Genomic DNA, 55811 nt, shown 5'->3' with positions numbered 1-55811 from the left:
GTCGCCTCCTGGACCGCGCCCGCGTGGCCCTTCACGTGGAACGGGAAACTGAACGCGCCCGGGAAGAGAATGGGGACGGTGAGCGTGACGTCGGCCGTGACATAGCCGGGTGCTCCGGGACTGCAGGTGACAGTGGCGCCGCCCTGCCATGCGTCCGGCAGCTTCTCCTTCCCCTTCTGCGCGCACACCCCCTGCCAGTCACCCTCCGCCGCGGTCCCCGCCCGCACAGCCTCGTCCGCAGCATTCCCCGCAAGCGTGTACGTGTACCCCACCAGCACGAGCTGCCACAGCACCACCAGCGTGATGATGATCGTCGGCATCATGCCCAGGAACTCGATGGTGACCTGGCCCCTGTCCCCGCCTGCGCGCAGCGCCAGTCGCATCCCTACCCCCCACCCTCCCGACGCCGCCGGAAACTCACCGACCCGCGGTCCCCCCGGAACCGCCCGCCCCGCTGCGCCCCCTCGACCGCCTTGACCAGCCCCAGCTCCCCCGCCAGCGCCCACAGCGCCTGCTTCACCGAGCCCCTGCTGTCCAGCTCGTGGACCCGGCCCGCGTCCACCGCCCCCTGCAGCTCCTTGAAGTTGGCGGGGATCGCGGTCCCGGCGACCGCCGTACCGGTGATCTTCCGGATCAGCGGCGGCTGGATCTCCGTACTGCGCGCATACCGGTTGACGACCACCGTCGTCTCCTCGGCCTTGCGGATCTGCAGCCGGTCCCACATCCGTACGGTCCGCTTGGCGCCGCGCACCGCGACCACGTCCGGGGTCGTGACCAGCAGGGCCGTGTCGGCCATCTCCACCGCGGCCGCTCCCGCCCCGCCGAGCTGGGCGCCGCAGTCGACGACGACGACCTCGTAGCGGGAGCGCAGGGCGCTGACGATCTGCCGGGCCGCCCGGTCCGTCACCTCCTCGCCGCGTTCGCCCTCCCCCGGGGCGAGCAGCAGCGCGAGGCCCGTGTCGTGGCGGAAGACCGCGTCCGCGAGCACCCGGGGTGAGATGTCGGTGATCGCCGCCAGGTCCACCACCGACCGGCGGAACTGGACGTCCAGATACGAGGCCACGTCCCCCGTCTGCAGGTCCATGTCCACCAGCGCGGTGCTGCGCCCCGAGGCCTGTGCGGCGAGTGCCAGTTGGATGGCGGTCAGGGTCGCGCCCACGCCGCCCTTCGCGCCGCTCACCGTGACGACGGTGCCGCCGACGCCGGTGAAGACGTCGCCGCCGGAGCCGAGATGGCGCCGTACGCCCCCGGACCACTGCGCGACGGCCTGGACGCGGCTGGCCAGCTCCTCGTAGCTCAAAGGCAGCGCCACCAGGCCCCGTGCGCCGTAGTCCATCGCCGCCTGGAACAGGCCGGGGCTCGCGTCCGAGGTGACGAGGATGACCCCGACCGCGGGAAAGCGCAGGGCCACCTCGCGGATGAGCTCCAGCGCCGGGACCGGGCCGATCCGTTCGTGCACCACCACGACCTCGGGCAGCTCGTCGACGGACTCGGCGGCGAGCCGCGCGAGGGTGTCGACGAGCTGGGTCGAGTCGACGACCGGGGTCACCGGCTCGGCGTCCGGGAGCTGGCTGAGCAGTGTCGTGATGGAGCGGGCCGCGTCCACGTCACCGACTGCCGGGAGGATCCTCGTGGGCATGGGGGCCTCTCACTTGTCCTTGGCGAGTTGGTACGTGCGGTCCTGCTCGGGGATGGTGCCGGTCTCGCTCGGCGCCACCAGCGCGAGCCGGACCCGCTTGGCGAAGGACTCCGCGTAGGTAAGGCGCTGGGCGTCGAGCGCGGAGAGCGCGAAGGTGATGGGGACGGCCTTGGTGAACTGGCCGGTGCGGTTGTCGCCGTCGGGCTGGAGCGAGGTGAGGTCGCCGACGTCGAGGACCCTGGCGTTCGTCACGATGATCTTGGACAGGTCGGGGTCGCCCTGCTTCTGTCCCTCGAAGGTGGCGTAGACGTTGACCTTGGAATCCGGCGTTATCTTGCCGGCGACGCCGGTCGCCGCATCGATCATGATGGCGACCTCCTGCTGCCCGGGCTGCAGAGCGGGCTGATCGGCGATCATGTCGCTCTGCAGCAGGGAGCCCTTCTTGAGGGTCGTCACGGCGACCTTGCCGCGGATGCCGGCGAGATCGGTGACCGCGTTCGCCGACAGCCACCGCTTGGGCATCTCGGTCTTCTCGAACTGGTCCGCGCTGAGGCCGGAGTACGGCTTGATGTCGCTCTTGACCTCGTACGCCGTGACCTTGGGCCCGACCTGGGACTTCACGTCACTGATGACGGACAGGACGCCGACGAACGCGCCGAGGGCGCAGACGACCGACAGAAGCAGGAGTAGCACGCCACGGCGCTGACGGGAGTTCATGAACCGTACAACCTCATTGGGGGATATCGGTCGAGCGGACGGGATCGTGCGGGCGTTACGTCTGCGGCGGGGCCGGCGGGCGGTTCAGGAGCCCCTCCCCGCCGGGAGCTGGTTCTCCAGGACGGGTGGCGGTCCGGCGGAGCAGAAGACACAGCGGTCGCCGATGACGTCGATGCCGCACCAGTGGCAGGAGCTCTGCCGTACCGAGGTGACCAGCTGGTACAGCACGGACAGGTCGGGCAGGAAGGCGGCGAACTCGATCAGCTTGCCCGTCCCCCACCAGGCCGCGGACTCGGCCGGCAGCACCGCCTCCCGCAGCCCCTGCGCGTTCCACTGCGGGACGAGGCTCGCGGTGACCCAGTCCGACTGCAGCTGCCCCTTGGCGACCAGCATCGAGGTGCCGAACTCCGGCCCCGGGAGGGAAGCATTGGGGGCGAGCTTCACCAACTGCGGTTCGGGATGGGCGAGTACGGCGAAGTGCTGGCCCGGCACCCAGGACTTGGCGTGCTGCTTGAGTCCGACGTGAACGCGGTCGAGGCGGGCGACCGAGCCGAGCAGTGCTCCGGCGTGGATGTAGTGGGTGAGGAGGCGACCGGCGGAGGCGAGCACTCCGGGGCCGAGGTCGCAGGAGGCCAGCTGCCTCAACTGGCGGGCCAGGACGGCCAGTCCGAGCGGGGGCAGAGCAGGACGGAACAGGGCGATTCGGTCGGTTTCCAGCAGGGAGCGGATCGTGTGCAGCCGTCGGCCCGTCTCCGCGGAGACCGCCTGTGAGCAGACGACGATCAGATGGCCGTGCTGGTCGATCAGACTCTGCACACCCGCCAGCGCCTGCTCCAGCGGCTGCTTGTCCAGGTCCCGCAGCACGACGGCAGGCAGGGTCCGCTCGCCCTGCGGTGGCAGCGCCATGTCGGCACTGGTCACGGCGATGGCAGTTGGCACGCGCAGCTCCCCGGTGACTTCACTCCGTGACTACCTCAGCACTGTATCCACGCCTCTGTGGCCGGAGAACAGCGTTTGTGTAGCTGATGAGCAACTGCCGTTTCACAAGTTGCGTCAAAACGGGGCAGGTTCGAGCATCTCGCCGATCCTCGAGCGAGCCCTTCAGGCATTTGGTCTGGACCTCTTGACAGGAGAATTGGTCTGGACCAACTTATTGTCATGTCCCCACAGAGACGATCTACGGCACGACCGTCGACAGCACGGCTCTGGTCAGGAGCCGTCACCGCCGCCCTCGCCCTCACCTTCGCGGGCACGGGCCAGGCGTCCGCAGCGGACGTCAACAACGCCAGTAACGCCGGCTTCGAGTCCGGCCTGAGCAACTGGACCTGTTCCGCGAGCAGCGGTACGACGGTCTCCTCCCCCGTGCACGGCGGCGCGGCCGCGCTCAAGGCCACCCCGGCCGGGCAGGACGACGCCCAGTGCAGCCAGACGGTGGCGGTCAAGCCGAACTCCACGTACTCGCTGAGCGCCTGGGTGCAGGGCGGCTACGCCTTTCTGGGCGTGACCGGCACGGGCACCACGGACGTGTCGACCTGGACCCCGGACTCGTCCTCCTGGAAGCAGCTGACGACGAGCTTCACCACGGGGTCGGCCACGACCTCCGTGACGGTGTACACGCACGGCTGGTACGGCCAGGCGGCGTACTACGCGGACGACGTGTCGGTGTACGGCCCGGACGGCGGCGGAGGCGGCGGCCCGGCGCCGACGGTCCCCGCCACGCCGAGCGGCCTCTCGGTGTCCGGCACGACCTCCTCCTCGGTCTCCCTGGCCTGGAACGCGGTCTCGGGCGCGACCGGCTACAACGTCTACCGGAATGGCACGAAGGTGACGGCGGTGACGGGTGCGTCGGCCACGGTCACCGGCCTCGCGGCCTCGACGTCGTACTCCTTCCAGGTCACGGCGACCAACTCGGCGGGTGAGTCGGCGAAGTCGACGGCGGTGACGGGCACGACGACCGCGTCCTCCGGGGGCGGCGGCACCGCGCTTCCCAAGCACGCGGTCACCGGGTACTGGCAGAACTTCAACAACGGCGCCACGGTCCAGACGATCTCCGACGTCTCGTCCCAGTACGACATCATCGCCGTGGCCTTCGCGGACGCCACGACGACGCCGGGCGCCGTGACCTTCAACCTGGACTCGGCGGGGCTCGGCGGCTACACGGTCGACCAGTTCAAGGCGGACATCAAGGCGAAGCAGGCGGCGGGCAAGAAGGTCGTCATCTCCATCGGCGGCCAGAACGGCACGGTGTCGGTGAGCGACTCGACGTCGGCGGCGAACTTCGCGAACTCCGTGTACTCCCTGATGCAGACGTACGGCTTCGACGGCGTCGACATCGACCTGGAGAACGGCCTGAACGCCACGTACATGTCCCAGGCCCTGCGCGCCCTGTCCTCGAAGGCGGGCTCGTCCCTGATCATCACGATGGCCCCGCAGACGATCGACATGCAGTCCACGTCGAACGCGTACTTCCAGACGGCGCTGAACGTGAAGGACATCCTGACGGTCGTCAACATGCAGTACTACAACAGCGGCTCGATGCTGGGCTGCGACGGCAAGGTGTACTCACAGGGCTCGGTCGACTTCCTCACCGCCCTGGCCTGCATCCAGCTGGAGGGCGGCCTCGCCCCGTCCCAGGTGGGCCTGGGCGCACCGGCTTCGACGAGCGCGGCGGGCAGCGGCTATGTGTCTCCGACGGTGGTGAACAACGCCCTCGACTGCCTGACGGCGGGCACGAACTGCGGCTCTTTCAAACCGTCGAAGACGTACCCGGACCTGCGGGGCGCGATGACGTGGTCGACGAACTGGGATGCGGCTGCGGGGAGTGCGTGGTCGAGTGCGGTGGGGGCGCATGTGCATGGGCTGCCGTAGCGGCCGAACGGCCATGAAACATTTCTCCGGGTCCACCGCGTCAATGAAGTGAGAGCGGCGCCGGCGGACAGGGGGAACGGTATGAGACAGGCACGCGCGGACGAGTACGCCGAGTTCGCCGCGGTGCGTGCCGGGCATCTCTACCGGTCCGCCTGTCTGCTGACCGCCGGTGACACGCATCTGGCCGAGGACCTGGTGCAGGAGACGCTCGGGCGGCTGTACGTCAGTTGGAGGCGCGTGTCCCGCGCGGAGAATCCCGCGGGATACGCGCAGACCGTTCTCATGCGTACGTTCCTCACCCACCAGCGCAGGCGCAGCAGCACCGAGCGCGCCACCGACCTGCTGCCCGACATGCCCGACGACGGGCGCGACATGCCGCTGCGGCTGACCCTGCTGGAGGCCCTGGCCCGGCTGCCCGCCAAGGACCGGGCCGTGGTCGTCCTGCGGTACTGGGAGGACCGCTCCATCGAGGAGACCGCCCAGGCCATGAACGCCAGCTCGGCGGCCGTGCGCACGCGGTGCGTCAGGGCCCTGGGACGGCTGCGGGAGCTGCTCGGCGAGGACCTCGGCGAGTACGCCCGCCCCTGAGCGGCCCCTCCTCCACCTCACCTCTTCTTCATCCATTTCGCGAAACGGTGGTCCGTCATGCCCTTCGAACAGCACGGCAACCCCTTCGAGGAACAGCTCTCGGCCGAGCTGCGGCAGGCCGGCGACACCTTCGTCGCCGACCGGGCCGCGCTCGCCGCCGCCGGCGAACTGCGGGGGCGGCGCCGCCTGCTGCTGCGGCGGCGGGCCGCCGTCGTGGGCGGGGTCGCCTCGCTCGCCCTCGTCGGCGTGGGCGGCGCGGTGCTGCTGCCCGGCAGCGGATCGTCGGCGCGCCCGGACGGGACCTCGGTCGGCACCGGCAGCCACACCGCCGCCACACCCGCCCCCTCGCCTCTCTCCGGCGCCCAGATGATCAGCACGCTCGAAAGGCTGCTTCCCACGGGGAAATTCAGCAAGGCGGAGGCGCGCGGGACGAACGAGCAGCCGGGCCCGTACGTGCAGCTCGTTTACGACGACGGACAGGGCCCTGCGGCCATCAGCGTCGGCCTGGGACGGGTCGAGCCGGGCAGTGACGAGGCGCGCCAGACCACCGAGTGCCCTGGGAAGGTTTTCGTCCATTACGACGCCTGCGGCACGACCCGGCTTCCGGACGCCTCGGTGGTCATGGTGCTGCAGGGATACGAGTATCCGGACCGGCGGGCGGACACCAAGTGGTGGAGCGCCGAGCTGGTCACGCCTCAGGGTCAGCATGTCAGCGTGAGCGAGTGGAACGCGGCGGCCGAGAAGGACGCACCGATGAGCCGGGCCGAACCGCCCTTGTCTGCCGCCCAGCTGAGGAAGCTCGCCGGTGCCAGTGCCTGGCGGGACGCCATCGATGCGATGCCGCAGGCCACGAACAAGCCGGTCCCACGGCCGACCGCGACGGCCGGCTCCGTGGCGATCGCTCCGGCCCTCAGGTCGTTGCTGCCCAAGGGCGTGTTCAAGGTGTCCGACGACAGCGGCAAGGACTCCGGATTCGGCTATCTCGTCCTCGACGACGGCAAGGGCAAGAGCCTTGTCCAGGTCAACGTCCAGGCCGACATGTCGGACGCCACGGGCGACCTCTTCGGCTCCGACGCGGAGGTCCTGGCCGACGGGACGAAGGTCGCCACGCACCAGGTGCCGAGCGAGAAGGGCGGCGCAGGGGCCGTGATGTGGACCGTCGACACCGTCCGAACCGACGGAAGGCGGGTGGTGATCAGCGAGCTGAACTCCGGCGCCCCGCACGACGACGCGACCCGCAAGACGCCCGCGCTGACGATGAAGCAGCTCCGCGAGATCGCGCTCAGCCCGAAGTGGTGGCTGCAGTAGCGGGGCGCGGCTACCCGCAGGCCGAGGACCCGCATGTACCCAGCTCGAACCACACGGTCTTCCCCTCACCGTCCTGATGGCAGCCCCATCGCCGAGCAAGCGCGTTCACCAGGAACATCCCGCGGCCGCTCTCCGAGGCGCCCGCCTGGAGCACCTGCGGGGTGCGGCGGCCGCCGTCCCGCACCTCGCAGCGCAGGACGCCGTGCGCGGCGGAGAGGGTGAGCCGGAAGCGGCTCGCAGAGTGCAGCAGGGCGTTGGTGGCCAGTTCGCTGACGAGGAGTTCGGCGACGTCCACCAGGTCCTCCCGGTCGGCCAGCCCCCAGACCTCCAGCTGTCTTCGGACCTCGGTGCGGGCCTCGCGGACGGCGGTCGGGCGGGGATCGTACTCCACGCTCCAATGGCCTGCCCGCAGGGGCGGTTGAGGGTACGCGGCGAACTGAGCGTCCGAGTCCGGGTGGGGGGTCCCGGAGAGATCCAGCATGGTTTCAGAGTGTCCTCCCCGGCGCCGGGGCAAACGGGGAGGACTACCTGTTTCCATACCTGCGTACGGGCGGGCGGTTACCCGTACTGCAGCCGTACGGTCGTCCCCGTCCCGTCGTCACGGATGTCGACGTAGGCGCAGATCTGCCGGGTGAACCACAGGCCCTGGCCCGGTTCGAGTTCGGGGGCGGGCGGGGGGACGAAGCCGGCCAGCGGGTCGTCGAGGCGGCGGGGTGCGCGCAGTTCGCAGATGCAGGCGGGTGCCTCGCCCCACATCAGGGCGCCGGTCACGGAGCCGAGCGAGATGGCCGCCGCGGTGACGGCCTCCGTGAACAACTCCGCGTCCGCGGGCGCCAGTCCACGGGCGGCGGCCGCCCTGCGCACGGCCTCCGGGTCCGGCTGCCTGAGCGGTTCCGCGGTGGCCGGGGGCAACGGCAGTGGCACGGAGTCCAGTTCGGCCGTGAGGCGGACCGGGTCCTCGTAGACCGCGGTGTCGGGGTGGGCGCGGCGGGCCGCCTCGATGATGGCCGCGCCGGCGGTGCGGGTGTCGTAGGCGCACAGGGCCGTGGCCGCCAGCGGGGCGAAGAGGAGGTTGGCGAGCGCCTCGTAGCGGATCCACTCGGTGGTCTCCCGGACGGAGCGTCCTGCGCGGCCGTTCCAGACGGGTTCCATGAGCAGGTGGATACGGCCGCCGGGTCCCGCGTGCGCGGCGAGGTAACCGGCGCCCTGGGCCACGGCGTTGGCGGCCGAGCCGGTGTACCACTCGGTGTGCGGGACGAAGGTGACGCTCTTCGTGTCACTCCCGAGGGCGTCGCGCAGCAGATCCAGCTTGTCGGGGGCGGCGATCGCCACCGGCGGGGGCTCGCCGGGGGCGCCGAGTCCTTCTACGAGGAACGGCAGCGTGGCGGCCACGAACTCGTCGTCCGCGCCGTACACGGCCATGCGGTGGTCGAACGGGGTGGGGGCGGGGGCGTGTGGTGTGCTGGACATGGTTCTCCTCTCTGTGGGGGTGTGGAGCCTGGACGGGGCTCAGGTCTGGGCGGTCACCCAGGCGGCGATCTGGCTGCGGTTGCTGAAGCCGAGTTTGCTGAGGATGCGTTCCACATGGCCCTCGGCGGTACGGCGGGCGATGACGAGCCGGTCGGCGATCTGCTGGTTGGCGAGGCCCTGGGCGACGAGTTCGGCGACCTCGGTCTCGCGGCGGGTGAGCGCGCCGTCCTGCGGGATCCGGGATCTGCGGCGGCCACTCGTCTCCCTTGCCGGTGTGGGGCGTGGGGGTTCCTGGTCCTCCGTCGCATACGCCACGAGCTCCGCGAGCCCGAGGGCGCCTCCTTTCTCGTACGACCGCTCGAAGGCGGCCCCTCCCAGGGCGGCCGACGCCCGCTCGCCGGTGTCGCGGCGGATGGCGCCCAGACAGGTCGACCCCCAGCGGTCCCGGTCGATGTCGGCCCAGGTGCGGTCGGCGCCGCCGAGCAGAGCGGCCGCGTGTCCGTGGGCGCCCGCCCGGCTCGCGACATGGGCCAGCAGGTCGAGGGTGAGGGCGATGCCGGTGACGTCGTTGACGGCGAGCTTGAGGCGCAGGGCCTCGCGGGCGTGCCGTCCGGCCTCGTCCCAGTCCTCCTTCACGGTATGGGCGAGGGCCAGCATCCGCAGCACGTACGAGCGCACCCACTCCTCGCCGTGCTCCTCGCACAGTCGCCGGGCCCGCTCGCAGACCTCGACGGCGCGGTCGGCCTCGCCCAGGAAGCCCAGGGCGCAGGCGAGTTCGACCTGGTCGAGGCCGTGCAGGCTGAGGTGCTGGCCGGGGACGGGGCCGCGGGCGACGGAGGCCTCGAAGTGGTCGAGGGCGGCGGACAGTTCGTTGCCGAACAGGCGGATGACTCCGATGACGTAGTCGGCGTGGGCGGCCTCGGCCTTGTCGCCGAGGTGCTCGGCCAGCGCGTGGGCGTCCCGTGCGAGGCGCAGGCCTCCGGTCATGTCCTGGGTGGCGCCCGCCAGGAGACCGGCCACCCACAGTCCGCGGGCCCGCTCGACGGTCGGTTCGGGGTTGGCGTCGAGGGCCCGCTCCAGCCAGTAGCGGCCCTCGCGGGGTGCTCCGCAGGCGTGCCAGTAGAATCACAGGGTGCCCGCGAGGCGCAGGGCGGCGAGCCGTTCGCCGGGGTGGGTGAGGCTGAAGTCGAGGGCGGCGCGCAGGCCGTCCTGGTCGGCCCGCAGCCGGGCGACGATCTCCCGCTGCCCGGACCCGAACCAGGCGCGTTCGCAGTCGGCGGCCCGGCGCTGCGTCCAGTCGCGCTGACGGCGCCGGGTCGCGTCCTCCTCGCCCTCCAGCTGCCGCAGCCGGTCGAGGCCGTAGTGCCGGAGAGTGTCCAGCAGCCGGTAGCGGACCCCGTCCGGTCCCGTCTCGCGCCCCAGCACGGACTTGTCGACGAGCCCCGCGACCGCCTCCAGCACCTCCTGCGGCCGCACCCTCCCCCAGCCTCCGGCCGGGGGAACCCCCGTCTCGCCTCCCTCGCCGTCCGCGCACACCGCCTCCGCCGTCTCCAGGTCGAAGCCGCCGGGCAGGACGGAGGCCCGCGCCCACACCAACTGCTCCTCGGCGGTGCACAGTTCGTAACTCCAGTCGACGGCGGCGCGCAGGGTCTGGTGGCGGGGCAGGGCCGCGCTGCTGCCGGCCGTGAGGAGGCGGTAGCGGTCGTCGAGGCGCTCCAGGAGCTGTTCGACACCGAGGACCCGCATCCGTACGGCGGCCAGCTCGATGGCGAGCGGAAGCCCGTCCAGGCGGCGGCAGAGGCGGGCCACGGCGGCGCGGTTGCCGGCGGTCAGCCGGAAGCCCGGGACCACGGCCGCGGCACGGTCGGCGAAGAGGGCGAGGGCCGGGCAGCCGTCGGCGGCTGAAAGGTCGCCGTCCGGGTCAGGGACGGGTAACGGCCGTACCTCCATGAGGTGTTCCTCGGTGAGTGCGAGGCGGTGCCGGCTGGTGGCGAGGATGCGGACACCGGTGGTGCCGTGCACCAGGGCGGCGGCGAGCTCGGCGCAGGCCTGCAGCAGGTGTTCGCAGTTGTCGAGGACGAGCAGGAGGCGCCGGTCCCGTACCTGCTCGACCAGGGCGTCCAGCGGGGGCTGCACGGAGTGGTCGTGCAGGCCGAGCGCGTCGGCGGCGGCGACCGGGACGAGCGCCGGGTCGTGCAGTCCTGCCAGGTGCACGAAGCGCGCACCGTCCGGGAAGGCCCGCTCGACGCGGGCCGCGATGCGTGCGGCGAGGCGGGTCTTGCCCACGCCGCCCGGTCCGGTCAGCGTGACCAGACGCGCCCTGGCGAGCAGTTCGCGGCCCTCGGTGAGTTCGCCGCGCCGGTCGACGAAGCTGGTGGTCTCGACCGGCAGGTGACGGTCCCGGCGCGGCGCTGATCCGCCCATGATCAGCCTCCCTGGAAACGGAACCTCACTCTTCTCCGCAATCGGCATATATGCACGTGCCCCTCACACCCGCGAGTGCACTTCGCCGGACGGCACCTGTGCGGCGACGGCTGCGCGTACACTCCGGCCGGTTTTCGCTTTTTTGACCTGTCCATGCCAGTACGGGACCCGAGATGTATCCGACGTCCGGTGCCGGAGGTGGGTTCTACCCGCCCGACGAGGTCATCGAGCGGGAGACGTCACGGAAGCGGGATGCGGTGCTGCAGTTGCTGGCGAACGCGGACTGTATGTACCGGTCCATCAGCAAGGCGGCCCAGTACTGCAGCTAGTCGGCGTCCTCGGTGCCGTCGGTGTCCTTGGTTTCCTCTGCGCCGTCTTCGAAGTACGCGTCGAGGACCGCGTCCAGCTGTTCGTCCCACTCGCTGAAGCGCGCCCTGGCCGTCGCCTCGATCTCGATCGGGTACCAGCGGCGGTCAGGGGTGTGGACGGTGATGGTGAACCGCTTGCCGAAGCGGGGCGATTCGGTCTCCACAGCGCCGATCTCGTCCCAGCGGAACTCGCACTCCTGGTCGTCCAGGCTGAGGCGGACGCCCCTGTGATCGGCGACGATCTTGGCGCGCCGGTCGGAGGCCTCGAAGACGGGCCCGTCGGGGGCTTCGTCCTCGTCACCGTCCCCGGAGTCCTCGTCCTCCGCGACCGGCTCCTGCTCCTCGGCCTCGGACTCGACGTTCTCGTCCTCGAGCTCCGGCTCGGGCTCGGCGGGCGCGGTGTCCTCCGCCTCGACCTCCTCCGGCTTCTCGGAGACGGGTGAGGTGAGCCCGGGAATGAAGGCCGGGTCGAATCCGGCACCGGTCACGGGCTCGCCCTTCAGGGGCTGGCTGCTCGATCCTATGCGCTGCTCCACAGCGGGCAGTATGGTCGAAGATCCTGTGGCGGACACAGCCAGCCCCAACTTCGTTATCAGACGCCTACACGAACAGGCTCAGCACCGCGGCCACCACGCCGCGTCCATCAGCGCCCTCCGGGCGCGGGCACCGTCGTGTACGTGCGAGGCGAAGATCGAGCCTCGAAGTAGGTGTTTTGGAGTCCTCTCTCGCACAGAGGCGAGAGACTCTCCCCTGGGTCGCCCCGGGGAGTCCGACAGCACTCAGGTCTGCCTGACGACTGCCCTCCCGGCAACCGTGACGAGTGCGAGACCCGCCCGATCGATGTTACGGCTTGCGTTGAAGTCGGCATTCCCGGACCACTGGCACTCGGTGTTCCGGCACGCGAACCAGTCCTGTGACTCCCGGCTGCCCAAGGTGACCGTTCCACATTCGGAACAGCGCAGGGATGTGCCGGGTGAGGGCACCCGAACCAGACGACCGCCGCGATACAGCGGCACTGTCTGACTCATGTCCCTGCCTCCCCCGCCGCACCCGGCCGTCGATCAGATCAACGACACCGGCGAGGGAAGGTCACGAGTTCGAAAGTCGGTTGTCTATCCGAGCACTGCAAGGGCGTCGATCTCAATCAGGAGACCCGCGGGCAAACCAACATAGACCGTGGTGCGTGCAGGTGCGGTCTGCATGATCCCCTGCTCCTGGAAATACCGGTCGTAGATCTCGTTGAACTCGACGAAGTGCCCCGTGTCCGTCAGGTAGACGCGGATCATCATCACGTCGTCCCAGCTCGCGCCGCCCTCCTCCAGGATCGCCTTGACGTTGGCGAGGGTCTGGAGGGTCTGTTCGCGCAGGGTCGGGCCGGCGGGCGTGGGGGGCCTGCCCTCCTCGGCGGGCAGGAAGCCGACCTGGCCGGCGACCTGCAGGATGTTGCCCTTCTTGACGCCGTGGGAGAACTTCGCGGGCGGGGTGGTGTGGGTCTTGGGGGTAAGGGCGATCTTCTCGGTCACGGGCTGTCCTTCTGTCTGTACTTCACTGTCTGTACTTCACTGTCTGTACTTCACTGTCTGTACTTCACTGACTGTCCGTCACCGGCGTTCTTCCGGAGTACTCCCCACTGATCGCGTCGGCCGTGCGGCGCACCAGGGGGAGCAGAGTGAGGAGTTCGTCGGCGGTGACGACGACGTTCGGCGCGGAGACCGACATCGCGGCGACGACCCGGCCGTCGGCACCGCGGATCGGTGCGGCGACGCAGTTGATGGACTCCTCGTGGCCGCCGAGGTCGGTGGCCCAGCCCTGTTCGCGCACCTTGTCCAACTCCCTCAGGAAAGCAGGTGCGTTGGGGGTGGAACGAGAGGTGTACATGGGGTAGTCGAGCTTGTCGGCGAGCGCCCGGCGCTCCCCTTCGGGCAGGTCGGCGAGGAGCAGTTTCGCCACCGCGGCGACGGTGATCGCGACCGGCTTGCCGATCCGCGAGTACATCCGTACCGGGTACCGGCTCTCCACCTTGTCGATGTAGAGGACCTCGGACTCCTCGTACACGGCGAGATGGACGGTGTGCCCGCAACTCTCGTTGAGGCGTACGAGGTGGGGGTGGGCGATCTCGCGGATGTCGAGGTTCTCCATGGCCTCCTGGGCGAGGGCGATGAGGCGGGCGCCGAGGCGGTAGCGCTGGTCGGACTGGCGGTAGACGAGGCCGTGCTCGTGCAGTGTGCGCAGCAGACGGAGGGCCGTGGACTTGTGCACGTCCAGGCGGTCGGCGACCTGGCCGAGGTCGGCGGGGCCCTCGGCGAGCAGCGGCAGGATGCTGAGCGCACGGTCGACGGTCTGGCTCATGGCGTACGTACCTCCTCGTCGGCCCGATCGACGGCTCGCTCCACGGCGTGATCATCGGCTTGCGTCCAGCCGGGGCCGAGTCGAAGTTTCCCCCACGCGTCGTCGTCGAGGGCGGCGAGGCGGTCGGCGTGGTGGCGGGAGGGAGGTGGCGCCAGGTCGCCCTGGGCGGTGAGGGCGGCTGCGGCCGTCAGGTGGCCGTGGCGCAGGCAGGTCCCTGCCGGAAGGCCGCGCAGGGTTGCCGACAGGAAGCCTGCGGCGAAGGCGTCTCCGGCGCCGACTGTTGCTACGACGTCCACGGCGAGGGCGGGAACGAAGGTGCCCGGCGTGGGGGCCGGGCGCAGCGGGGTGTCGCTAGGCCGCGCTGACGGGGTGCCGCCTTTCCTTGGGTCGGGAGCCGCCCCAGCGGCACGACTGCCCGCAGGCTCCACGTGTTGCAGGGGCGCGGGACTGCGACATGTGCGGCTCCGCCGCGTGGGCGCGACCAGCCCACCCCCACCCGCGGCCGACACGAAAGCGGTAGCCCCCACGCGTCCTTGCTTCACCACCAGCACCCCAGGCTCGGGCAGCACCGCGCGCACCGCCTCCGGTCCGCCCGTCACCCCCCACGCCTCCTCCGCCTCGTCCTCCCCCACGAAGACGACGTCGGCGCCGCGCGCCAGTTCCAGCAGCACACCCGCCCCGTCGGCGTCCGCCCACAGACCCGGCCTGTAGTTGACGTCGAAGGAAAGCAGCGGACGCCCGGCCCGCGGCGCGGTCAGCTCTCGCATCAACCCCCGGCACCCCTGCGACAACGCCGCCGTGATTCCCGACAGGTGCAGTACCCGGCCCGCGCGCACCGCCTCCAGGTCCGTGTTGCCGACCGTCATCGCGGAGGCCGCGGAGCCGGTCCGGTAGTACGCCACCTCGTGGGCGGCGGTCGACCGGTCGCCGGCCGTGCGGAAGTAGATGCCGGTCGGGCGCGCCGGGTCCCGTCGTACGGCGGTGACGTCGACGCCGTACGCCCCGATCGCCTCGACGAGATGGTCGCCGAACCCGTCGGCGCCGACCCTGCTCACCCAGCGCACGGAGTGCCCGGCGGCCGCGAGGGCGCAGGCCACGTTGGATTCCGCGCCGCCGATGGCGCGGTCGAAGGAGGGGACGTCGGCGAGGCGGCCGGGACGGGAGGGCAGGAACGTGACCATGGACTCGCCGAGCGTGACGACATCGACGACCTCGACGGCATCGGCGCCGTCGGGGGCATTGCAAGGTCCGGTCGCGGTCACGATCGTCGTAACTCCTCGGTGGTGTGGCGGGCGAACGGCTGGTCGTTGACCCCGCGTTGGCCGAGATGTTAGACAGCGGTGAGCGACATACGCAATGTGCGTTGCAGACTCTGCAACATACCTGATCAGGGAGGCCCAATGGGCACGGAAGACCTCGCGCGGCTCGCCGGGGAACGTGTCGACCACCGGTTCAAGGGCCTCCCGCCGGACGCCGACGGCCTGACCGTCGGCGAGCTGGCCGCCCAGCGCCGCAACCTCTTCACCGGCGGCTTCGCGACCCCCGTTCTCGCCCTGTCGGCCGAGCGCCTGGAGCACAACCTCGCGCTGATGGAGACGTATGCGGCCCGCCACGGCCTGGCCTTCGCCCCGCACGGCAAGACCACCATGGCCCCCCAGCTGTTCCGGCAGCAGATCGAGCGCGGCGCCTGGGGCATCACCCTCGCGGTGCCGCACCAGGTGCGCGTGGCACGGGCGTTCGGGATCCAGCGGGTCTTCCTCGCCAACGAGGTCGTCGACACCGCGGCCCTCCGCTGGATCTCGGCCGAGCTCGACGCCGATCCCGAGTTCCGTCTCGTCTGCTACGTCGACTCCGTCCGCGGGGTGGAGCTGATGGACGCGGCGCTGCAGGGGGCCGCCCGGCCGCTGGACGTCGTGGTCGAGCCGGCGGCCGGTGAGGGCGCCCGTACCGGAGTCCGTACGGAGGCGGAGTGCGCGGCGGTCGCCGATGCCGTGGCGGGGACGGCCACGCTGCGGCTCGTCGGTGTCGCGGGCTATGAGGGCGAGGTCCCGCAGGCCGACCCGGAGCGGGTGCATGCCTGGCTGCGGCGGCTGGTCGCACTGGCCGTCGACTTCGACAAGGCGGGGCGGTTCGCGGGCCTGGACGAGATCGTCGTGAGCGCGGGCGGCAGCGCCTGGTTCGACGCGGTGGCCGACGAGTTCGCGGAGATCCCCGAACTCTCCGCTCCGGTCCTGAAGTTGCTGCGCTCCGGCGCCTATGTCTCGCACGACGACGGCCACTACCGCAAGCTCACCCCCTTCAACCGGGTCCCGGAGGAGGGTGCCCTGGAGCCCGCCTTCCGTCTCTGGGCCCAGGTCGTCTCCCGGCCCACCGCCGATCAGGCCTTCGTCAACGCGGGCAAGCGGGACGCGGCGTACGACCTCGATCTCCCCTTCGCGCAGGTCGTCCGGCGGGACGGCGCCGAGCGCCCGGCGACCGGCATCTCGGTGACCGCCCTGTCCGACCAGCACGCCTGGCTTCGGACGACGCCGGAGGCGGACCTGGAGGTCGGGGACTGGCTGGGCATGGGTCTGTCCCACCCGTGCACGTCCTTCGACAAGTGGCAGCTGCTCCCGGTGGCGGAGGCGGACGGCACGGTCGTCGACTACATCCGTACCTTCTTCTAGGAGGCAGGCCGTGGAAGAGCTCGTCATCCGGGACGCGGACGTCGTGGACGGCAGCGGTGAGCCGTCGTACCGCGCGGACGTGGTGGTCGACGGCGGCCGGATCGTCTCGATCGTCAAGGAGGCGGCCGCCGCGGGCTGCCAGCGCCCCAAGGCACGCCGGGAGCTGGACGCGGAGGGGCTGGTCCTCTCCCCCGGCTTCATCGACATGCACGCCCACAGCGATCTGGCCCTGCTCCGGGACCCCGACCACAGCGCCAAGGCCGCGCAGGGGGTCACGCTGGAGGTCCTGGGTCAGGACGGGCTCTCGTACGCCCCCGTCGACGACCGCACGCTCGCCGAGGTGCGCCGCGCGATCACCGGCTGGAACGGGTACGGCGACGACATCGACTTCGACTGGCGTTCGGTGGGCGAGTACCTGGACCGGCTGGATCGCGGCTTCGACGGTCAGGGGATCGCGGTGAACGCGGCCTATCTGGTCCCGCAGGGGACGGTCCGTATGCTCGCCGTCGGCTGGGAGGACCGCGAGGCGACCCCGCAGGAGCTCGACCGGATGCGCCGACTGGTCGCCGAGGGCCTGGAGCAGGGCGCGGTCGGCATGTCGTCCGGGCTGACCTACACGCCCGGCATGTACGCCGAGGACGCCGAACTGACCGAGCTGTGCCGGGTGGTGGCCGAGTACGACGGCTACTACTGCCCCCATCACCGCTCGTACGGGGCGGGCGCCCTGGAGGCGTACGAGGAGATGGTGGCCCTGACCCGTCAGGCGGGCTGCTCGCTCCATCTCGCCCACGCCACCATGAACTTCGGCGTGAACAAGGGCCGGGCGCCGGAACTGCTGTCCCTGCTGGACGAGGCGCTTGCGGCCGGGGCCGACATCAGCCTCGACACGTACCCCTACACACCCGGCTGCACCACTCTCGTGGCGCTGCTCCCGAGTTGGGCGAGCGAGGGTGGGCCCGAGGCGATCCTGAAGCGGCTGGCGGACGACGAGACGGCGGAGCGGATCCGGCACCACATGGAGGTGGTGGGCGCGGACGGCTGCCACGGCGTGCCCGTCGAGTGGGACACGATCGAGATCTCGGGCGTGGCGGACGAGGCACTGGCCGATTTCGTCGGCCGTACGATCCTGCGGTCGGCCGAGGCGCGCGGCGAGGCCCCGTGGGCCACCGCCCGTCATCTGCTGCTGGCGGACCGGCTGGGCTCGACGATCCTGCAGCACGTGGGCCACGAGGAGAACGTCCGGGCGATCATGCGGCACCGCGTCCACACCGGCGGCTCGGACGGCATCCTCCAGGGCACGAAACCGCATCCGCGCGCGTACGGCACCTTCCCGCAGTATCTCGGCCGGTACGTACGGGAGGTGGGCGTGCTGTCGCTGGAGGAGTGCGTCGCCCACCTCACATCGAGGCCCGCCGCCCGCCTGCGGCTGCCCGACCGGGGCCTGGTCCGCGAGGGACACAAGGCCGACCTGGTGCTGTTCGACCCGGAGACGGTGGCCGCGGGGTCGACGTACGAGAATCCGCACACGCTTCCGACGGGCATTCCGTACGTCCTCGTCGACGGCCGCTTCGTCATCGAGGACGGCCGGCGGACGGACGTGCTGGCGGGTCGGGCGGTCCGTCGCAGTCCCGTGCGACGGAACGCCACCCTGCGGTGAGCTACAGGACTACGGCTTGGGCAGGGTGCAGCCGGCGGCGCTCAGGTTCAGCTTGTTGCCGGCTCCGAAGCAGGCCGGGATCTGGTAGGTCTCCTCGGCGTAGTTGATGCCCTGGCGGACGGTCACGTTGCCGCTCTCGTCGACCTCACACGGGTTGTTCTCGGTGCACTGCTCGCCGTCCTCGTTGCCGGTGTTGTTGACGGCGACGACCTTGCCGGTGGCGTTGTCGACGACGGGCGAGCCCGAGGTGCCGCCGATGGTCTGGCAGGCGGAGGTGTAGCGGACCGAGTCCTTCCAGGTCCAGTCGCCCTCCTGGAGGCGGTAGACGAAGCCGTCGATGTTGCAGGCGTACGTCTTCTTCCAGTATCCGGAGACGACCGTGATCGCGGTGCCCGCGGTCGGGTGCGTGTCCTGCACGGTGAGCGGGCTGAGGCCGTACGTGCTCTTGATCTTCGCGTAGGTGGTGGTGAGCTGGTAGATCGTGACGTCCGTGTCGGTCATCGTCGAGTACGCGACCTTGCTCGCGCGCAGCGTCCCGACCTTGCCGGCCGAGGCGTTGAGCAGGCTGAAGGTACGGCTGGAGGCCTGGTCGACGATGACCTCGCCCGCCGCCGGGAATCCGGTCTCCAGGCAGTGGCCGTTGGTCAGGACGAGCGCCGGGTCGGTGTCCGCGGAGTTCGGGAAGCGGATGACGGAGCCGGAGCAGTTGCTGAGCGCCACGGTGCCGGCGAAGTTGACGGCCTTGACGGTGGGCGTGGCCGTCTTCGTCGTCGTCTTCGTGGCCGCGCCGTCCGTGAGCAGGGGCGCCGCGACCGCGGGTGCCATGCCCGCCCCGGTTATCACCAGGGCCGAGAGCACGGCGAGGAGAGGCTTCTTCATGTGGGGGTCCCCTCTTGCGACTTGGGCGACCGGAGATTTTCCGGCCGCCCATAGATTTGACATGTGCATTGTGAGGGGAGAGGGGTGGTTGGGCAAGAACGCATCCGGCCCTAAGGCTGCTTCGGACCCTTGGTGCCGCCCTGACCGTGTCCGGGGTGGTTGCCGGAGCGGCCCGGACCCGATGCACCGACACCGGGAGTGGGAGTCGCCGTGGCACCCGCGGCGGAAGCCCCGGCAGAGGGCTCCTGGGACACACCCCCGGACGCGGTCCGGCTCGGCGAGACGCTCGGGCTCAGGGAAGCCACCGGGGACGATGCCGCCCGGCCGTCGCCAGGCCGGCCAGCGACAGCACCACCCGAAGCCCCGGAATCCGTAGGCGACACGGAGCCACCACCCGTCGGCGCCGCACTCTCCTGCTTGCCCTGCACCCCACTCGGGGGCGCGGAGGAAGACCCGGAGAGGGAGAACCCAACAACCAGCGCCAACAGCACACCACCGGCGACGACAGCCCCCGTGAGGGGCGCGGGGAACTGCGCGACAAGCCCCCACCGGCCTGCAGGCGCACGACGATCGTTCCCCCGCCGCCCCGAGGAGCGCTTGGGCTTACGCCGGGACGGCCTCTCCGCCACCGGGGGCAGCACATACGTCCCGTCCACCGCCGGAGGCATCTCCCGCGTCGAGTCATACGCATTCAGCCACCCATGCGCAACGGCCGGATCGGCATACTCCTCGTACGAGGGCGCCGACTCCGGCTGCGGGAGGTACACGTTCGGCGGACCCTGAGGTGCCCCGTATTCGTACTCGGGTGGCCTGGACATGACCGCGAATTGTAGAGACGAGCGGGACTCGTGGGACAGCTACCGGCGATAACGGTCCAAACCGCATGTCTCACGTGGCGGATAACACGGGCCAAGACGCGTTACCGGGCCGTAAGCTCCCAGACATGCAGGTGATCCAGTCGACCAAGCTCGCCAACGTCTGTTACGAGATCCGGGGCCCCGTGCTCGAGGAGGCGATGCGGCTCGAGGCGGCCGGTCACCGCATCCTCAAGCTGAACACGGGGAACCCGGCGGCGTTCGGCTTCGAATGCCCGCCCGAGATCCTGGAGGACATCCTCCGCAACGTTTCGACGGCGCACGGCTACGGCGACGCGAAGGGCCTACTGGCCGCCCGCCGGGCGGTCGTCATGCACAACCAGACCCTCGGCATCGAGACGGACGTCGAGCACGTCTTCGTCGGCAACGGCGTCTCCGAGCTGATCGTGATGGCCATGCAGGGCCTGCTCGACGACGGCGACGAGGTCCTCGTACCGTCGCCCGACTACCCCCTGTGGACCGCCGCCGTCTCCCTCTCAGGCGGCACGGCCGTGCACTACCGCTGCGACGAGCAGTCCGACTGGATGCCCGACCTCGCGGACGTCGAACGCAAGGTCACCGACCGCACCAAGGCCATCGTCATCATCAACCCCAACAATCCGACGGGGGCCGTCTACGACGAGGCGATGATCAAGGGCCTGACCGACATCGCCCGCCGCCACAACCTGCTGGTCTGCTCGGACGAGATCTACGACAAGATCCTCTACGACGGCGCCACGCACACCCCGACCGCGAAGATCGCCCCGGACCTGCTGACCCTCACCTTCAACGGCATGTCGAAGGCGTACCGGGTGGCCGGCTACCGGGTCGGCTGGATGGCGATCTCCGGGCCGCGCGCCCATGCGGACTCGTACATCGAGGGTCTGACGATCCTCGCGAACATGCGTCTGTGCGCGAACATGCCGGGGCAGCACGGCGTGGTCGCCGCACTGAGCGGACGGCAGACCATCAACGACCTGGTGCTGCCGGGCGGGCGGCTGAAGGAGCAGCGGGACGTCGCGTACGAGCTGCTCACCCAGATCCCGGGCGTGACCTGCGTGAAGCCGAAGGGTGCGCTGTATCTCTTCCCGCGCCTCGACCCCAAGGTGTTCAAGATCAAGGACGACCGGCGGATGGTCCTGGACCTGCTGCGCCGCGAGAAGATCATGGTCGTGCAGGGGACCGGGTTCAACTGGTCCGAGCCCGACCACTTCCGGGTCGTGACCCTGCCGTCGGTCGGGGACCTGCGGGACGCGGTCACCCGGATCGGGAACTTCCTCGACGGTTACAGCCAACTTTAGACGAAATCTAAGCTAGGATGGTTTCCTGACAGCACGGGAGGCCATCCATGTACGAACCGATCCGCACCAAGTCGGTCCACAGCACGATGGCCGGCACCACCACCTCCGACTTTCCGCACCGCTCCCGCGAGGAGGAGCTGGACATCCAGCTCGCCGGCCATCTCGGGGCGCTGCTCGCCGTCACGGACGAGCTGCGTGCGGCGAGCCCCTCCGGGGAACTGGACACCGCGGCCGAGCGGCTCGCCGGGCAGGTGGCCCGACTGCGGGGCGGGATGACGCCGGTCCGCATACCCGTGGCGCTGTCCGACGACGACCCGATGGCCCTGCACGAGCGGGCCCACGCCCTCGCCGGACGCGCCCTGCTCGTGGCAGCGTCGAGGGCGGACACGGCGGCGGCGATTCTTGCCGCCGAGCAGATGGACGTGCATGCGGCCGCACTTGAGCCGCGCGAACTCTCACCCCACTGAGCCCCCGGGCTCTCCTTCGACGGCCCCGGTCCGCGTGCTACCCGCAGCGTCGCGCGGACCGGGAGCCACAGCACTGCGTTGACTCGAGCCGGTGCGCCTATTCGCCGTGGGGTCCGTGCAGCCGTAAACGGCGAAGGCCTGCCGGACCGCTACCGTCGGGGCGGACGGATGCGGCACGACAGGCCCGAGCCACGTACGTCGTTGTACGCGGCCTCGCCGTACCTCACCGCGGCCGGCCGTGACGATCACTGGTCAGGGCACATCCCAGCCGGCCGCGGAGCTTTCCCCGGTGGGGGCCTCAGCCCAGGCGCTGCACCAGCGCCCGGTACTCGTCCCAGAGTTCCTTCGGGGTGTGGTCGCCGAAGGTGTTGAGGTGCTCGGGGACCAGGGCGGCCTCCTCGCGCCAGACCTCCTTGTCGACCGTGAGCAGGAAGTCGAGGTCGGACTCGGAGAGTTCGAGGCCCTTGGTGTCGAGGGCCTCCTTCGTCGGCAGGATGCCGATCGGGGTCTCGACGCCCTCCGCCTTGCCGTCGAGGCGGTCGACGATCCACTTCAGGACGCGGCTGTTCTCGCCGAAGCCGGGCCAGACGAACTTGCCCTCGTCGTTCTTGCGGAACCAGTTGACGTAGTAGATCTTGGGCAGCTTGGACTGGTCCTTGTCCTTGGCCACGTCGATCCAGTGGCCCATGTAGTCGCCCATGTTGTAGCCGCAGAACGGCAGCATGGCGAACGGGTCGCGGCGCAGCTCGCCGACCTTGCCCTCGGCGGCGGCGGTCTTCTCGGAGGCCACGTTGGCGCCGAGGAAGACGCCGTGGTTCCAGTCGAAGGACTCCGTCACCAGCGGGACCGCGGTGGCGCGGCGGCCGCCGAAGAGGATCGCCGAGATCGGCACGCCCTTCGGGTCCTCCCACTCGGGCGCGATGATCGGGCACTGCGCGGCGGGGGTGGTGAAGCGGGCGTTGGGGTGTGCGGCCGGGGTCTCCGAGTCGGGAGTCCAGTCGTTGCCCTTCCAGTCCGTCAGATGGGCCGGCGTCTCCTCCGTCATGCCCTCCCACCAGATGTCGTTGTCGTCGGTGAGGGCGACATTGGTGAAGACCGAGTTGCCCCACAGCGTCTTCATCGCGTTGGCGTTGGTGTGCTCACCCGTGCCGGGCGCGACGCCGAAGAAGCCGGCCTCGGGGTTGATCGCGTACAGGCGGCCGTCCTCGCCGAAGCGCATCCAGGCGATGTCGTCGCCGATCGTCTCGACCGTCCAGCCGGAGACCGTGGGCTCCAGCATGGCGAGGTTCGTCTTTCCGCAGGCGCTCGGGAAGGCTGCGGCGACGTACTTGGACTCACCGGTCGGCGGGGTGAGCTTCAGGATCAGCATGTGCTCGGCCAGCCAGCCCTCGTCGCGCGCCATCACCGACGCGATGCGCAGGGCGTAGCACTTCTTGCCGAGCAGCGCGTTGCCGCCGTAGCCGGAGCCGTAGGACCAGATCTCGCGGCTCTCGGGGAAGTGCGAGATGTACTTGGTCGAGTTGCACGGCCAGGGGACGTCCTTCTCGCCGTCCTCCAGAGGCGCTCCGAGGGTGTGCACGGCCTTGACGAAGAAGCCGTCGGAGCCGAGTTCGTCGAGGACCGGCCGGCCCATGCGCGTCATCGTGCGCATGGAGACCGCGACATAGGCGGAGTCGGTGATCTCGACGCCGATCGCGGAGAGGTCCGAGCCGAGGGGGCCCATGCAGAACGGGACGACGTACATCGTCCGGCCCTTCATCGAGCCGCGGAAGACGCCCTTCTCGCCCTGGAAGATCTCCCGCATCTCAGCAGGGGCCTTCCAGTGGTTGGTCGGGCCCGCGTCCTCCTCCTTCTCGGAGCAGATGAAGGTGCGGTCCTCGACGCGCGCGACATCGGTCGGGTCGGAGGCCGCGTAGTAGGAGTTCGGGCGCTTGATCGGGTCGAGTTTCCTGAAGGTGCCCTTCTCGACGAGCTCCTCGCACAGGCGCTCGTACTCGGCCTCGGATCCGTCACACCAGACCACGTTGTCCGGCTGGGTCAGTGCTGCGATCTCGTTCACCCACGAGACCAGTTCCTGATGCTTGGTGGGGATGACGGTGGGAGCCGCGTTGTCGCGCGCCACGATTGCTCCTAAATGAGGGATTTTTGTTTTGGAGGCCCCGTGGGGGCTGCGGCCCGGATGCTTCGTGGCTGGATCTTCAGCGCTCATCCGGTGCCGACCGCACTCATTTGATCATCCGACGAGAGTGCCCATATGTCCAGAGGGCCTCACAGGTGAGCGGAGTGGGGATCGTCACGCGGAAGAGTGTTTCCAAGCGTGTTTTTGCGTGCACGTTGAGTTCATCTGAAGGTTCTTTTGCCCGACGGCCTCAGGCGCCAAGTGCCGTGAGATGATGGCCACTCCTGGCCCGTTCTCGGCCCCCACTCATCCGCAACTTACGGTCCCGTAGGTACGATGAAGGGCATGACTGCGCCCGTCCCCGACGCACCAATGGACACACCGGCCGCCGGCCGCGGTTCCGACGCGCCTTCCATCCCTCACCAGATCAAGCAGCACGCCCAGCAGCTCGCCGAGCCGATCAAGCCGAAGCTACGCGGCTGGCTGCATCTGGGCATGTTCCCGGCCGCACTCATCTCGGGCCTGGTGCTCACGGCCCTCGCGGACTCGACGAGAGGGCGCATCGCCTGCGGGATCTTCGCCCTGACGGCCTGCCTGCTGTTCGGCGTGAGCGCTCTGTACCACCGGGGCAACTGGAGCCCGCGCATGGACGGCGTCCTGCGCCGACTCGATCACGCCAACATCTTCCTGATCATCGCGGGCACGTACACACCGCTGACGATGCTGCTGCTGCCGGGCGCGAAGGGGCAGTGGCTGCTGTGGGGCATCTGGGGTGCCGCAGCGGCGGGCATCATCTTCCGGGTCTTGTGGGTCGGCGCCCCGCGCTGGCTCTACACCCCCTGCTACATCGCGATGGGCTGGGCGGCCGTCTTCTTCCTGCCGGACTTCATGCGCACGGGCGGCATCGCGGTCCTGGTCCTGGTGATCGTGGGCGGTCTCCTCTACAGCGCGGGCGGCGTGATCTACGGCATCAAGCGTCCGAACCCCTCGCCGCGCTGGTTCGGCTTCCACGAGGTCTTCCACTCGTTCACGCTGGCCGCGTTCGTCGTCCACTACGTGGGGATCTCGCTGGTGGCGTACCAGCACGGGTAAGCACTTCACAGCACCCAGGGCCACGGCTTCACAGCCGTGGCCCTTTTTGCATGCCCCAACCGATTGACAGGAGCTACATTTTGAGAGCTACTCTCATTTCATGGTTACTGCCACCTTGAACCCTCGCCGTTGGTGGGCCCTCGGGGCTCTGGTCGCGAGCATGCTGACGCTCGGCTTCGACATGACGATCCTCAACGTGGCGCTGCCGACCATGGCCGGCGATCTCGGCGCGACCACCGGCCAGCAGCAGTGGATGGCGGACGCCTACGTCGTCGTCTTCGCGGCGCTGATGCTCCCCGCCGGGCTGCTGGGCGACCGCTTCGGACGACGCCGGATGCTGATCACGGGGCTCGCGGTCTTCCTCGTCGGCTCGCTGATCGGCGCCCTCGCCGGAGACGTGGACTGGGTCATCGCGGCCCGCGCGTTCATGGGCATCGGCGGTGCGCTGGTCACCCCGCTCGCCCTGTCCGTACTGCCGTCGCTGTTCGGCCCCGACGAGCGCACCAAGGCCGTGGGCATCATCTCCGCCGCCTCCGCGCTCGGACTGCCGCTCGGCCCGATCATCGGCGGCTGGCTGCTGGGCCACTTCTGGTGGGGCGCGGTCTTCCTGGTCAACGTCCCGATGGCCGCCATCGGCATCGCGGCCTGCGTCTTCCTGCTCCCGGAGACCCGCGACCCCGCCTCCCCCAAGGTCGACGCGCTCTCCACCGCGCTCACCGCGACCGGCCTCGGCGCCCTGATCTACGCGATCATCGAGGCGCCCGACCGCGGCTGGAGCGACCCGCTGGTACTGGTCATGTCCGCCGCGTCGGTGGTCCTGATCGCCGCACTGGTGCTGCGTGAGCGGCAAGCGGAGCGGCCGATGCTCGACATGACGCTGCTGGCCCACCGCGGCTTCCTGTTCAACACGCTCGCCGCGACCCTGGTGATGTTCGTCCTGTCGGGCCTGCTGTTCGTGCTCCCGCAGTACCTCCAGGCCGTTCTCGGGCACGACGCCCTCGGCACCGGTCTGCGGCTGCTGCCGATGATGGGCGGCCTGGTGATCGCCGCCCGCGGCGCGGGTCCGGTCGTCGCCAGGTTCGGTCCGCGCGCGGTGGTGAGCGCCGGTCTGGTGGTGCTGGCCTTCGCCGCGCTGCTGGGCAGCCGTACGACGGTCGACTCCGGCTACGGCTTCACCGCGTTGTGGCTGTCGATCACCGGCCTCGGCTTCGGCTTCTCCGTGGTCCCCGCGATGGACGCCGCTCTCGGCACCCTGCCCCGCGACCGGGCCGGCAGCGGCTCGGGGCTGCTGATGACGCTGCGCCAGGTCGGCGCCGCGATCGGCATCGCCCTGCTCGGCAGCCTGCTCTCCGGCATCTTCCGCGACCGGCTCGACGTCACCGGGCTGCCCGCCAAGGCGGCCGACACGGCCGGGGACTCCGTGGTCGCGGCGCACATCATCGCCGAGAAGGCGCACTCCGCCCGCCTGGCTGCCTCCGCGAACAGCGCGTACGTCCACGGCATGAGCGTCGTCCTGCTGGTGTGCGGCATCGCCGCCCTGGTCTCCGCGCTGCTGGCGGCGGCCCTCCTGCCGCGGGGGACGGCCGAACGGCGGGCGGACGGCGCCGAACCCGACTTGGTCGGCGCCGCGGAGGATGCCTGACAATGAACCCCATGACGGCCGCACGCTCCTCCTTCTCCTCCCCCGCCGACCGCCCCCGGCTGGGCCTGCGGGAACGCAAGAAGATCAAGACCCGCGAGGCGATCCGCTCCGTGACGTATGCACTGATCAAGGAGCAGGGCTACGACGCCACGACCATCGAGCAGATCGCCGAGCGGGCCGAGGTGTCGCCGTCGACCGTCTTCCGGTACTTCCCGACCAAGGAGGACATCGTCCTCTCGGACGAGTACGACCCGCTGATGGTCGAGGAGTTGCGCTCCCGGCCCGCCGACGAGTCGTGGATGGACTCGCTGCGGCACGTGATGCACATCGCCATCGACGCGCTGATGGCGGAGGACCCCGAGTCGGTCCGGATGCGGGCGCACCTGGCGATCCAGGTCCCCGCCGTCCGCTCCCGGATCTACGAGAGCATGTCGGAGACCGCGCGGACACTGCGCGGCGCGATCGCCGAGCGCTTCGGCCTCGGCCCGGAGAGCTTCGAGGTGCGCGTCTACACGATGTCCCTGATCGGTGGCCTGATGGAGGTCAACATGTACTGGGGCGAGAGCGGCTGCGAGGACGACCTGCGCGCCCTCGTGGACCAGGCCCTGGACGTCCTGGAACACGGCCTCCCCGTCGAAAAGCCCTGAGCCCGCCGCCCCCTCCCGTGACATCCTGACCCCGTGAACGGTCCCGAGATCCACGTCGAGTTCGCCCCCGACCTGGCCCTGTTCGTCCAGCGCGGGCCGCACCGGACGATCGTCACCGACGGCGTCTCCTCCCTCGGCCACGTCGTCGAGTCGGCCGGCGTCCCGCTCACCGAGGTCGGGACGCTGTGGGTCGACGGCCGCGAGGTGCCGCACTCCTACGTCCCCGCCGCTGGCGACACCGTGCAGGTCCGGCCCGTCGAGCGCCCCCAGCGGGTCCCCGGCGCCCCGCTGCGCTTCCTCCTCGACGTCCACCTCGGCACCCTCGCCCGCCGGCTGCGCCTGCTCGGTGTGGACACGGCGTACGAGTCGACGGACATCGGCGACCCGGCTCTCGCCGCCCGCTCGGCCGCCGAGCAGCGGGTCATGCTCAGCCGCGACCGGGGCCTGCTGCGCCGCCGTGAGCTGTGGGCCGGGGCGTATGTCTACAGCACCCGGCCCGAGGACCAACTCCGGGACGTCCTCGACCGGTTCCGGCCCGAACTCAAGCCCTGGACCCGGTGCACCGCCTGCAACGGGCTGCTGAGGGAGGCCACCAAGGAAGAGGTGGCCGACCAGCTGCAGGGCGGCACGCACCGGTCGTACGACGTCTTCGCGCAGTGCCGGGACTGCGGCCGCGCGTACTGGAAGGGCGCGCACCACGAACAGCTGGTGGCCATCGTGACGCGCGCCCTGGATGAGTTCGCCGGCTAGCTCTTCCTCAGATCCGCCTTTCCGCAGGCCAGGCCGTCCTTGTTCGGGTCGAGGCCCAGCGGGTCGTCCCGGCCGTTGACCTTCAGGCGGCCGTACTGGTTCGTCCTCAGCCAGCTGCACCGTGCGGCCGTCGTCCTCTTCACGCCCTTCGGGAAGACCGTCGGCACGCACACGTTGACCGAGCCGTAGTGCCGGTCGCAGCCGGAGATGGTGACGGGGACCTGCACCGAGGTGCGCTTCTTGCCGGGGCCCGTGACCTGGCCCGACAGGGAGTCGGCGAAGGAGTGGACGTGGGCGTCGGCGGTGGCGGCGCTCAGGGCCTGCGGGCCCTGGAGGTGCACCCACTTGGCCACCGAGGGAACGCCGTTGGCGTCGACCGCGAAGAGCATGTACCAGCCGGGCGGGGCCACATTGGGGTTGCTCGTCACGTTCAGGTCGACGTTGCTGCCGTCGACGGACAGCGGCAGGTCGACGAACCGCTGGTTCGGGTCGGAGGAGTGGGTGACGGCGGCCGGGCGGATCAACTCGGCCTTGACAATGGGCTGATCGACCGTGATCCGCTGGGTGTCGCCGTAGTGCCACTCCGAGTTGATCATCGAAGTGATCGTCGGGCGTTCACCCTTGAGCAGATAGGGCGGGGTGTAGATCGACACGTTGTGGTTCCAGGTGCCGTTGCCCGGGTTGTCACCGGTCGCCATCACACGGCCGTCGGGCAGCAGGAAGGCGGAGGAGTGGTAACCGCGGGCCTGGGGGTCGGCGGCCACCGGGTCGAAGGTGTTGGTGCCCGGGTCGTAGAGCGAGGCCTCGTGGACCGGGTTGGCGCGGTTGTGCAGTCCGCCGCCGGTCTCCAGCACCTTGCCGTCGGGCAGCAGGACCGCGGAGACGTACATCTTGCCCTGGTTGCCGGTCTCGGCCACCGGACCGTTGCCGAGGTCGACCGTGCCCTGCGGGATCGGGGGCCCGGCGACGTACGACGGGTTGGCCTGCTTGAGGTCGATGACGTCGGTCAGGCGGTTGGCCTCCGGGTTGGACTCGATGTTGCCGCCGCCGAGGGTGAGGACCTTCTGGTCCTGCGCCGGCGGCAGCAGCACGCTCGCGGACTGGTCGCGCTGGTCCTTGTTCTGCAGGCCCGGGACCTGCGTGATCGTGTTGGCGTTGTAGTCGTAGATCGCCGAGCCGGTCCCCGGGATGTTGTTGCCGAAGACATGGCTGCCCGAGTAGAAGAGACGGCCGTCTTGCATGAGGATCATCGACGGGTACAGACCCCAGTACGACCAGGTCTGGTTGACCTGCCACAGCGCCAGCCACTTCTGCTGGGCCTGCGACCAGTACTCGGCGGTCACCGAGCCGGTCGAGTCCTCGCGCAGGCCGCCGAAGGAGACGACGTCACCGTTGCCGAGCTCGGTCGCGGACGGGTACCAGTGGCCGTCGTTCAGGTCGTTGGTCCTGCTGTAGGTCTCGGTCGTCGGGTCGAAGACGTACGAGTCCTTGTAGCCCTCGTAGCCGTGCGAACCGTCCGCCGCCGGGAACGCCTTGTTGCCGCTCAGCACCAGGACCCGGCCGTCCTGGAGCTGGATGTGACCGGAGCAGAACATGTCCTTCGGGGTCGGGATGACCTTGTAGGAGCCGTCGGCCGGGTTGTAGACCGCGCTCGTGAACGTGCCCGCGTTGAAGTTCTCCTCGCTGTTGCCGGAACCGGCGATCAGCAGCACCTTGCCGTTGTTGAGGACGACGGAGTGCATGGAGCGCACCGGGTTCTGCGTGGGCAGCACGTCCCAGCGGCCGTTGGCGCACTCGTCCGCCGTGCCCGTGCAGGTCGCGGGCGGGGCGACGTCGGGGACCTGGTCCATCGTGTAGTCGTCGGTGGTCGCCGAGCCGGTGCCGTAGACGGAGACCCCCCAGGTGATGCGGTCGGTGCCGGCCGGGATCTCGGGCGTGCGGACGGTCGCCTGGGTCCAACTTCCCTGCATCTCCAGGGTTTTGAGGTCGGTCCAGTACTGCCAGCCGGCCGTCGTGTCGTGCCGGAACAGGGTGACGTTCGCGTCCGGTGTGGTCGTCTTGTACCAGAGCGACAGGTCGTACTGCTTGCCCGCGGTCACCACCGGCGCGCAGTCCGTCGACTCGGTGATCAGCGCCTTGCGGTCGCCGTCGACGCGGCGGGTGAGCGACACCTTCATCGCCTTGGACCCGCTGTGGGCGTCGCTCGTCGTCTCGAAGGTGAAGTCGTTGTCGCCCCAGCCGGACTTCTCCCAGCAGTACGGCATCCCTCCCGTGCCGTCCGTCTCGAAGCCGGGGTTCTTGACGAGGTTGGCCGCCTCGGCGGACTGGGGTGAGGTGAGGAGCAGACCGGCGGTCAGGGCCCCCACCCCGACCAGTGCGGGCACAGGGTGAAGGCCGCCATCCAGAACAAGGCCAGCGAAACGGCAGCGATGAAGACAGACGTCAGCAACAGATCCCCCCAGATCCCCAATGCCCCCTGCCGCGACAGACGTCACATCTGTCGCGGAACTATGTAGACATTAAGGGTGATCTGTGAAGTCCGCGGGCCGTTTCAATGAAGAACGCATTTCTTCGCAACGGGTCCCGAGAGTGAACAATTCAAACACCGCTTACGTAACTGCCCTGTGCCCGCTGCCGTTTCAGCTGGTCAGCGCGGTCCGCAACTGGTCCGGATCGATGGTCGGGACATCGCAGGTGAAGTTACGGCAGACGTAAGCCGCAGGTTGACCCTGCTGCAGCGGCCGGTCGGCAAGGAGCGGAAACTCGTCACTCTCCGGGAGTCCCACGGCCACGACCGCGCCCGGGGCGCTGCCCAGAAGTGCCGTGCGGTGCAGGGTCCTTGTGGCGGGATCGTCCAGCGCGGGGCCGACGATCGCGACCTCCCGCGGCCCGTCGAGGAGGGCCTCGGCGACCGCGAGCCCCCAGCCGATGAAGCGCGGCACCCGGGGCCCGAGCGCCTTGACCACGCCCAACGCCCTTTCGGCGGCGGTTCGATGGGGCTCCGCACCCGTGTGGGCGGCATAGCTCAGCAGGGCGCCCGCGGCGGCGGTCCAGCCGGACGGCGTGGCGTTGTCGGTGGGGTCCTGCGGCCGGCGGATCAGCTGCTCGGCGTCGGCGGCGGTGTCGTAGAGGCTGCCGGACTCCGCGTCGACGAAGCGGGCCAGGACATGGTCGAGCAGGAACCCGGCGAACTCCAGCCAGACGCCCTCGCCGGTGACGGACGCCAGCGCGAGGAAGCCCTCGGCGACATCGGCGTAGTCCTCCAGCACACCTGCGTTGGCACCGGCCCGGCCGTCCTTGCTGGTGCGGGCGAGGCGGGCCTGCTCGTCCAGATGCAGCCGCACGAGGAGATCGGCGGCGCCGACCGCGGCCTCGACCAGGTCGGGGCGGTCGAAGTAGGCGCCGGTCTCGGCGAGGGCGGCGACGGCGAGACCGTTCCAGGCGGCGACCACCTTGTCGTCGCGGCCGGGTGCGGGGCGCTCGCTGCGCCTGTCGAGCAGTCGCCCACGGATCGAGGCGATCTTCTCGGCGTCGAACAGGCCGTCGTGCTGCGGGAGTTGGAGAACGGACCGGCCGTGCTCGAAGGTGCCTTCCTCGGTGACGCCGAAGTGGTGGGCGGCGAGCCGGCCGTCCTCCTCGCCGAGGGCCTCGGTCAGCTCCTGCGGCGTCCACACGTAGTACGCGCCCTCGACGTGCCTGCCCGTGCCGTCGTCGCTGTCGGCGTCGAGCGCGGAGGCGAACCCGCCCTCGGCGGTGCGCAGTTCACGGACCATGAAGTCGGCGGTCTCCAGCGCCACACGGCGGGCGAGCTCCGAACCGGTGGACCGCCACAGGTGCGCATACACACGGCACAGCAGGGCGTTGTCGTAGAGCATCTTCTCGAAGTGCGGGACGACCCACTCACGGTCGACGGAGTAGCGGGCGAAGCCGCCGCCGAGCTGGTCGTAGATGCCGCCGCGGGCCATGCGCTCGCAGGTGTCCACGGCCATCTGCAGGGCGCCCTCGGCGCCGGTGCGGGCATGGTGGCGCAGCAGGAACTCGATCACCATGGACGGCGGGAACTTGGGCGCACCGCCGAAACCGCCACGCTGCGGGTCGTACTCACGGGTCAGCCCGAGCAGCGCCTGCGCGAGCTCCTCCTCGCCCGGGACCTGTGCGTCGCCGTAGGAGATCTCCCGTCCGGCGAGGTCCCGCACGATCTTCCCGGCGACCTCGGCGACCTCGTCCCGCCGGTCGGACCACGCCGAGCGGACACCCTCCAGGACCTGCCGGAAGGAGGGGCTGCCGTGACGGGGGACGGGCGGGAAGTAGGTGCCGAAGTAGAAGGGCTCGGCGTCGGGCGTGAGGAACACGGTCATGGGCCAGCCGCCCTGGCCGGTGGCGGCCTGGACGGCCTCCATGTAGACGGCGTCGACGTCGGGGCGCTCTTCGCGGTCGACCTTGATGTTGACGAAGTGCTCGTTGAGGAAGTCGGCGGTGGCCTGGTCCTCGAAGGACTCGTGGGCCATGACATGGCACCAGTGGCAACTTGAGTACCCGACGCTCAGCAGGACCGGTTTGCCGATCTTGCGCGCCTCCTCGAAGGCCTCGGCCGACCACGGCCACCAGTCGACGGGGTTGTCCGCGTGCTGGAGCAGGTAGGGGGACGTCTCGTGAGCCAGTCGGTTCGGCATGAGGTCCATCCTGCCGCAGTACCCCCGGCGGCACGCGCCAGGCATGTCCCGGACGCCGGTGATCGCTGCCCTCTGTCGCTCACGCCTTCCCCGAAGGACACTCGTACGCAAAGGAGTTGCCGCCGGAGGGGGACGTGACATGCGGGACAGCCATCGGGCGGATGCCGAACGGCTGTTGGCCCGGGCCGTGGAGGAAGAGGTACGACGTTCGGGCGGGCGCACCGACGGAGCGGTGCTGCTGTCGCGGTCGCGCGGCGCGCTGGACGCGATGGCTCAGACGGCCGCCGAGGAGTACGAGGCCTACACACGCGCGCTGGACGAGGCGGAGGGCGACCGGCTCACCTTCGGGCAGCGCTACGCGAAGGAGGGATCCGGGACTCCCCTGCTGGTGGCGGTCGTTGCGGCGGTCGCGGCGGCGGTGGCCGACCTGGCCTTCGGCACGGACACCGGCACGGCGGTGGGGGTGGGCGCGACGGTCGGCGTGGTCGGCGCCGCCGCGACCGTGATCAAGGTGGCCGGTTCCCATCTGCCCGCCGCACACCACCGGGCCGGCGCCGCGAACCAGCCCGGCGGTCCTGAACAGCTGCGGCTGCAGTGGCTGACGGCACTGGAGGTGCGTGGCATCCGGCCGTTCCTCGACCAGCAGCGGGTGCGCGCCGCGTCCACCGGCCCGAAGAAGCCGGGACCGCAGCTGCGCGGCACCGACAAGAGCGCGGCGGCACGCGGGCGTAATGTGCTGGCGCAGTCGTTCGCCCAGCTCCCGGAGCCCGCGGGGGCGTTCGCGGGGCGGCGGCAGGAGATGGCGCGCATACGGCAGTGGGTGCAGGCGTCCCGCGCGAGCACGGACACCCGCCCGACGGTGGTGATCCTGCCCGGGGCGCCCGGCAGCGGCCGTACGACCCTGGCGATGCGGGCCACGCACGACCTGAAGGACTACTTCCGCGGTGCCTGCGTGGTCGACCTGCGCGGCGGCAGCCCCGAGGAGCCGCCGCTGTCCACCCGGGACGCCCTGCTGCATCTGCTGAACCGGCTCGGCGCCCCGCGCGAACAGCTGCTGTTCCGTGAGCGTTCCTCCCCCGACCAGCAGGTCAAGCGGCTGAGCGAGCTGTACCACCAGCATCTGACGGGCCTGCCGGTCACGGTCGTCCTGGAGGACGCCTCGGACCCCGAACAGATCCGTACGCTCATCCCCGAGCGCTCCGACAGCCTGGTCCTGGTCACCGCCCGCGAGCGCCTGGAACTCCCCTCCGACCTGCAGGCCCATGTCCACGAGCTGCCGGTCGGGGCGCTGGACGCGGCGGGCGCGGAGGAGCTGCTGGACGCGGCGGCGCAGGACAGCTCGGGGCCGTACGACGCCGATGCGGCGGACCGGATCCGGGAGCTGTGCGGCGGGCTGCCGCTGGCGCTGAGCATCGCCGGTTCGTCGCTGGGCCCGCGCTCACCGCGGCAGCTGGCCACGGATCTGGCGGCGTACGGACCCGTGGAGCCGATCGAGCGCGTTCTGTGGCTGCGCTACACCGACCAGTCGGAGGCGGCCCGTCGGCTGCTGCGCCGGCTGGCTCTGGCCGGGCGGGCCTCCCTCGGTGCCGCCGCGGCCGCCTCCCTGCTGGCCACGGACGAGACGGAGGCGACCCGGCATCTGGAGGCGCTCCGCCGGGCCGGCCTGATCGACCATGTGCGCGGCAGCCGCTACCGCCTCCACGACCTGGTGCGGGCCTTCGCCCACGCCCGTCTGCTGGACGAGGAGGAGGCGGGAGAGCGCACGGCCGCGCAGGAGCGCCTGATCGTGAACTACGCCGACCTGGCCGACTCGGTGCTGCGGCTGGTCGACGGCAACATGTCGACCCGCTCGGACCGCTTCAGCCCGCACGGCTTCACCTCGCTGGACGAGGCGCTGCGCTGGCTGGACGACGAGTCGAGCTTCATCACCTCCACGCTGCGGCACGCGGAGGGCGTGAACCAGGCGGCGGTGCTGAGCCTGCTGGGCGCGCTGTGCGACTACTGCCTGTTGCGCGGCGACCTCTACCGCCTGGGCGAGATCAGCGAACTGGCGCAGGCCGTCGACCAGGGCCTGCTGGTCCGCTCGGTGCAGTGGCGCACGGGCATCGCGGCCCGTCAGCTGGGCGAGCTGGACAAGGCGCGGACGACGCTGACCTCGGTGGTCGACCTGTACATGGAGGCCCACCACGACGCGGGCGCGGCCCGTGCCCTGTGCTCCCTCGGCATCACCCTGCACCACCAGGGCAACCTCACGGAGGCCGCGGCGAAGCTCCGCGAGGCGCTGGACCTGCAGGCGGCTCCCGAACTGGCGACGGACCGCGGCTGGACGATGCACGCCCTGGCCGCGGTGGAACGGGACCGCGGCCATGTCCAGGAGGCGCTGCGCCTGCTCGCCGAGTCCCTGGTCCTGCACCGCGCCGGCGAGTCCGTGCACGGCGAGGCGTGGGCCCACTTCCAGCTCGGCCAGCTGTCCCTGCGCATGGGCGACGTGCCGCGCGCGGAGTCCGAGCTGGACGCGGCCCTCGACCGCTACGGCCGCACCCGCGACGCCCGCGGCGAGGCCTGGGCCCTCACCCAGCTGGCCCGCGCCCGCCTGGTCGCCGGCGACCCGTCCCAGGCGGTGGACGGCCTGCGGCAGGCGGCATCCCGGCACCGGGAGAACGAGGACGCGCGCGGCGAGGCCTGGACGGTCTACTACCTGGGCCAGGCCCTGGAGGAGACCGGCAACCTCGACCACGCGGTCCGCGAACTGGAACGCTCCCGCACGATGTTCTCCCGTATCCGCGACGTCTACGGCCTGGCCTGCGCCCGCCACCACTCGGCGAGAGTCACCCGCGACCAGCGCGCAGCCCAGACCGGCTCGCTCAGGAACTCCGGTTTCGCCCGCCAGCTCCTGGTCGACGCCCGGGCCGACTTCCAGCGCATCGGCGTCGCCCACGGCGAGGCATGGACCTGCCTGGAACTCGCGGTCGTGGACGCGGGAAATGCCCGCAACCAGCAGGCACTGGCACTGTGTGACGACGCGGTGGACCTGTTCACCTCGTACGGCGACCAGCGCGGCGCGGACTGGGCGCGCTTCCTGCGCTGCACCCTGCTCCCCTACGCGGCCCCCGGCGGTGCGGAGATCGGCACGGCGGTCGCCCAGGAGGAACTGGCCCAGCTCTCCCGCACCGGCCATCCCCTGCGGGACCGGAAGCTCGACGACTGCGTGGAGGCGTATCAGCTGCTGCTGGAGCGGGGTGTGAACCTGGAGGAGGGCTGGCAGGCCTGGCGGCTCGGGATGGTGCCGAGCCGGCATGCGCGGGAGGTGATGGGGGTGGCGGTACCGGCCGGTCACTGACCGTCGGCCACCCCCGCTCCCACTGCGTCAGCTGCGGCGCGCCTCGGAGTCTGCGGTGGGCTCCGAGGACCCGGCGTCCGCGTCGGCCGGCTCCTTGAACTTCACCTTGCCCATGTGCCGGTTCATCGACTTCATCAGGGCCCACACCGCCAGGGCCATCGCCGCGAAGACGATGAAGCCGAGGACGCCGGGGGTGACCTTGTTCTCGTCCACCTCCTTGGCGAGGGGGACGATGTGCGTCATTGCCAGGCTCACGCTTGCGCTCATGTCAGGCATTGTCGCGGACGCCCGCGAAGAGGTCGTCCTCGGGGAGGGAGGTATCGACGAGGGACTTCGCCAGTTCGTACTCCTCCGTCGGCCAGACCTCCTTCTGGATCTCCATCGGGACCTTGAACCAGCCGCCGTCGGGGTCGATCTGCGTGGCGTGCGCGATCAGCGCCTTGTCGCGGATCTCGAAGAACTCGGCGCACGGAACGTGCGTGGTCAGCGTGCGCTCGACGCGCTCGAACTCGCTCCAGCGCTTGAGCCAGTCCCCGTACGGCGACTCGAGGCCGCGATCGAGCAGCGCGTTGTGCAGCGCCTCGGTGCGGGGGCGGTTGAAGCCCTGGTTGTAGTAGAGCTTGAGCGGCTGGTGGATCGGGCCGAACTCGGACTCCGGGTACTTCTCGGAGTCCGCCGCGCCCTCGAACGCCACCATCGAGATCTTGTGGGTCATGATGTGGTCGGGGTGCGGATAGCCGCCGTTCTCGTCATAGGTGGTGATCACCTGGGGACGGAAGGAACGGATCTGCTTCACCAGCTCGCCGGCCGCCTTGTCGACGTCCTCGAGGGCGAAGCAGCCCTCGGGCAGCGGCGGCAGCGGGTCGCCCTCGGGCAGACCGGAGTCGACGAAGCCGAGCCACTCCTGGCTCACCCCGAGGATCTCGCGGGCCTCGTCCATCTCCTTCTTGCGTACCTCGTGGATGTGCTCCTCGATGTACTTGTCGCCCTGCAGCTTGGGGTTGAGGATGGAGCCGCGCTCCCCGCCCGTGCAGGTCACGACCAGCACGTCCACCCCCTCGGACACGTACTTCGCCATGGTGGCCGCGCCCTTGCTCGACTCGTCGTCGGGGTGGGCATGCACGGCCATCAGTCGCAGCTGGTCAGTCAAGACTCAATCCTCGGTAAGTCGGCGCCCGGTGTGAACCGGCGCGATCGGCGGCTTCTATAGTGACCGAATCGGGGGGAGAAAAATTCCGCGGTCCGGTTTCGGAGAGGACGATCATGAGTACGGCGAGCACGCGGCTGCCCGAGGGCCGCTACGGCCGCTCCTCGGACGAGCGCGCCGACCGCAAGCTCAAGATCGCCGGGGCTGTGCTCGGGACCCTCCTGCTCGTGCTCATCGGCTACTTCGCCTACCACTACGTCGCCCAGAACAAGATCAGCGCCGAGGTGATCACCTTCGATGCGCAGAAGGACTCGGTGAAGGTGCATCTGGAGGTCCGCAAGGACGCCGGCACCTCCGGCTACTGCACCATCCGCTCCCAGTCGAAGGACGGGGCCGAGGTGGGCCGGGCCGACTTCCGCTTCGACGGGCACGCCACACGCATCGACCGGGTCGTCACGCTGCGTACGACCTCCGAGGGCACCACAGCGGAACTGCTCGGCTGCCACGCCGACTGACGTCAGCCGAAAATACACAAGCCGTGACCTGCATTGATGCAATTCTGATGGCTTATGTCCTCCCCCTTCAGCCGCTGAATTGTTAGGCTCGTGGTTTCGCCCATCCGTGAAGGACCATTCTTCTGGGTAGGGCGATGCTTTGTATTCCCAGTACCTACGAGGAGCACCTGTGACCCAGACCAGCGAGAACGTCACCTGGCTGACCCAGGAGGCGTACAACCAGCTCAAGGCCGAGCTGGAGTACCTGTCTGGTCCTGCGCGCACGGAGATCGCCGCCAAGATCGCGGCCGCGCGCGAGGAGGGCGACCTGCGTGAGAACGGCGGGTACCACGCGGCCAAGGAAGAGCAGGGCAAGCAGGAGCTCCGTGTGCGCCAGCTGACCCAGCTTCTGGAGAACGCCAAGGTCGGCGAGGCCCCGGCGTCGGCGGACGGGGCCGTGGCCCCCGGCATGGTCGTGACGATCGCCTTCGACGGCGACGAGGACGACACGATGACCTTCCTGCTCGCCTCGCGCGAGTACGCGAGCTCGGACATCGAGACGTACTCGCCGCAGTCCCCGCTGGGTTCCGGCGTGATCGGCCACAAGGTCGGCGAGGACGCGGAGTACGAGCTGCCGAACGGCAAGAAGGCCTCGGTGACGATCCTGAAGGCCGAGCCCTACACCGGCTGATCCGGTCTGCCCGTCCTTTGGAGCCCCCGGCGTCCTGGTGACGCCGGGGGCGTCGTCATTCCGTCGGTCATGCCGTCGCCGAGCGGTACTTCCGCACCGCCAGCGTCCTGAATATGACGATGATCAGGACCGAGTAGATCAACGAGGCCCACACGGGGTGCGCCATGGGCCAGGCGTCCGAGGGCGAGACGCCGGGGTTGCCGAAGAGCTTGCGGCAGGCCTGGACCGTCGCGCTGAACGGGTTCCACTCGGCGATGTGACGCAGCCAGGGGGTCATACGGCTGGAGTCCACGAACGCATTCGAGATGAACGTGACGGGGAACAGCCAGATCAGGCCTCCGGAGGTGGCCGCCTCGGGCGTGCGCACGGACAAGCCGATGACCGCGCCGATCCAGGTGAACGCGTATCCGGTCAGGAGCAGCAGGCCGAAGGCGCCGAGCACCTCGCCCATGTTGGTGTGGGTACGCCATCCGACCAGCAGGGCGACCATGGCCAGCACGAACAGCGTGAGCGCCGTCTGCACCAGGTCGGCCAGTGTCCGTCCGGTCAGCACCGCTCCGCGTGCCATGGGCAGCGAGCGGAAGCGGTCGATGAGTCCCTTGTGCATGTCGTCGGCTATGCCCGCCCCCGCGCCCGCGGTGGCAAAGGTCACCGTCTGGGCGAAGATGCCGGCCATCAGGAACTCGCGGTAGACCTGGGGGTCCGTGGTGCCGCCGATGTTCATGGAACCGCCGACTCCGAGCTGTCGTAGTCCTTCCAGTTCTTGCCAGAACGAACCTTGTCCAGCATCGCCTCAAAGCCGTCCCGGACGTCCTTCCACTGACGGCTGTGCGAGACAATGCCGTCGATCTCCCGCCACTGCGCGTCTGTGGTCTCGACAGGGATGGTCACGCCGGTCTCGCGGTGCCACGCAGCGATAGGGTCCGTCACCCCCTTGTGGCGAGGCTCACCCTTGCCGGTGATCTGCACACGTACGTCAAGCAGGTCCAACAGGTCTTGCTTCTGCTCGAACGTGAAGTCGTCCAAGCGGCCGTCAACCTTCTCGATCTTGGCGAGCATGTTCTGAGCCCGGCCCTCTTGTCCCTCAACCTCGCACAGCCATGTCCCGTACCGCCTCGGGCAGCATCCGCAGACGCCTTTCGTGCTCTGCGGAGCGGTTGTTGGCAGTGGACGCCTCGGAAGAGGAGTTGGACACGTGGCACCTCCAGAACACACCCTCCGGACCACTTATCCGGATGAGTTGGAGGGGTCATGGTCACTTGCCCGCCCAGGTCAGGTCAACCACTTATCCGGATACGTGGCGCCGAGGTGTGGGGTCAACCACTTATCCTCATGAGCGGGAGCCGCCGACAACCGGCCGACCCGAGCCCAGCGCCCCCACCAGCGACCGACGAAGGACACCAGCCATGGCAGCCCGAGAGCACATCGAACGCGCCCCGGCCATGTACTTGCAGGTCGCCCAGCGCATCGCCGACGACATCGAGCGAGGCCGCTACCGGCCCGGCGATCTCCTGCCGTCCGAGGCAGAGATGGTGACGATGTACGGCATCGGCAAGCACACCGCACGGTCCGCCGTCGCCGAACTGCGTCACATGGGCCTGGTCGAGTCCCGGCAGGGCAAAGGCAGCATCGTCCTTTCCTCGGGCGGAGTCCTGCCCGCGACGAGCGTGGATCGATCCATCTACCGCACCAGCAAGGGGAGTTGGAGCCTGCCGGACGTCGCCCAGGCGGAGACGCCAGCCATCAGCAGGACCTCACTCGACGGCCCCCCGGCGATGCTGTTGGGCCAGCAGGACCAGGCCGCCATCAGCGTCGACCGCATGATCCACGACCCGGCGACAGGTGCCCGCATGGCCCACCGCATGTTGATCCCGATGGCCACCGCAGCAGAGGTGCCCACCCTCGCCGACCAGCCCGACACCGCAGTCAGCGACCTGTACCAGCAGCTTGCCGACGCCGGACTCAGTCTCTCGTTCACCGAGCACGTCACCGCCCGCACCCCCTACCCGGACGAGCGCACCGCACTCGGCATCAGCGACGCCAGCCCCCTCCTGATCACCTACCGCATCACCGCCGACGCCGACGAGGACCGCCCTCTGTTGTGTGAGGAGCTGAAGGCCTCCGCCGCCACGTGTCAGCTCACATTCCCCGTGACGCCGGTGAAGCCAGTCTCCAAGCGCACCACCTAACGCCGATCCGCATCCGCGTAGAAACAGTGAGCAGCCCCAGGAACGACAGAGGCCGCAGTCTGCTTTCGAGACTGCGGCCTACTTACGCCGCGATACCTTTGGCTGCAAAAGTACAACCAACAATGACGGCTACGCGCTCCCGCGCCCGTGGTCCAACCTGTATTCACCAACCGGGCACGACCAAGTCCCCTGTTGGCTGGGATCTTCCCAAGCAACCGAGTCATCGATTATTGCCGGTTCGGCAGGTCGCTCTGTTCCAGGCACCACAGGAAGCCCAACAGAATAGAACTCGACGTAGGCAGTTGGGATTCGATAGGCCATTTCGTAGAGGATTTCCACCTCAGGCGCCAGCGGGTTCACTCCGAAGCCCACCGTCATTCCCGAATCATCCCGGAGGAAGATCTTTGCAAAACCTTCCTCGTTTGGATTCACATACGTAATGAAGGGTTTTTTATCAAACCCTGCGGATAGATCCCGTACTACTCTTTCGGCAAGCTCTTCCAGGTTCGACATAGGCGAATCCTTGATCGTTAAGGCGTGACTGCACCTGGCCCACATGGGGGTAACCAGGCTATGTCAGATCAGCGTCACCTGAAAGTCGAAGACCGTCGTGACGTACTGCGTGCCGCCAGCGATCTTGAAGTGTTCGTTGACGGTCAGTACGTAATGGCTGGTTTCTACCTGGAATGAGCACGCCAGTGCCCGAGCCAGACAGAATAATTGACTCGGGCACTGTCACCCTATTCAAGGGCCGATCAAAAGGCTTCTACTGCGCCCCCTGGCCGGGACACAACTAATTCGGCGGGCAGGCGAAGAGGTAATTGGACTGGCGAGTGTCTGTCCGGCCCGATCCGGCCCGGTGGAAGAAGGCCATGGTCATGTACTCCTGACACTGTTGGAAGGTCAGTGTGATGCTTACAGATCCGGCCTGAGTATTGATGCACTTCGACCCAATCTCAATGGGAGGAAGTTCCGGGGCGCTGGTGTCCAAGGCTGACACGCAGAGCTTCGACCCCGCAGGCTGCGGGCCCAGCACGCTTGCTGTCCACGTGATCTTGTTACCGTGCAGAGTCGGAACATGAGCCGTCAACCAGTCTTGCGCGCTCGCAGTGCCGGTGCTCATGGCGACAGCCACAACCGCCACGGCAGCAGTGGCTATGCCGGAGTACTTGAGATTCACTTGTTCCCCTTTTTTGGACCTCAGCAGAGTTGGTCATGTCTCTGCCGACCGATGGAACTTACCACCTGAACACCCGGCCGTTTCAAGGAAATTACCACTATCCGTGTCATGCACTTAGAGACGGATACGCACCGCAAGTCACTGTTTGCCCTGCCATACGGCAAGCCTTCGTTTCTTTCGGAGTGTTGCGCTAGCCGACGGCCACACAGGGGGCGCGGCGAAGAAGACTGATCAACCGCTGGCCCGGCGGTACTTGCGGACCGCCATCGTGCGGAAGAACAGGATGATCACGACCGACCAGATCAGCGACGCCCACACGGGATGCTGCATGGGCCAGGCGTCGGACGCCTTGAAGCCCGGGGGAAGGTTGCCGAACAACTCGCGGCACGCCTGCACGGTGGCGCTGAACGGGTTCCACTCCGCGATGTGCCGTAGGAACGACGGCATCATGTTCGCGTCGACGAACGCATTCGAGATGAACGTCAGCGGGAACAGCCAGATCAGGCCGCCCGAGGTCGCCGCTTCAGGCGTGCGCACGGAGAGGCCGATGAGTGCGCCGATCCACGAGAACGCGTACCCCAGGAGCAGGAGCAGGCCGAATCCGGCGAGCACCTTGCCGAAGTTCTCGTGCGTGCGCCAGCCGACGATCAGGGCGACGACCGCCAGGACGACGAGGGTGAGCGCCGTCTGTGCCAGGTCGGCGATAGTCCGGCCTGTCAGCACCGCCCCACGCGTCATGGGCAAGGAGCGGAAACGGTCGATGAGGCCCTTGTGCATGTCGTCGGCGATGCCCGCGCCAGCGCCAGCCGTGGCGAAGGTGACGGTCTGGGCGAAGATGCCCGCCATCAGGAACTCGCGGTAGGCCTGGGTGGAGGTGGACGAGCCGACCTGGATCGAGCCGCCGAAAACGTAGGTGAACAGCACCACGAACATGATTGGCTGGACAAGCCCAAAGATGATCATCTCGGGAATCCGGCTCATCCGAATTAGGTTCCGGCGGGTGATGACCAGGGAATCGCTCACAGCGCTCACTTCGCCTGCCCCTTCCCGGCGCTCACGTGCAGTTCTCGGGTCCGTGACGAGATGGATCCTGACCGACCCGAGCGAACAGGATTCGGAATTCGGGACATCCTGATTAGATTGCGTTTGGCAACGACCAGCGAGTCGCGGATCGACTGGCTGACCGGGTTCGCGGGCGGCGCGACCCGCACGGCGTCGGTGACGGCGCTCACTTGGCTGCCTCCTTCTTCTGCTTGCGGTCCTTGGTCTCCGCCGGCGTGCCGTTCTCCTCGTCCTTGACCTCTGCCACGTGTCCCGTCAGGGACAGGAAGACGTCGTCGAGGGTGGGGCGGCGCAGGCCGATGTCGTCTATCTCGATGCCGCGGGTGTCGAGCTCCCGGATGACCTCGGCGAGCAGCTTCGCGCCGCCGGTGACGGGCACGGTGAGCTTGCGGGTGTGTTCCTCGACGGTGAGCTCGCCCTTGCCGAAGCCGGTGAGGACCTCGCCGGCGGTCGGGATGTGTTCACGCTCGTGCACCACGACCTCGACGCGCTCGCCGCCGGTGCGGGCCTTGAGCTGGTCGGAGGTACCGCGGGCGATGACACGCCCGTGGTCGACGACCACGATGTCGTGCGCCAGGTGGTCGGCCTCCTCCAGGTACTGGGTGGTGAGCAGCAGGGTCGTGCCGCCGGAGACGAGCTGTTTGATGACCTCCCACAGCAGCTGCCGGTTTCGGGGATCGAGGCCGGTCGTCGGCTCGTCCATGAACATCACGGGCGGCGAGACGACCAGGGCTGCCGCGAGGTCGAGTCGGCGGCGCATGCCGCCGGAGTACGTCTTCGCGGGCCGGTCGGCGGCCTCCGCGAGGTCGAACTGGTCCAGCAGCTCCCCGGCCCTGGCCTTCGCGGCCTTGGCCTTCATCTGGTAGAGCTGGCCCACCATCTGGAGGTTCTCACGGCCGGTCAGATACTCGTCGACGGCGGCGAACTGGCCGGACAGGCCGATGGAGCGCCGCACCTCGTTGGGCTGCTTGAGGACGTCGAGGCCGGCCACGACCGCCCTGCCGCTGTCGGGGCGCAGCAGAGTGGTCAGGCAGCGGACCGCCGTCGTCTTGCCCGCGCCGTTCGGCCCGAGCAGGCCCAGCACGGTGCCCTCGGGGACATCGAGGTCGACGCCGCCCAGAGCCCTTACGTCGCCGAAGGTCTTGACCAGGCCTTCGGCATAGATGGCGCCTGGCATATGAGTCTCCACGTCGTCGGGGAATCTTCGGAAAGCCTTGGTTTGCGCACTTGCTCCGCCTGTCGGGTGCCGTGGCAGGCAGCCGCCACGACACTCACCATAACGCGATGTATCGCGTCTCTCAACGCATTTACTCGATCGAGCGACGAAGGGTCTCTGAGCTGGGGTTCCTGCTCGGCCCGGGTCGCCAGGCGGCTCAGTCGATGACTGTGTAGCCCGCCTCGCGCAGCGCCCGGCCCACCTCGGCGCAGTGCTCCCGGCCCTTGGTCTCCAGGTGCAGCTCGACCTCCGCCTCCGTGAGCCCGAGCCGTGGGTCGGTCCGTACGTGACTCACATCGAGGACGTTAGCGTCCACCACTGACAACACCCCGAGAAGTGTCGCGAGGGCCCCCGGCCGGTCCGTCAGCCGCAGCCGTACGGCCAGGTAGCGGCCCTGCGCCGCCATGCCGTGGCGCAGGACGCGCTGCATCAGCAGGGGGTCGACGTTCCCGCCGGACAGCACCCCCACCACCGGGCCCTCGAAGGCTCCCGGCTCGCTCAGCAGCGCGGCCACCGGGCTCGCACCGGCCGGTTCGACGACCAGCTTGGCTCGCTCCAGGCACAGCAGCAGCGCGGTGGACAGGGCGTCCTCGGAGACCGTGCGGACCTCGTCGACCAGCTCGCGGACGATCTCGAACGGCACGTGACCGGGCCGCCCGACCTTGATGCCGTCGGCCATGGTCGCCGGGTGCTCGACGGACACCGGACGCCCGGCCGCGAGCGAGGGCGGGTACGCCGCCGCGCCCTCCGCCTGCACGCCCACGATCCGCACGTCCGGCCGCAGCGCTTTCACCGCGATCGCGATGCCGGCCGCGAGGCCTCCGCCACCGATGCCGACGACGACGGTGCGCACCTCCGGGCACTGCTCCAGGATCTCCAGCCCGACCGTGCCCTGGCCCGCGATGATGTCCGGATGGTCGAAGGGGTGGATGAACACCGCGCCGGTCTCGGCCGCGTACGCCTGTGCGGCGGCCAGCGTCTCGTCGACCACCTGCCCGTGCAGGCGCACCTCGGCGCCGTACTCGCGGGTGGCGCTGATCTTCGGCAGCGGGGCGCCCTGCGGCATGAACACCGTCGCCCGCACGCCGAGCAGTGAGGACGCCAGCGCGACGCCCTGCGCGTGGTTGCCGGCGCTCGCCGCCACCACCCCGGCGGCCCGCTCCTCGGGCAGCAGTCCGGCGATCCGGACGTACGCGCCGCGCAGCTTGAACGAACCCGTGCGCTGAAGGTTCTCGCATTTGAAGTGCACCGGCGCGCCCACCAGCTGGGACAGATGCCTGCTGCCCTCCATCGCCGTCACCCGCGCCACGCCCGAGAGCATCTTCTGGGCGCCCCGCACGTCGTCGAGGGTCACGGGCCGAAAGGAGTCAGCCGTGCTGTAGCTCATGACTCAAGCATCGCAGTTCACAGGCGCGCACGGTCGCTGTGACCAACGTCCGAGACTGGTTTGCGCAGCGCCGGTACGGCTTGCCCCCCAGCCGCGTACTCTGTCCCCCATTCCAGACAGCCCCCCTTCATGAAGTGAGCCTCCGGCCATGCCCACAACACCTGAAATGTCGATGGACATGACGACCGTCGGTGACACCGGTCTCCTCGACACGCTGCAGCACGAGGTGGCGGTCTTCGCCCGCCGTGCCGAACAGACCCGGCTCGGTGGCGTCGGGCAGGTGCGCAACTCCATGGACCGCGCCGCATACCTGCTGCTCAACCGCCTCGACAAGGAAGGCCCCATGGGGGTCAAGGCGCTCGCGGCGAGCATGGGCATCGACTCCTCGACGGTCACCCGGCAGGTGGCTCCGCTCGTGGACACCGGGCTCGTCAAGCGCACCTCGCACCCCGAGGACGGGCGCGCGGTGGTGCTCCAGCTGTCGCCGCGCGGCCAGTCACGGCTGGAGGAAGTGCGCTCCTCGAGGCGTCAGTTGATGGCCGAGCTGACACACGACTGGGAGCCGGAGGAGCGCGAGGCGTTCTGCACGCTCCTGACGCGCTTCAACACCGCTCTCTCCTCCCGGATGGCGGCCCAGGGGGTGCCGGCGCCGGAGGCGTCGTCGGCATCGTAGCCACCATCGCCATGCGTGCCCGCCCTGTCCGGACACGCGCGCGTGCCGCGCAGCTCTTGACCGAAAGGCCACCCCTGGCCTCAGATGAGACCGGGCCCCGTCGTACGCGGTTGTGCACCCCGTACGCGGCCGGGTCCGTCAGGTCAGGGTCGCGTCAGGGCGGGAGGCGCGGTGCGAAAGCGGCAGGTGCTCCAAGGTGCCCGCCGGGCCCGGGAGTTCGAGGCGTTCGTCGCGGGCGCGGCAGGGCGGCTGCTGCATGCCGCCACGCTGCTCACGGCGGAGGCCCCGGGCGACAACCCGCGCGCGCGACGTCTGCTGACGCTGGCCCTCGCGCACACGTACGCGTGCTGGGACCGGCTGCGCGGGGAGGACCCGTACGACCGCGCCCGCCAGTACCTGGCCTGCCGTTTCGCGCGCGGTGCCTGGCACCAGTACGGCGGTTTCGGTCGGGCCCTCCCGCATCCCGGCAGTCCGCTGGCCCTGCTGGCACCGCAGGAGCGTCTGATCCTGGTCCTCAGGCTGTACGAGGGGGTCGGCGAGGAGCAGACGGCGGCGCTGCTCGGCCTGCCGACGGAACGCGTCCGCGCGATCTGCGACCGGGCCACGGCGACACTGCTGCATCCGCCGCGGAACACGGCACCGGCGGTCGGCGGGGCGAAGGTGGCGCCGTCATGAGGCGCGCAGGCGGAGGGGAACGCGCATGAACCGGGCCGAGCGCGAGGCCGCCGCACGGCGGATCATGGAGCAGGTGCCGCCGCCGGTGCCGCCGGACCTGTACGGGGAGGTCGTGCGCCGTGGCGCCCGCAGCCTGCGCCGAAGGACGCTCGCCCGCCGCCTGATGTGGCTGCTGCTGTGCGCCGCGGGTGTGGCGTTCCTCGTGTGGGCCATGATGGCCCGCCCGTGGGTGGAGCCGCCCTCGCAGACGACTCCCCCGTACACGGGCTGGTGAGCGGGCGGGTCGGGGCTAGCCGAGCGCCTGCTGCAGGTCCTCCAGGAGGTCGTCGACGTTCTCGATGCCGACGGAGAGGCGTACGAGATCGGCGGGCACCTCCAGGGCCGAGCCGGCCACGGACGCGTGGGTCATCCGCCCGGGGTGCTCGATCAGCGACTCGACGCCGCCCAGGGACTCGCCGAGCGTGAACACCTTGGCGCGGTTGCAGACCTCGACGGCCGCCTCCTCGCCGCCCTCGACCCGGAAGGAGACCATGCCGCCGAAGGAGCGCATCTGCTTGGCGGCGACCTCGTGACCGGGGTGGTCGGGCAGGCCCGGGTAGAGAACGCGCGTCACGCGTGCGTGCCGGGTGAGCATGTCGGCGACCTTGGTGGCGTTCTCGCTGTGCCGGTCCATGCGCACGGACAGCGTCTTCGCGCCGCGCAGCACCAGCCAGGAGTCGAAGGGCCCGGCGACCGCGCCCATCGCGTTCTGGTGGTACGCGAGCTCCTCGCCGAGCGCCTCGTCGGCGACGACCAGCGCACCTCCGACGACGTCGGAGTGGCCGCCCATGTACTTGGTCAGCGAGTGCACGACGACGTCGGCGCCGAGCGCCAGCGGCTGCTGCAGGTACGGCGTGGCGAAGGTGTTGTCGACGACGAGCTTCGCGCCCGTGTCCCGGGCGATCTGGGCGACCGCGGCGATGTCGGTGATGCCGAGCAGCGGGTTGGAGGGGGTCTCCACCCACACGGCCTTGGTCTTCGGCGTGATGGCGGCCCGAACGGAGGACGCATCGCTGGTGTCGGCGACCGACCACTCCACCCCCCACCGGGCGACGACCTTCGCGAACAGTCGGAACGTGCCGCCGTACGCGTCATTGGGGATGACCACGTGGTCGCCGGGGCTGAGCAGCGTACGCAACAGGCAGTCCTCGGCCGCCAGTCCGGACGCGAACGCGAGGCCCCGGCGGCCGCCCTCGAGGGCTGCGAGGTTCTCTTCCAGGGCGGTCCTGGTGGGGTTGGCGCTGCGGCTGTACTCGTAGCCTCCGCGCAGACCGCCGACGCCGTCCTGCTTGTAGGTCGAGACCTGGTAGATCGGCGGGACGACCGCGCCGGTGAGGGGATCGGCGGTGTTGCCCGCATGGATCGCGAGGGTCTCGAAGTGCTGACTGATGTGCCTGTCGCTCATGGGCACCGAGGGTAGTGCGCTCGCGGGGCGCGCGCCGGGCGGCGAGGCGGGGGAGGCCGTACTGCCGGGTTTTCCCTCGGTCCCGGCACCGGGTCCGGGGAGTTTTCCACAGGTCGCCGACCGGGTTCGCCAATTGTCACCGGCGTCTGGAACGCTTGAGCCATGGAATTTCTCTGGGTCCTGATCGCCGCCGTCATGCTGGGCTTCGTGCTGCTCCCCGTCCTGCGGCGCAGGCGGGGCATGATCGAGCAGGTCCCGGCCGGTCACCCGGACGCCGCCGACCCCGCGAACTACGGATTCGTGCGGGAGGAGGAGCTGGACCTCCGCATGCCCGGCCCCGACCAGGACCTGCTCGACGTCCTGGACCTGGTGCAGCGCACACAGGACCACCGCGCGGCCTCCCAGCTGCTGGCGGGCACGGAGGCGGCGGGCGAGCTGCGCTGGCAGCGCGTGCAGGCCTTCGCGGGCGCCGCGTCGCTGGAGCTGCAGCAGCGGCCCGGCGGGGTCAGCGAGACCCCGGGCGGTCAGTGGCTCAGGGTGTGGCGGGCCGAGCAGCCCAAGGACGCGGGCGGCGCCGCGGTGCACGCGGAGTTCCTGGTCCAGCAGGCGTGGCGGACGTCGACGCCGGGCACGGACGAGTTCCGGATCATCATGGAGGAGGCGCAGGCGGCGTGCGGCGATGCGGCGCTGCTCGCCCCCGGCGATCCGGTCCCGCACATCATCGAGCTGTCGGTGGCCCGCGGGCTGGCCTACTCGCAGCCGGAGTTCGAGCAGCTCTGGCTGCGGATCCTGGACCGCGCCCCGGCCCACATGGGCGCACACCTGGCCGCCCTGCACTACTGGTGCGAGAAGTGGCACGGCTCGCGCGAGCTGGCGAACTCCTTCGCGGAGGCGGCAGCCGCGCGCGCACCCCAAGGCTCCCTCCTCGCCGCGATGCCCCTGTTCGCGGTCTTCGAGCACCTGCCCGAGGTGAACCTGGTCAGCAGCTTCTACCAGAGCGAGACCGTGACGAAGGCGATCCACGGGGCGCTGCACGCCGTCCACTCGGCCCGCCCCGACGACCCGATGCTCGCGCACGTACGCCACCTGCTGGTCTTCTTCCTGGTCCGCGCGGAGCGCTGGGCGGAGGCAATGAACCAGCTCATACACATCGACGGCCATGTGGGTGCGCTCCCCTGGACCCTGTCCGCCGACCCGGCAGCCGAGTTCGCGGTCTACCGGGCGCTGGCGGTGGCGGGCTACGAGGCGAACGGCGGCAGCCCGGCGACGCTGCCGCACTGAGGGCCGGTCCGGAGGGTGTCAGCCCTCCGTGCGGGCCGGCAGCCGCCATCCCGGGCGGGGGAAGTGGCAGGTGTAGCCGTCCGGGTAACGCTGCAGGTAGTCCTGGTGCTCGGGCTCGGCCTCCCAGAAGGGGCCGACCGGCTCCACCTCGGTGACGACCTTGCCCGGCCACAGGCCGGAGGCGTCCACGTCGGCGATCGTCTCCTCGGCGATCCGCTTCTGCTCGTCGTCCACGTAGTAGATCGCCGAACGGTAGCTGAGGCCGATGTCGTTGCCCTGGCGGTTCTTGGTGCTCGGGTCGTGGATCTGGAAGAAGAACTCCAGGAGCGCGCGGTAGTCGGTCTTCTCGGGGTCGAAGAGGATCTCGATGGCCTCCGCGTGCGTGCCGTGGTTGCGGTACGTCGCGTTCGGCACGTCACCCCCGGTGTATCCCACCCGGGTCGCCGTCACGCCCGGAAGCCGGCGGATCAGCTCTTCCATCCCCCAGAAGCATCCGCCCGCCAGCACGGCCCTCTGCGTCTGCGCAGCCATTGCAGTCCTCCCATATCGGTCAACTCGGTCACTCGGGCGATGCTGCTCGCACACCATCGGCATCCCGTGCCCACCCCCCTCAACGCGCGAGGGTTCCACGCGATTCCGGGCCGCCCCTCGGGGGAAACCCGGTCGCCGCGCGGGGCGGCGGTCCCCCACGCCGTAGGCCGTGGAAGACCCACAGTGGATGATGTACCGCTGCGGTTGGGCGCCAAGGCGCGGGATCTGCGGCTGCAGCCGCTGCCCTGCCGGTCGCTGCGGCTCGGTCTCTCCGGTGAAGGCGTGCGGCGCCATGCGGACGAGTGGTCGGTCACCATCAGTGATGTGACCCCGTCGGCCCGGGAGATACGTGCGTACGTGGGCGGCGGGGACCTCGATTCGGCGGCCCGGCTGCCTCCGCAGGAGCGCCCGCGCCCTGCGGCGGACGAGCTCCTGGCGCGTCTGCGTCCGTCGGCGGGACAGCTGACGGCCGCAAATTCGGTTGCCGCGTCGCGTGCCGATGCGGGCTAATGCACCCATGGCTGACATCCAGGGCTCGTACGACGGTCTGTTCACCGCGGTGCCCAACCGGCTGGCGGAGATGCTGGACGCCGGGGACACGGGCGGCTCGGTGGCCGTCTTCGTGGACGGCGAGCCGGTGGTGGACGTGTGGGGCGGGTTCGCCGACGCCGAGCGCACCGTGCCGTGGGAACGGGACACGATCGTCAACGTCTACTCCGTCACCAAGACCATGACGGCGCTGTGCGCGCTCGTCCTCGCCGACCGCGGCGAGCTCGACCTGGACGCGCCCGTGGCCCGGTACTGGCCGGAGTTCGCCGCGGCGGGAAAGGACCGGATCCGCGTCCGGCATCTGCTCTCGCACACCGCCGGTCTGCCCGACTGGGACGGGCCGGTCGAGGAGATCTACGACTGGCCGGCCGCCACGGCGCGACTCGTCGCGCTGGCCCCGCAGTGGGAGCCGGGCAGCGCGGCCGGGTACCACTCGCTCACCCAGGGGTTCCTCGTGGGCGAGGTGGTGTGGCGGATCAGCGGGCGGAGCGTGGGTGAGTTCTTCGCTCAGGAGATCGCCGGCCCGCTGGGGGCCGACTTCCACATCGGGCTGGCGGCCGAGCACGACCGGCGGGTGGCGCTCACGGTGCCGCCGCCGGGACGGGACGAGGAGTACACCGCGAGTGCGCCCGGCAGGGGCTCGACGCCCGCCGCCGGGACCGCCCTGCGGGTCCGGGACGGCAACAGCGTGGCCTGGCGCCGTGCGCAGATCCCCGCGGCGAGCGGATTCGGCAACGCCCGGTCGGTCGCGCTCGTGCAGTCGGCGATGGCCTGCGGAGGGACGCTTCGCGGAGTGCGGCTGCTGTCGCAGGCGGGGTGCGACCGCGCCTGGGAGGAACAGTTCAGCGGCGACGACCGGGTACTGGGCATGCCGGTGCGCTGGGGGCTGGGCTACGGGCTCTTCGGCAACACCTACGGTTGGGGCGGCTGGGGCGGGTCGCTGGTGATGATCGAACCCGAGACCCGGATGGTGGTGGCGTATGTGACGAACCAGATGCGTGAACCCGCCGACGACAACCGGGGGTTGGAGATCGTCATGTCCGCCTACGACGGTCTCGTGGGACTGCGGGCCTGACAGGCGGACGGGGAGAAGATGGGGGCGCTGATGGGCAGCCGTGGCAGTCGTACGTTCCTGATCGGGGGTGGCTGGGACGCGACGGCCGCGCACGCCGTCTACGGACCGTTCCTGCGGGCGGCCACCGGGACCCGCGTCGGCTGCGTCGTGCTCGACGAAGGGGACGGCAGCGAGCAGTTCGGCCGGTACGACGCCGTGCTGCGGAAGGCCGCCGACTGCAACCCCGTACCGCTGCTGGTACCGCTCGGCGGGGAGTTCGCCGCGGACCGCCTCCAGGATCTGGACGGACTTCTGGTCTGCGGCGGGCTGACGCCCGCGTATCAGGACGCGTTCGCCGGATGCCTGGACCAACTGCGGTCCGCTCTCGCGGAGTTCGGCATTCCGTACGCCGGCTTCTCCGCCGGGGCGGCGGTCGCTTCGCGGCACGCTCTCGTCGGAGGGTGGCTCGACGACGGCGTACCCGTGTGCCACGAGGACACGGCCGAGGACCTGGAGGAGATCGAAGTACGGCCCGGGCTGGGGCTGGTGCCCTTCTCCGTGGAGGCGCACGCCGCGCAGTGGGGGACGCTGCCGCGCTTGATCGCCGCGGTCGCCAGGCACGGACTCCCGCGCGGCGTCGCCATCGACGAGAACACGGTCGTGGAGGTCGGCGCGGACGCGCGCGCCCGGGTATCGGGGCTCGGACGCGCGCATTCCGTGCAACCGTCCGCCGACGGGAGCGTTCTCGTACGGTCCTATGGAGCCGGCGAGTTCCTTCCCGACGAGTGAACCGGCAGGTCAACTCCCGCTGCCGTAAGGCCTGGTGATGATCTCCAGGTTGTGGCCGTTGGGGTCGTCGAAGTACGCGCCCCGCCCGCCGTCGTTGTGGTTGATCTCGCCGCGGCGGTGATGGTACGGGTCCGCTCAGTAGGTCAGCCCGGCGTCCTGGATACGGCCGAAGATGGTGTCGAAGTCGTCCTCGGACACCAGGAACGCGTAGTGCTGCGGCGTGATGTCGCCGTCCGTCTCCATGTAGTCGAGGGTCACGCCGTTCGGGATCTGGACGGGGATGAAAGGGCCGAACGGCGGGCTGGGCTCCAGCCCCAGAAGGTCGGCGAGGAACTGGGCCGACGCCTTCTTGTCATGGACGGCGACGATGGTGTGGTTCAGCTGCACGTTCATCGTGTGGGCCTCCTCCCGCCCAAGATACTCCGAAGGGCAGACAAGGTAAGGCACACCTCAGAACGGCGTCGGGGACCCGCACGCGAGAGGCCCCGGCGTCATCTTCCGCCGGGGCCCCACCTGTCAGATCCGTCAGATCGTCGCGACGTCGATCACGAAGCGGTAGCGGACGTCGCTCGCCACCACCCGCTCGTACGCCTCGTTGATCTGGTCCGCGCTGATCACCTCGATCTCGGCGCCGAAACCGTGCTCGGCGCAGAAGTCGAGCATCTCCTGGGTCTCGGCGATACCGCCGATCATGGAGCCGGCGAGGGTCTTGCGGCCGGCGATCACCGAGAAGAGGTTGAGGGCGATCGGCTCCTCGGGGGCGCCGACGTTCACCAGCGCGCCGTCCCGCTTCAGCAGCGACAGGAACGCACCGAAGTCGAGCGGGGCCGAGACCGTGGAGAGGATCAGGTCGAAGGAGCCCTGCAGGTCCTTGAAGGTCTGCTCGTCGCTGGTCGCGTAGTAGTGGTCGGCGCCCAGCTTCAGGCCGTCGTCCTTCTTGCGCAGGGACTGCGAGAGGACCGTGACCTCGGCGCCGAGGGCGTGAGCGATCTTGACGCCCATGTGGCCGAGGCCGCCCATGCCGAGGATCGCGACCTTCTTGCCGGGGCCGGCGTTCCAGTGCTTCAGCGGGGAGTAGGTGGTGATGCCGGCGCACAGCAGCGGCGCGGCCACGTCCAGCGACAGCGCGTCGGGGATGCGGACGACGAAGTTCTCGTCGACGACGACCTTCTCGGAGTAGCCGCCGTAGGTGGGCTCGCCGTCCTTGCCGATCGAGTTGTAGGTGCCGACGTTGCCGCCGGTGCAGTACTGCTCCTCGCCGGCCTTGCAGCTCTCGCACTCCCGGCAGGAGTCGACGAGGCAGCCGACGCCCACGCGGTCGCCGACCTGGTACTTCGTGACGCCCGCGCCGACCTCGGAGACGATGCCCGCGATCTCGTGACCCGGAACCATCGGGAAGGTCGCCTCGCCCCAGCCCTCCCGCGCCTGGTGGATGTCGGAGTGGCAGATACCGGCGAACTTGATGTCGATCAGGACGTCGAACTCACCGACCTCGCGGCGCTCGATGGTGGTGCGCTCCAGCGGAGCCTTCGCGGCGGGGACGGCGTAAGCGGCAACAGTGGTCATGCCGAGGGGTCTCCTAGCAGTGGTTACGCGCCCGGCTGCCTTCTGACCGGGCATGTCGTTCAGCATGCCGGACCGCAGGGGCTTCACCCAGCCCACGCTTCTGCATACGTCCGCTGTGCCTACCACTGGCGGGGTCAGGATGGTGTGCGTACGACAGTGAATACTTGAGGCATGGACGAACAGCCCCATCCCGTACCCGAGCCCGCAGGGGCTCTGGACCGGCGTGCCGAGCTCAGTGAGTTCCTGCGCACCCGGCGCGCCCGGCTGAAGCCGGAGGACGTGGGGCTGCCGGACTTCGGCCGGCATCGGCGGGTGCCCGGGCTGCGCCGCGAGGAGCTGGCGCAGCTGGCGGGCGTCTCGGTGGCGTACTACACGCGCCTGGAGCAGGGCAACGGGCGGAACGTGTCGGCGGAGGTGCTCGACGCCATCGCGCGGGCGCTCAGGCTGACGGACGCCGAGCATGCGCACCTCACGCACCTCGCGAAGCCGAAGCAGCACAAGAAGAAGCCGGCGGCGCGGTCGCAGCAGGTGCGGGGGGCGCTGCGGCAGCTGCTGGACTCGATGGACGGGGTGCCGGCGTACATCTCCGGGCGGCGTTCGGACATCCTCGCGTGGAACCGGATGGCCGCGGCCGTCTTCGGCGACTGGGGCGAGCTGCCGGCGCACGAGCGGAACTGGGCGCGGCTGGTGTTCCTGCGGCCGGAGTACCGGGAGCTGTTCTCCGACTGGGAGCAGAAGGCCAGCGACGTCGTCAGCTTCCTGCGGATGGACGCGGGCCGCTGTCCGGACGACCCGCGGCTGTCCGCGCTGGTGGGCGAACTCTCCGTGAAGAGCGAGGAGTTCAGGCGGCTGTGGGCCACACACGACGTGCAGGAGAAGGGCTACGGGGTCAAGCGTCTGCACCACCCTCTGGTCGGTGATCTGACGCTCCACTTCGAGTCGTTCCGCTCGGCCGATGACGACGGTCAGGCGCTGACGACGTACCACGCCGAGCCGGGGTCCGCTTCGGCGGAGGCGTTGCGGCTGCTGGCCAGTTGGGGAGCGGATGCCACTCGGGCGGGGCAGTCTGCACCGTCCTCCTGAGCCGTGCCCGGCGGTCGGCGCGTCCCTGGCCTGAACGGCCTCGTCCTCAAACTCCGGACGGGCTGAAGATGCCTGACCGGCGCCACTCAGCACCGCCCCTCGGGCTTGTTCACCCCTGATACGGCGGCATCGTCCCCCACGTCCACCGCGGCACCGGCTGCTCCGCCGGTGGCTTTGCGTCCGGGCCGGAGAAGTACACCGCCAGCCTCGTCCCCCACTCCACGTACGCCAAGAACGCCGACCGGAACTCGGCATCCGTCGGGAGTCCGGCCTCGTCCGCCGCGTCCTGGATGAGGTTGACCCAGCGGCGGCGCTGTGGCTCGGTGATGTGTTTGCCGAAGTGTCTGGCGACCATGTGGCCGTGGCCACCCTGGGTGAGGGAGTAGGTGGCGGGGCCGCCGAAGACCTCGCCGAGCCAGAGGGCCACGTGTTCGGCGTGGTCGGCGGCGAGGTCGGCGAAGAGCGGGGCGAGGAGGTCGTCCTTCAGGACCTTGTCGTAGAAGACCGACGTCAGACGGGTGAAGGCGGCGGCGCCCCCGGCCCAGTCGTAGAGCCTCGGCAGCGAGGATCCCGTACCCCGTACCGTCGTCGGCTTGTAGTGGCGCATCTCCTCGATGTTGCCGACGTACGGGCGGATCTCCGCGAGGAAGGCGGGGAACAGGTCCGAGCTGCGGAAGCCCTCCACATGGTCCTCGGTCGACGTCCAGGTGATGCGCAGCACGTAGTGCTCGAAGTCCTCCTCGCAGCGGGCGAGTTCGTAGTCCACGCACTGCGGTGCCGCGGCCAGCTGGACCGCGGCCCGTGTATAGGCGGCGAGGAACTCCGCCGAGCGGTCTTCCGGGATGCGGTAGCGGATGTACTCGACGGTCTGTGTGGTCATGCGCCTACGGAAACACGGACCGCCCGCCGGAAGCTCTGCTTCCGGCGCGCCATCCAGCGCGGGTTGACGACACGCGCACGGAAGACGCGGTGGGTCTCCTCG

The 55811-nt window shown here is 69.8% G+C and carries 51 protein-coding genes and 4 pseudogenes (1 of these 55 running past the window's edge); 24 read left to right on the top strand and 31 right to left on the bottom strand.

Features of this window, described 5'->3' with window-relative positions; translation table 11 throughout:
- From AB0N07_RS19050 to AB0N07_RS19035, 4 genes are all read right to left on the bottom strand, one after another.
- Positions 1 to 383 carry the 5' portion of a TadE/TadG family type IV pilus assembly protein gene (locus AB0N07_RS19050; protein WP_365836382.1) on the bottom strand. Its footprint begins 7 nt before the window's first position, so 383 of the gene's 390 nt are visible here — the first part of the coding sequence; its start codon is at positions 381 to 383; the stop codon falls past the left edge of the window.
- A gap of 2 nt (positions 384 to 385) precedes the next feature.
- The gene (locus AB0N07_RS19045) at positions 386 to 1639 is read right to left on the bottom strand and encodes an AAA family ATPase (protein WP_365836380.1); all 1254 of its coding nucleotides are present in this window, start codon (positions 1637 to 1639) and stop codon (positions 386 to 388) included.
- Between the two features lie 9 nt (positions 1640 to 1648).
- Positions 1649 to 2356: a Flp pilus assembly protein CpaB gene (gene cpaB, locus AB0N07_RS19040; RefSeq protein WP_365836378.1), complete on the bottom strand. Its 708-nt coding sequence runs from the start codon at positions 2354 to 2356 to the stop codon at positions 1649 to 1651.
- An 84-nt stretch (positions 2357 to 2440) separates the two neighbouring features.
- Complete coding sequence (locus tag AB0N07_RS19035; RefSeq protein ID WP_365836477.1) at positions 2441 to 3262, bottom strand: hypothetical protein; 822 nt, start codon at positions 3260 to 3262, stop codon at positions 2441 to 2443.
- Between the two features lie 252 nt (positions 3263 to 3514).
- Between AB0N07_RS19035 and AB0N07_RS19030 the strand changes: the two genes are divergently transcribed.
- From AB0N07_RS19030 to AB0N07_RS19020, 3 genes are all read left to right on the top strand, one after another.
- Positions 3515 to 5224, top strand: coding sequence for a glycoside hydrolase family 18 protein (locus AB0N07_RS19030; protein WP_365836376.1), 1710 nt, complete (start codon positions 3515 to 3517; stop codon positions 5222 to 5224).
- Between the two features lie 81 nt (positions 5225 to 5305).
- On the top strand, positions 5306 to 5812 hold the full coding sequence (locus AB0N07_RS19025) for a SigE family RNA polymerase sigma factor (protein WP_365836374.1): 507 nt from the start codon (positions 5306 to 5308) through the stop codon (positions 5810 to 5812).
- A gap of 57 nt (positions 5813 to 5869) precedes the next feature.
- On the top strand, positions 5870 to 7120 hold the full coding sequence (locus AB0N07_RS19020) for a hypothetical protein (protein WP_365836372.1): 1251 nt from the start codon (positions 5870 to 5872) through the stop codon (positions 7118 to 7120).
- A gap of 10 nt (positions 7121 to 7130) precedes the next feature.
- On the opposite strand, the gene AB0N07_RS19015 is transcribed toward AB0N07_RS19020, so the two are convergent.
- The 4 genes from AB0N07_RS19015 to AB0N07_RS19000 form a co-directional block, all read right to left on the bottom strand.
- Positions 7131 to 7532, bottom strand: coding sequence for an ATP-binding protein (locus AB0N07_RS19015; protein ID WP_365836475.1), 402 nt, complete (start codon positions 7530 to 7532; stop codon positions 7131 to 7133).
- 146 nt (positions 7533 to 7678) lie between these two features.
- The gene (locus AB0N07_RS19010; RefSeq protein WP_365836370.1) at positions 7679 to 8590 is read right to left on the bottom strand and encodes an MEDS domain-containing protein; all 912 of its coding nucleotides are present in this window, start codon (positions 8588 to 8590) and stop codon (positions 7679 to 7681) included.
- 39 nt (positions 8591 to 8629) lie between these two features.
- The gene (locus tag AB0N07_RS19005; protein WP_365836368.1) at positions 8630 to 9610 is read right to left on the bottom strand and encodes a helix-turn-helix transcriptional regulator; all 981 of its coding nucleotides are present in this window, start codon (positions 9608 to 9610) and stop codon (positions 8630 to 8632) included.
- A gap of 105 nt (positions 9611 to 9715) precedes the next feature.
- Entirely contained in the window at positions 9716 to 11014 is a 1299-nt protein-coding gene (locus tag AB0N07_RS19000; protein ID WP_365836366.1) for an AAA family ATPase, read from the bottom strand.
- Positions 11015 to 11184: 170 nt separating this feature from the next.
- Here AB0N07_RS19000 and AB0N07_RS18995 point away from each other — a divergent pair.
- Positions 11185 to 11343: pseudogene (locus AB0N07_RS18995) on the top strand (zinc carboxypeptidase); the annotation flags it as partial.
- Here AB0N07_RS18995 and AB0N07_RS18990 read toward each other — a convergent pair.
- From AB0N07_RS18990 to AB0N07_RS18970, 5 genes are all read right to left on the bottom strand, one after another.
- Positions 11340 to 11918: a hypothetical protein gene (locus tag AB0N07_RS18990; RefSeq protein WP_365836364.1), complete on the bottom strand. Its 579-nt coding sequence runs from the start codon at positions 11916 to 11918 to the stop codon at positions 11340 to 11342. The pseudogene AB0N07_RS18995 and the gene AB0N07_RS18990 overlap by 4 nt on opposite strands.
- A 243-nt stretch (positions 11919 to 12161) precedes the next feature.
- On the bottom strand, positions 12162 to 12410 hold the full coding sequence (locus AB0N07_RS18985; protein ID WP_365836362.1) for a zinc ribbon domain-containing protein: 249 nt from the start codon (positions 12408 to 12410) through the stop codon (positions 12162 to 12164).
- A gap of 84 nt (positions 12411 to 12494) precedes the next feature.
- Positions 12495 to 12905 carry a RidA family protein gene (locus tag AB0N07_RS18980; protein ID WP_365836360.1) on the bottom strand — a complete coding sequence of 137 codons (411 nt, stop codon included), beginning with the start codon at positions 12903 to 12905 and terminating at the stop codon, positions 12495 to 12497.
- 64 nt (positions 12906 to 12969) lie between these two features.
- Positions 12970 to 13731: an IclR family transcriptional regulator gene (locus AB0N07_RS18975; protein WP_365836358.1), complete on the bottom strand. Its 762-nt coding sequence runs from the start codon at positions 13729 to 13731 to the stop codon at positions 12970 to 12972.
- On the bottom strand, positions 13728 to 14993 hold the full coding sequence (locus tag AB0N07_RS18970) for a PfkB family carbohydrate kinase (RefSeq protein ID WP_365836356.1): 1266 nt from the start codon (positions 14991 to 14993) through the stop codon (positions 13728 to 13730). The genes AB0N07_RS18975 and AB0N07_RS18970 overlap by 4 nt, the downstream gene beginning before the upstream one ends.
- Before the next feature lie 138 nt (positions 14994 to 15131).
- Here AB0N07_RS18970 and AB0N07_RS18965 point away from each other — a divergent pair, with 138 nt between their 5' ends.
- Together AB0N07_RS18965 and AB0N07_RS18960 are read left to right on the top strand one after the other, a co-directional pair.
- Positions 15132 to 16397 carry an amino acid deaminase gene (locus AB0N07_RS18965; RefSeq protein ID WP_365836354.1) on the top strand — a complete coding sequence of 422 codons (1266 nt, stop codon included), beginning with the start codon at positions 15132 to 15134 and terminating at the stop codon, positions 16395 to 16397.
- Between the two features lie 10 nt (positions 16398 to 16407).
- Positions 16408 to 18054: a D-aminoacylase gene (locus tag AB0N07_RS18960; protein ID WP_365836352.1), complete on the top strand. Its 1647-nt coding sequence runs from the start codon at positions 16408 to 16410 to the stop codon at positions 18052 to 18054.
- Positions 18055 to 18063: 9 nt separating this feature from the next.
- Here AB0N07_RS18960 and AB0N07_RS18955 read toward each other — a convergent pair whose 3' ends face one another.
- On the bottom strand, positions 18064 to 18933 hold the full coding sequence (locus tag AB0N07_RS18955; RefSeq protein WP_365836350.1) for a serine protease: 870 nt from the start codon (positions 18931 to 18933) through the stop codon (positions 18064 to 18066).
- A gap of 943 nt (positions 18934 to 19876) precedes the next feature.
- Between AB0N07_RS18955 and AB0N07_RS18950 the strand changes: the two genes are divergently transcribed.
- Both AB0N07_RS18950 and AB0N07_RS18945 read left to right on the top strand, forming a co-directional pair.
- Positions 19877 to 21088: a pyridoxal phosphate-dependent aminotransferase gene (locus tag AB0N07_RS18950; RefSeq protein WP_365836348.1), complete on the top strand. Its 1212-nt coding sequence runs from the start codon at positions 19877 to 19879 to the stop codon at positions 21086 to 21088.
- 47 nt (positions 21089 to 21135) lie between these two features.
- Positions 21136 to 21555, top strand: coding sequence for a hypothetical protein (locus tag AB0N07_RS18945; RefSeq protein WP_365836346.1), 420 nt, complete (start codon positions 21136 to 21138; stop codon positions 21553 to 21555).
- Positions 21556 to 21853: 298 nt separating this feature from the next.
- Here AB0N07_RS18945 and AB0N07_RS18940 read toward each other — a convergent pair whose 3' ends face one another.
- Positions 21854 to 23677: a phosphoenolpyruvate carboxykinase (GTP) gene (locus tag AB0N07_RS18940; protein WP_365836344.1), complete on the bottom strand. Its 1824-nt coding sequence runs from the start codon at positions 23675 to 23677 to the stop codon at positions 21854 to 21856.
- A 342-nt stretch (positions 23678 to 24019) separates the two neighbouring features.
- Between AB0N07_RS18940 and AB0N07_RS18935 the strand changes: the two genes are divergently transcribed.
- The 4 genes from AB0N07_RS18935 (at position 24020) to AB0N07_RS18920 (ending at position 27805) form a co-directional block, all read left to right on the top strand.
- A complete protein-coding gene (locus AB0N07_RS18935; RefSeq protein ID WP_365836342.1) occupies positions 24020 to 24766 on the top strand; it encodes a hemolysin III family protein in 747 nt (248 codons plus the stop codon).
- A 100-nt stretch (positions 24767 to 24866) separates the two neighbouring features.
- Positions 24867 to 26408: a DHA2 family efflux MFS transporter permease subunit gene (locus AB0N07_RS18930; RefSeq protein WP_365836340.1), complete on the top strand. Its 1542-nt coding sequence runs from the start codon at positions 24867 to 24869 to the stop codon at positions 26406 to 26408.
- 2 nt (positions 26409 to 26410) lie between these two features.
- Positions 26411 to 27055 carry a TetR/AcrR family transcriptional regulator gene (locus AB0N07_RS18925; protein WP_365836338.1) on the top strand — a complete coding sequence of 215 codons (645 nt, stop codon included), beginning with the start codon at positions 26411 to 26413 and terminating at the stop codon, positions 27053 to 27055.
- Between the two features lie 33 nt (positions 27056 to 27088).
- Entirely contained in the window at positions 27089 to 27805 is a 717-nt protein-coding gene (locus AB0N07_RS18920; protein WP_365836336.1) for a Mut7-C RNAse domain-containing protein, read from the top strand.
- On the opposite strand, the gene AB0N07_RS18915 is transcribed toward AB0N07_RS18920, so the two are convergent.
- Both AB0N07_RS18915 and AB0N07_RS18910 read right to left on the bottom strand, forming a co-directional pair.
- The gene (locus AB0N07_RS18915; protein ID WP_365836334.1) at positions 27802 to 30189 is read right to left on the bottom strand and encodes a galactose oxidase-like domain-containing protein; all 2388 of its coding nucleotides are present in this window, start codon (positions 30187 to 30189) and stop codon (positions 27802 to 27804) included. The two genes, AB0N07_RS18920 and AB0N07_RS18915, sit on opposite strands and share 4 nt — an antisense overlap.
- Before the next feature lie 255 nt (positions 30190 to 30444).
- Positions 30445 to 32478: a thioredoxin domain-containing protein gene (locus AB0N07_RS18910; protein ID WP_365836332.1), complete on the bottom strand. Its 2034-nt coding sequence runs from the start codon at positions 32476 to 32478 to the stop codon at positions 30445 to 30447.
- 139 nt (positions 32479 to 32617) lie between these two features.
- Between AB0N07_RS18910 and AB0N07_RS18905 the strand changes: the two genes are divergently transcribed.
- Positions 32618 to 35818: a tetratricopeptide repeat protein gene (locus AB0N07_RS18905; protein WP_365836330.1), complete on the top strand. Its 3201-nt coding sequence runs from the start codon at positions 32618 to 32620 to the stop codon at positions 35816 to 35818.
- Between the two features lie 27 nt (positions 35819 to 35845).
- Here the strand turns inward: AB0N07_RS18905 and AB0N07_RS18900 are convergent, their stop codons facing one another.
- On the bottom strand, positions 35846 to 36094 hold the full coding sequence (locus AB0N07_RS18900; RefSeq protein ID WP_365836328.1) for a hypothetical protein: 249 nt from the start codon (positions 36092 to 36094) through the stop codon (positions 35846 to 35848).
- Complete coding sequence (gene mca, locus AB0N07_RS18895) at positions 36087 to 36968, bottom strand: mycothiol conjugate amidase Mca (protein ID WP_365836326.1); 882 nt, start codon at positions 36966 to 36968, stop codon at positions 36087 to 36089. The genes AB0N07_RS18900 and mca overlap by 8 nt, the downstream gene beginning before the upstream one ends.
- Before the next feature lie 113 nt (positions 36969 to 37081).
- Here mca and AB0N07_RS18890 point away from each other — a divergent pair, with 113 nt between their 5' ends.
- Both AB0N07_RS18890 and greA read left to right on the top strand, forming a co-directional pair.
- Entirely contained in the window at positions 37082 to 37480 is a 399-nt protein-coding gene (locus AB0N07_RS18890; RefSeq protein WP_365836324.1) for a DUF4307 domain-containing protein, read from the top strand.
- 169 nt (positions 37481 to 37649) lie between these two features.
- Entirely contained in the window at positions 37650 to 38150 is a 501-nt protein-coding gene (gene greA, locus AB0N07_RS18885) for a transcription elongation factor GreA (RefSeq protein ID WP_030929763.1), read from the top strand.
- A 67-nt stretch (positions 38151 to 38217) separates the two neighbouring features.
- Here the strand turns inward: greA and AB0N07_RS18880 are convergent, their stop codons facing one another.
- Positions 38218 to 38874 carry an ABC transporter permease gene (locus AB0N07_RS18880; protein ID WP_365836322.1) on the bottom strand — a complete coding sequence of 219 codons (657 nt, stop codon included), beginning with the start codon at positions 38872 to 38874 and terminating at the stop codon, positions 38218 to 38220.
- Positions 38871 to 39209 (bottom strand): hypothetical protein, encoded by a 339-nt coding sequence (locus AB0N07_RS18875; RefSeq protein WP_365836320.1) that lies wholly within the window; start codon positions 39207 to 39209, stop codon positions 38871 to 38873. Before AB0N07_RS18875 ends, AB0N07_RS18880 begins: the two co-directional genes overlap by 4 nt.
- Before the next feature lie 347 nt (positions 39210 to 39556).
- Here AB0N07_RS18875 and AB0N07_RS18870 point away from each other — a divergent pair, with 347 nt between their 5' ends.
- A complete protein-coding gene (locus AB0N07_RS18870) occupies positions 39557 to 40339 on the top strand; it encodes a GntR family transcriptional regulator (RefSeq protein ID WP_365836318.1) in 783 nt (260 codons plus the stop codon).
- 129 nt (positions 40340 to 40468) lie between these two features.
- Here AB0N07_RS18870 and AB0N07_RS18865 read toward each other — a convergent pair whose 3' ends face one another.
- The 5 genes and pseudogenes from AB0N07_RS18865 to ilvA form a co-directional block, all read right to left on the bottom strand.
- Entirely contained in the window at positions 40469 to 40852 is a 384-nt protein-coding gene (locus AB0N07_RS18865) for a hypothetical protein (RefSeq protein WP_365836316.1), read from the bottom strand.
- A gap of 898 nt (positions 40853 to 41750) precedes the next feature.
- Entirely contained in the window at positions 41751 to 42551 is an 801-nt protein-coding gene (locus AB0N07_RS18860) for an ABC transporter permease (protein ID WP_365836314.1), read from the bottom strand.
- An 83-nt stretch (positions 42552 to 42634) separates the two neighbouring features.
- A pseudogene (locus tag AB0N07_RS18855) lies at positions 42635 to 42751 on the bottom strand (ABC transporter permease); the annotation flags it as partial.
- A complete protein-coding gene (locus AB0N07_RS18850) occupies positions 42748 to 43758 on the bottom strand; it encodes an ATP-binding cassette domain-containing protein (protein WP_365836312.1) in 1011 nt (336 codons plus the stop codon). The pseudogene AB0N07_RS18855 and the gene AB0N07_RS18850, both read right to left, overlap by 4 nt.
- Before the next feature lie 196 nt (positions 43759 to 43954).
- A complete protein-coding gene (ilvA, locus tag AB0N07_RS18845) occupies positions 43955 to 45184 on the bottom strand; it encodes a threonine ammonia-lyase (protein WP_365836310.1) in 1230 nt (409 codons plus the stop codon).
- A gap of 166 nt (positions 45185 to 45350) precedes the next feature.
- Here ilvA and AB0N07_RS18840 point away from each other — a divergent pair, with 166 nt between their 5' ends.
- From AB0N07_RS18840 to AB0N07_RS18830, 3 genes are all read left to right on the top strand, one after another.
- Positions 45351 to 45857, top strand: a complete 507-nt coding sequence (locus tag AB0N07_RS18840) for a MarR family transcriptional regulator (protein WP_365836473.1) — start codon at positions 45351 to 45353, stop codon at positions 45855 to 45857.
- Positions 45858 to 46028: 171 nt separating this feature from the next.
- On the top strand, positions 46029 to 46532 hold the full coding sequence (locus tag AB0N07_RS18835; protein ID WP_365836308.1) for a sigma factor-like helix-turn-helix DNA-binding protein: 504 nt from the start codon (positions 46029 to 46031) through the stop codon (positions 46530 to 46532).
- Between the two features lie 25 nt (positions 46533 to 46557).
- A complete protein-coding gene (locus tag AB0N07_RS18830) occupies positions 46558 to 46806 on the top strand; it encodes a hypothetical protein (protein ID WP_365836306.1) in 249 nt (82 codons plus the stop codon).
- A 15-nt stretch (positions 46807 to 46821) separates the two neighbouring features.
- Here the strand turns inward: AB0N07_RS18830 and AB0N07_RS18825 are convergent, their stop codons facing one another.
- On the bottom strand, positions 46822 to 47976 hold the full coding sequence (locus AB0N07_RS18825) for a cystathionine gamma-synthase (protein WP_365836304.1): 1155 nt from the start codon (positions 47974 to 47976) through the stop codon (positions 46822 to 46824).
- A 162-nt stretch (positions 47977 to 48138) separates the two neighbouring features.
- Here AB0N07_RS18825 and AB0N07_RS18820 point away from each other — a divergent pair, with 162 nt between their 5' ends.
- Entirely contained in the window at positions 48139 to 49257 is a 1119-nt protein-coding gene (locus AB0N07_RS18820) for a hypothetical protein (protein WP_365836302.1), read from the top strand.
- Positions 49258 to 49275: 18 nt separating this feature from the next.
- Here AB0N07_RS18820 and msrA read toward each other — a convergent pair whose 3' ends face one another.
- Positions 49276 to 49788 carry a peptide-methionine (S)-S-oxide reductase MsrA gene (gene msrA, locus AB0N07_RS18815; protein ID WP_351462256.1) on the bottom strand — a complete coding sequence of 171 codons (513 nt, stop codon included), beginning with the start codon at positions 49786 to 49788 and terminating at the stop codon, positions 49276 to 49278.
- Positions 49789 to 50007: 219 nt separating this feature from the next.
- Here msrA and AB0N07_RS18810 point away from each other — a divergent pair.
- The 3 genes and pseudogenes from AB0N07_RS18810 to AB0N07_RS18800 all read left to right on the top strand — a co-directional run.
- Positions 50008 to 50298: pseudogene (locus AB0N07_RS18810) on the top strand (DUF4291 family protein); the annotation flags it as partial.
- 7 nt (positions 50299 to 50305) lie between these two features.
- Positions 50306 to 51412 (top strand): serine hydrolase domain-containing protein, encoded by a 1107-nt coding sequence (locus AB0N07_RS18805; protein WP_365836300.1) that lies wholly within the window; start codon positions 50306 to 50308, stop codon positions 51410 to 51412.
- 18 nt (positions 51413 to 51430) lie between these two features.
- On the top strand, positions 51431 to 52180 hold the full coding sequence (locus AB0N07_RS18800; protein ID WP_365836298.1) for a cyanophycinase: 750 nt from the start codon (positions 51431 to 51433) through the stop codon (positions 52178 to 52180).
- Between the two features lie 9 nt (positions 52181 to 52189).
- On the opposite strand, the pseudogene AB0N07_RS18795 reads toward AB0N07_RS18800, so the two are convergent.
- Positions 52190 to 52573: pseudogene (locus AB0N07_RS18795) on the bottom strand (VOC family protein).
- Positions 52574 to 52705: 132 nt separating this feature from the next.
- Positions 52706 to 53746, bottom strand: a complete 1041-nt coding sequence (locus tag AB0N07_RS18790) for an NAD(P)-dependent alcohol dehydrogenase (protein WP_365836296.1) — start codon at positions 53744 to 53746, stop codon at positions 52706 to 52708.
- A 171-nt stretch (positions 53747 to 53917) separates the two neighbouring features.
- On the opposite strand from AB0N07_RS18790, the gene AB0N07_RS18785 reads away from it, so the two are divergent.
- Entirely contained in the window at positions 53918 to 54829 is a 912-nt protein-coding gene (locus AB0N07_RS18785) for a helix-turn-helix transcriptional regulator (RefSeq protein ID WP_365836294.1), read from the top strand.
- Between the two features lie 109 nt (positions 54830 to 54938).
- Here the strand turns inward: AB0N07_RS18785 and AB0N07_RS18780 are convergent, their stop codons facing one another.
- The gene (locus tag AB0N07_RS18780) at positions 54939 to 55709 is read right to left on the bottom strand and encodes an antibiotic biosynthesis monooxygenase (RefSeq protein WP_365836292.1); all 771 of its coding nucleotides are present in this window, start codon (positions 55707 to 55709) and stop codon (positions 54939 to 54941) included.
- Between the last annotated feature and the right edge of the window lie 102 nt (positions 55710 to 55811).

Source organism: Streptomyces sp. NPDC051172, from assembly GCF_040682555.1.
Taxonomy (GTDB): domain Bacteria; phylum Actinomycetota; class Actinomycetes; order Streptomycetales; family Streptomycetaceae; genus Streptomyces.
The sequence above is the reverse complement of the archived record's forward strand: the minus strand, read 5'-3'. Positions and strand labels throughout refer to the sequence as shown.

Bases quoted from the DNA above. Each gene is read 5' to 3' on its own strand.
- AB0N07_RS19045 (WP_365836380.1), bottom strand. From the start codon at position 1,639: ATGCCCACGAGGATCCTCCCGGCAGTCGGTGACGTGGACGCGGCCCGC.
- cpaB (WP_365836378.1), bottom strand. From the start codon at position 2,356: ATGAACTCCCGTCAGCGCCGTGGCGTGCTACTCCTGCTTCTGTCGGTC.
- AB0N07_RS19035 (WP_365836477.1), bottom strand. From the start codon at position 3,262: ATGGCGCTGCCACCGCAGGGCGAGCGGACCCTGCCTGCCGTCGTGCTG.
- AB0N07_RS19030 (WP_365836376.1), top strand. From the start codon at position 3,515: ATGTCCCCACAGAGACGATCTACGGCACGACCGTCGACAGCACGGCTC.
- AB0N07_RS19025 (WP_365836374.1), top strand. From the start codon at position 5,306: ATGAGACAGGCACGCGCGGACGAGTACGCCGAGTTCGCCGCGGTGCGT.
- AB0N07_RS19020 (WP_365836372.1), top strand. From the start codon at position 5,870: ATGCCCTTCGAACAGCACGGCAACCCCTTCGAGGAACAGCTCTCGGCC.
- AB0N07_RS19010 (WP_365836370.1), bottom strand. From the start codon at position 8,590: ATGTCCAGCACACCACACGCCCCCGCCCCCACCCCGTTCGACCACCGC.
- AB0N07_RS19000 (WP_365836366.1), bottom strand. From the start codon at position 11,014: ATGGGCGGATCAGCGCCGCGCCGGGACCGTCACCTGCCGGTCGAGACC.
- AB0N07_RS18985 (WP_365836362.1), bottom strand. From the start codon at position 12,410: ATGAGTCAGACAGTGCCGCTGTATCGCGGCGGTCGTCTGGTTCGGGTG.
- AB0N07_RS18975 (WP_365836358.1), bottom strand. From the start codon at position 13,731: ATGAGCCAGACCGTCGACCGTGCGCTCAGCATCCTGCCGCTGCTCGCC.
- AB0N07_RS18965 (WP_365836354.1), top strand. From the start codon at position 15,132: ATGGGCACGGAAGACCTCGCGCGGCTCGCCGGGGAACGTGTCGACCAC.
- AB0N07_RS18955 (WP_365836350.1), bottom strand. From the start codon at position 18,933: ATGAAGAAGCCTCTCCTCGCCGTGCTCTCGGCCCTGGTGATAACCGGG.
- AB0N07_RS18950 (WP_365836348.1), top strand. From the start codon at position 19,877: ATGCAGGTGATCCAGTCGACCAAGCTCGCCAACGTCTGTTACGAGATC.
- AB0N07_RS18945 (WP_365836346.1), top strand. From the start codon at position 21,136: ATGTACGAACCGATCCGCACCAAGTCGGTCCACAGCACGATGGCCGGC.
- AB0N07_RS18935 (WP_365836342.1), top strand. From the start codon at position 24,020: ATGACTGCGCCCGTCCCCGACGCACCAATGGACACACCGGCCGCCGGC.
- AB0N07_RS18930 (WP_365836340.1), top strand. From the start codon at position 24,867: ATGGTTACTGCCACCTTGAACCCTCGCCGTTGGTGGGCCCTCGGGGCT.
- AB0N07_RS18925 (WP_365836338.1), top strand. From the start codon at position 26,411: ATGAACCCCATGACGGCCGCACGCTCCTCCTTCTCCTCCCCCGCCGAC.
- AB0N07_RS18910 (WP_365836332.1), bottom strand. From the start codon at position 32,478: ATGCCGAACCGACTGGCTCACGAGACGTCCCCCTACCTGCTCCAGCAC.
- AB0N07_RS18905 (WP_365836330.1), top strand. From the start codon at position 32,618: ATGCGGGACAGCCATCGGGCGGATGCCGAACGGCTGTTGGCCCGGGCC.
- AB0N07_RS18900 (WP_365836328.1), bottom strand. From the start codon at position 36,094: ATGCCTGACATGAGCGCAAGCGTGAGCCTGGCAATGACGCACATCGTC.
- AB0N07_RS18890 (WP_365836324.1), top strand. From the start codon at position 37,082: ATGAGTACGGCGAGCACGCGGCTGCCCGAGGGCCGCTACGGCCGCTCC.
- AB0N07_RS18880 (WP_365836322.1), bottom strand. From the start codon at position 38,874: ATGAACATCGGCGGCACCACGGACCCCCAGGTCTACCGCGAGTTCCTG.
- AB0N07_RS18875 (WP_365836320.1), bottom strand. From the start codon at position 39,209: ATGCTCGCCAAGATCGAGAAGGTTGACGGCCGCTTGGACGACTTCACG.
- AB0N07_RS18870 (WP_365836318.1), top strand. From the start codon at position 39,557: ATGGCAGCCCGAGAGCACATCGAACGCGCCCCGGCCATGTACTTGCAG.
- AB0N07_RS18865 (WP_365836316.1), bottom strand. From the start codon at position 40,852: ATGTCGAACCTGGAAGAGCTTGCCGAAAGAGTAGTACGGGATCTATCC.
- AB0N07_RS18850 (WP_365836312.1), bottom strand. From the start codon at position 43,758: ATGCCAGGCGCCATCTATGCCGAAGGCCTGGTCAAGACCTTCGGCGAC.
- ilvA (WP_365836310.1), bottom strand. From the start codon at position 45,184: ATGAGCTACAGCACGGCTGACTCCTTTCGGCCCGTGACCCTCGACGAC.
- AB0N07_RS18840 (WP_365836473.1), top strand. From the start codon at position 45,351: ATGTCGATGGACATGACGACCGTCGGTGACACCGGTCTCCTCGACACG.
- AB0N07_RS18830 (WP_365836306.1), top strand. From the start codon at position 46,558: ATGAACCGGGCCGAGCGCGAGGCCGCCGCACGGCGGATCATGGAGCAG.
- AB0N07_RS18825 (WP_365836304.1), bottom strand. From the start codon at position 47,976: ATGAGCGACAGGCACATCAGTCAGCACTTCGAGACCCTCGCGATCCAT.
- AB0N07_RS18820 (WP_365836302.1), top strand. From the start codon at position 48,139: ATGGAATTTCTCTGGGTCCTGATCGCCGCCGTCATGCTGGGCTTCGTG.
- msrA (WP_351462256.1), bottom strand. From the start codon at position 49,788: ATGGCTGCGCAGACGCAGAGGGCCGTGCTGGCGGGCGGATGCTTCTGG.
- AB0N07_RS18805 (WP_365836300.1), top strand. From the start codon at position 50,306: ATGGCTGACATCCAGGGCTCGTACGACGGTCTGTTCACCGCGGTGCCC.
- AB0N07_RS18800 (WP_365836298.1), top strand. From the start codon at position 51,431: ATGGGGGCGCTGATGGGCAGCCGTGGCAGTCGTACGTTCCTGATCGGG.
- AB0N07_RS18790 (WP_365836296.1), bottom strand. From the start codon at position 53,746: ATGACCACTGTTGCCGCTTACGCCGTCCCCGCCGCGAAGGCTCCGCTG.
- AB0N07_RS18785 (WP_365836294.1), top strand. From the start codon at position 53,918: ATGGACGAACAGCCCCATCCCGTACCCGAGCCCGCAGGGGCTCTGGAC.
- AB0N07_RS18780 (WP_365836292.1), bottom strand. From the start codon at position 55,709: ATGACCACACAGACCGTCGAGTACATCCGCTACCGCATCCCGGAAGAC.